This window comes from Paraburkholderia guartelaensis (assembly GCF_004353905.1).
Classification (GTDB): domain Bacteria; phylum Pseudomonadota; class Gammaproteobacteria; order Burkholderiales; family Burkholderiaceae; genus Paraburkholderia; species Paraburkholderia guartelaensis.
Window position 1 is genome coordinate 1 of sequence record NZ_SMOD01000009.1, and the last position, 55,747, is coordinate 55,747.

Below are 55,747 nucleotides of genomic sequence, written 5' to 3' on the forward strand. Positions count from 1 at the left end.
CCTCCGTGCCCCGCCACTTCGGCCCTAGCCCCCATCGCCCGCACCGCCCCGCCAGCGCGAGCGACGCGGCCACGCTCGCACCGCCGCCCAAGCCCGCAACGGGCGGCATCGACGAGTAAGGAATCCACCATGCCTTTCCTTCAGTTCGACAAGATCGACAAGCGCGCGGTGCTCGACACGCTGCGCAAGATGTTTCTCGGCTTCGACCGTCCGCTCGCGCTCACCGTGTTCCTGCTGCTGTGCGTGGGCATCGTCACGCTGTACAGCGCGAGCCTCGACGTGCCGGGCCGCGTCGAAGACCAGCTGCGCAACATCATGCTCACCTTCGTGCTGATGTGGGCACTCGCCAATGTGCCGCCGAACACACTCATGCGCTTCGCGGTGCCGATCTACACCTTCGGGATTGCGCTGCTCATTGCCGTGGCGCTATTCGGTCTCACACGCAAGGGCGCAAAGCGCTGGATCAACGTGGGCGTCGTGATTCAGCCCTCGGAAATCCTCAAGATCGCCACGCCACTCATGCTCGCCTGGTACTACCAGCGCCGCGAAGGCGTGATGCGCTGGTACGACTTCGTCGTCGGCTTCGTGATCCTGCTCGTGCCGGTGGGGCTCATCGCCAAGCAGCCGGACCTCGGCACCGCTGTGCTCGTGTTCGCATCGGGCCTCTTCGTCATCTATTTCGCGGGGCTCTCGTTCAAGCTGATCGTGCCCGTGCTGATCGCGGGCGTGATCGCCGTCGCCTCGATCGCGGCGTTCCAGGACAAGATCTGCCAGCCGCAGGTGAACTGGCCGCTCATGCACGACTACCAGAAGCACCGCATCTGCACGCTGCTCGACCCGACCTCCGATCCGCTCGGCAAGGGCTTCCACACCATCCAGGCCGTGATTGCGATCGGCTCGGGCGGCCCGCTCGGCAAGGGCTGGTTGAAGGGCACGCAGTCGCACCTGGAGTTCATCCCCGAAAAGCACACCGACTTCATCTTCGCGGTGTTCTCCGAAGAGTTCGGCCTGGCGGGCGGCCTCGTGCTGCTCACGCTCTACATGTGTCTGATCGCGCGCGGGCTCTATATCGCCGCGAACGGCTCGACGCTCTTTGGGCGATTACTGGCCGGCTCGCTCACGATGGCGTTCTTTACCTATGCGTTCGTCAACATCGGGATGGTGAGCGGCATCCTGCCTGTGGTGGGCGTGCCGCTGCCGTTCATGAGTTATGGCGGCACGGCGCTTACCACGCTCGGCGTGGCGATCGGGCTCATCATGAGCGTGGGACGCCAGAAGCGGTTGATGCAGAGTTGACGGCGCGGCGGGCGGCTACGCCCGCTCGATCGAAGCAATCGAAGCACCCCAAAAAAAACGCGCCGGCATTGTCCGGCGCGTTTTCGTTTGGGCGGTCGCTTTCTGGCGCTTACTGCGTAGGCGCCGACTTCATCAGCTGCGCGCTCAACTGCTGATACTTGAGGCGCGCCACGGGATCGCCCTGCGCTGCTGCCGCCGCATAGTACGCGCGCGCGACGTTGAGGTTCTTCGGCACGCCGTCGCCGCCGCGCTCGTAGAACGAGCCGGTCACGTATTGCGCCGTCATGTCGCCGCCCTCGGCGGCCTTCTTGTACCAGTAGAACGCCTGCTTGTTGTCACGCGTGGTGCCTCGGCCGTCCAGGTACTGGTTCGCGAGCGCAAGCTCCGCCTGCACGTGACCCTGCTTGGCCGCCTTGAGGAACCACTGGTGCGCCTGCACGGGATCGCGCTCGACGAAGTCGCCGTCGTCGTACATCTTGCCGTACACGTACTGCGCGTGCGACATGTTCGCGTCCGCCGCCTTGCGCAGCCACTTGCGGCCCTCGCCCACGTCGGCGGCCCCGCCTTCGCCGTTCACGAGCATCATCGCGTAGTTGAACTCCGCCAGCCGGTTGCCGCGCTCGGCCGCCGCCTGGAATTCGGCGCGCGCCGCGCTGAGATTGCCTGCGTTGTAGTCGGCAACGGCGTTGGCGGTTTGCGGATCGGATTCCGCGCCCGCGGTGGCGCTAGCGGCGTCGGCGCCTGCCGCGATTGCGCTCACGTTGAGCGCCGCGCCCGCCAGACAGCCGATGGCGAGCGCGCGCGCGATCCGCGCAAAATGCCGCTCAAAAAGCGCTTTCGGACGCGTCATGATCTCGCCTCCTGGAGCGCCTGGCGTGTCGCGCGCACGAGCCAGATCACGTCGGCGGCCAGGGCGATGAAGCTGAAACCCATCTCGCGATACTGCCTGGCGGCGGCCGCATCCATGGCGAAGATGCCCGCTGCCACGCCGGCCTCGCGCGCGGCCGCGACGATGCGCTGCACGGCGGCGACCACGTCCGGATGCTTCGAGTCCCCGAGATGGCCGAGGCTCGCCGCCAGATCGGCGGGACCCACGAACAGGCAATCGACTCCTGGCACCTTCGCGATCTTCTCGACTTCGGCGAGCGCCGCCGCCGACTCGATCTGCACGATCGTCGCGATCTGCGCGTTCGCGCCCTGAAGATAATCGCGCCGCATCCCGTAGGCCGCCGCGCGCACCACGCCCGCCACGCCGCGCTGGCCCCCGGGCGTGCGCGCATCGGGGTACTGCGTAAGGCTCACGGCGCGTGCGGCCTCTTCAGCCGACGCCACATTGGGGAACATCACCGTGCGCGCGCCCGCGTCGAGCACATGCTTCACGAGCCACGGCTCGCTGTCGGGCAGACGCACCACGGGCTCGGTGGGCAGATGCGCCGCGGCGATGGCGCGCAGTTGCGCGATCGTGTCGGCACTGTCGTTGGGGGTGTGCTCCATGTCGATCAGCAGCCAGTCGAAGCCGGCGTGCGCGAGCGCCTCGGCGGCGGTCTCGCTGCCCATCGAAAGCCATAAGCCGAATAGCGGGTCCGCCTCCTTGAGGCGTTCCTTGAGGGGATTGGTGAAGGTGCTCATCGCCGTGCTCCCGGCGAGGCTGCGGGGCGCACGCGTCAGACGCGGGCGGTGTCGCCCGGCAGCGCGGCAGCCGGCAGGTCTCGCTCCGTTATGTGTTTGTCGGGCCGCGCGCGGGGATGCGCAGGCCTTGCGGCAATGATCATACCGCGACAAAAACTTGCCGGACGGCACGGAAAACCCGCCTTGCGCGGGTCGTCGGAGCGAGGGTGAGGCGGCGGGTGAAACGACTGAAGCGGATCCCGAGCGCGTCAGTCGCGCGTGACTTCGGCCCAGCAGTTCGGCGTCTCGTACAGGCGCAGCTTCTGGAGGCGCAGATTCACGCCGTAGTGCGCGTCGTACACGTTCGCGAGAATGTCGAACGCGATGGCCGCGAGGTTTTCCACGGTCGGAATGCGGTCGATCACGACCGTCTTGTGGCCCGGCAGCGTTTCGAGGAAGCCGCGCACCTGCGTATCGCCCGCAAAGACGAGGAACGCGTGATCCCACAGATCGACGAGATGCTGGTTCGCGAGCGACTTCACATCGGCGAAGTCCATCACCATGCCGCGGTCGGGCGCACCCTCGGTTTCGACGAGGTCGCCTTCCAGCGTAATTTCGAGCACGTAGCGATGGCCGTGCAGATTACGGCACTGGCTGCGGTGGTCGGGGATGCGGTGGCCCGCGTCGAATTCGAGTTTTCGGGTGATCGTCAGCACGGCGCTTCTTCAGGTAAATTCGCGTGAATCAGGGAATGTTCAGGTATTTGTGGGTCTGCATCGACAGGCGCCACTGCGGATGGCGCTTGCACCAGTCGATCGCGAGCTTCGTGTTCAGGTCGCGCGACGGGCCGTCCATGGGCTGCACGAGAAAATACTCGAAATCGAGCTTCGCGTAGTCGGCGAGGCGCTGGTTTTCCTGCGGCACGACAACCTTCAACTCGTTGCCCTTCGTGACGACGAGCGGCGCGTCGGCCTTCGGGCTCACGCAGATCCAGTCGATCGTTTCGAGCACCGGCAGCGAGCCGTTCGTTTCGATCGCGATCTCGAAACCAGCGGCGTGCAGCGCGTCGACGAAGGGCTGGTCGATCTGCAGCATCGGCTCGCCGCCCGTACAGACCACGAAGCGATTGCCCTCGCCTTCTGGCCACAGCGAGGCGATCTTCGCGACGAGCTCTTCCGGCGAGCGGAATTTGCCGCCGTTCTCGCCGTCGGTGCCGACGAAGTCGGTGTCGCAGAAGCGGCAAACGGCTTGCTCGCGATCTTCCTCGCGGCCCGACCAGAGGTTGCAGCCGGCGAACCGGCAGAACACGGCCGGACGCCCGGCGTTCGCGCCCTCGCCCTGCAACGTGTAGAAAATTTCCTTTACCGCGTAAGTCATCGTGCAGCCTGGTTCTGGCTCATGCGCGCAAGGCGCGTGCAAAGCCGGTTGGTCTCGGGCGCGAAATCATCGTGTCGGCGGGGCGCGCCGCCCGTGCGCGGCCCTGGCCATATTCATTCAGTGCGAAAGTCACGCGTGCGGCCCGAGGCTAACACTCAGACCGGGGCTTCCGTCACGTTCTCGCCGGCGAGAAACGCTTCATACCCGCGCTTGCGCAACTTGCACGCCGGGCACTCGCCACAGCCGAAGCCCCACGCGTGAAGCTCGGCGCGCTCGCCCAGGTAGCAGGTGTGCGTTTCCACGCGCACCATGTCTACCAGCGCTTCGCCGCCCAGCTTTTCGGCGAGCCGCCATGTGTCGGCCTTGTCGAGCCACATGAGCGGTGTTTCCAGCACGAAGCGCGTGTCCATGCCGAGATTGAGCGCCACTTGCAGCGCCTTCATCGTGTCGTCGCGGCAGTCGGGGTAGCCCGAGAAGTCGGTCTCGCACATCCCGCCCACGAGCACCTTGAGCCCGCGACGATACGCGATCGCCGCGGCGATCTGCATGAACATCAGGTTGCGGCCCGGCACAAAGGTGTTCGGCAAGCCGCTCGCGGCGGTTTCGATCTCGATCTCGCGCGTCATGGCCGTGTCGCTGATCGAGCCGAGCACCGAGAGATCGATCATGTGATCGTCGCCGAGACGCTTGCCCCACTCGGGGAACGTGCTGGCTATCGCCGCGCGAAAACCCTCGCGGCATTCCAGTTCGACGCGATGACGCTGGCCGTAATCGAAGCCGAGCGTTTCGACGTTCTCGTAGCGGTCGAGCGCCCATGCGAGGCACGTGGCCGAATCCTGGCCGCCGGAAAACAGTACGAGCGCGCCCTTGGCTTCTGTTCGAGTCACCGTGAAACTCCGTGTATGAGGTTTCCGCGCGAATGCTTTCGTTGCGTGCTTGGGTTGCTCGCTTTTGTCGCTTGGCGCCCGGGCGGACCGGCAGGGACACCCCCCGCGCCGGCTCATGCAGTATAGGCCGGGGCCTCTACACGGGCATCGGCGCACCCTTATACCCTGGATACCGCCGATGTCTGGAATGCGAGCCGCAGGACAACGGCCACAACACGAGCACAACGAAAAAGCCCCAGGAATCGAACGATCTCCTGGGGCTGCATTCTGGTGGCCTGGGACGGAATCGAACCATCGACACGCGGATTTTCAATCCGCTGCTCTACCAACTGAGCTACCGGGCCAACGAAGAAAGAAGAGTATAGCGGTGAAATCAGCGCTTGCCAAGTGCTTTGGCGAAATTGGTGTGTCTGGCCGCGCCGCTCGCCTTCACACGTTCATTCGCCCTTGCTCTTGCCGAGGTCCACGCCGAGCTGCTTGAGCTTGCGATACAGGTGCGTGCGCTCAAGCCCCGTTTTTTCGGCCACGCGCGTCATGCTGCCGTTCTCGCGCGCGAGGTGGTACTCGAAGTAGGCGCGCTCGAACGCGTCGCGTGCATCGCGCAGCGGAATGTCGAACGAGATCGATGCCGTTTGCGTGGCCGCGCCCGCCTGCATGCCATGCACGCCGTCGGCGCCCAGCACCGGCAGCGCCGCCGCCGATGCCACGACCGCCGGTCCGCCCGCCGCCGATTTCCCAGCTGCCGCCGATGTAGCCGGCGCGACCGGCGCAGCCGTGCCGCGCGCGAGCCCCTGCTCGACCGCCTTCAACAGCTTTTGCAGCGCGATCGGTTTTTCGAGGAAGTTGAGCGCGCCGATCTTCGTCGCCTCGACGGCGGTGTCGATGGTCGCGTGCCCCGACATCATGATGACCGGCATTGTGAGATGACCCTGCGCGGCCCATTCCTTGAGCAGCGTCACGCCATCGGTGTCCGGCATCCAGATATCGAGCAGCACGAGGTCCGGCACGTGGCGCTGCCGGAAGTCGCGCGCCTGCTGCGCATCTTCCGCGAGCTCCACGACGTGTCCTTCGTCGCTGAGGATCTCCGAGAGCAATTCCCGGATGCCCATTTCATCATCTACCACCAGGATGGTTGCCATTTACGCTGCCCTTGTCTGCACTGTTGCTTTTGATCCCTGCTCCGTTTCGGCACGCGCCTGCCCCTCCCCGGAACGGCCGGGTCCGGGCGTGGCGGCATCGTCTGCCAGCTGGAGAAAGAGAATCGAGATCTGCGCGCCTTCGATCACATCGCCCGCTCTCATTCGATTGCGGATGTCGATGCGCGCGCCGTGCTCGTCGACGATCTTCTTGACCATCGCAAGCCCGAGTCCTGTTCCTTTGGCCTTCGTCGTCACATAGGGTTCGAACGCACGCGTCAGAATGCGCGCCGGGAAACCCGGGCCGTTGTCCGATACCGTGAGACGAACCGCCACGCGCGTGCGGCCTTGCGCGTCGGGGTCTCCGTATTCTACGGCGCGGGTCTCGAGCGTCACGCGAGGATTCTGCGTGTCGGCCACCGCGTCCTGCGCGTTTTGCAGCAGGTTGTGGATGACCTGGCGCAATTGTGTCGCGTCGCCGCGTATCACCGGCAAGTCGGAGAGCTCGACCTTGATCGCGCTCTTGCCTTCTTCCGCGCCGTAAAGCGTGAGCACTTCGCTCACGAGTTCGTTGAGCTGCAGGTTCGCGAGCACCGCCGGCGGCGTGCGCGCGTAATCGCGGAAGTTGTCGACCATCTGCTTCATCGCCGCGACCTGATTGACGATGGTGGTCGCGCCGCGCTTGAGCACTTCGGCGTCGGTTGGCGCGAGCTTGTCTGAGAGCTTCATCTGCAGGCGTTCAGCCGAGAGCTGGATCGGCGTGAGCGGATTCTTGATCTCATGCGCAAGACGCCGCGCGACTTCGCCCCACGCCACCGAGCGCTGCGCCGATATCACGTCGGAGATGTCATCGAACACCACGACGTAGCCCGAAGTTTGCATGTCGCCCGCGTCGCGGCCCGTGTCGGAAACGAGGCGCGCGCCGCGCACGAGCAGCGTGAGCGGCTCAGTCTCGCCTGGAATCGGCACGGAGAACTGCTGCTGCCAGTGGCCGCGATCGTGATTGCCGCCATCGCGATCCGAGCGCGACGCTTCCTGGTCCGCGAAGGCTTTGCGCACCATCGCGCCGAACTCCGTGAGCGCTCCGATGTGATCGAGCGCGACGCCGAGCTGCGTCTGGAACGGCTGACGGAAGATGCGCTCCGCGCCGGGGTTCGCCGTCGTGAGGCGGAACTGCCGGTCGAACACGAACACGCCCGCCGTGAGATTCGCGAGAATGCTTTCGAGGTACGCCTTCGAATGCTCGAGCGCGACGCGGTTCTTCTCCACGGCCTGGCGCGCTTCGGAAAGCTGGCGCGTCATCGCGTTGAACGACTGCGTGAGGAAGCCCAACTCGTCGCGCGACTTGATTTCGCGTTTGGGGGTGTAGTCGCCCTCGGTCACTTCCTTCGTGCCCTGCGCGAGCAGGAAGAGCGGCCTCGCAAGCTGGTTGCCGAGTGCGAGCGCGAGCATCATCGCGACGAAGGTGGCAAGGAAGAGCGCGAGCGTGAGCGTGCCGATATACATCTTGCGCAGGCCCGTGCGGCCCAGCGCCTTCTCCTGATACTCGCGATACGCGCGCTGGACGGCGTCGGCGTTGCGCGCGAGCGCGGCCGGCACCGGCTGCTCGAGCTGCAGGAAACGCTCGACCGGCTGCAGATCCGTTGTGTTCGCATCGGGAATGCGCGTGACCACGCGCAATCGAAGTGCGCCCTTCGAGCCAAGCTGATGCGGGTCGCCGTCCACTTCGCCTTCGATCGCCGCGTAGCCGCGCCCGCGCGCCTGATCGATCATGAGCGCCGTGGGCATATCGGCGGGCATCAGCGACGAGAAGTTGCTCGACGCCTGAGCCACCACGTGCATGTCGGGCGCTGCGCCCGACATGCTGCGCACAGGCTCGACGATCATCGCGTCCTGCACGCCGAACTGGTCGCGCGCGCGCAGCAGCGTGAGCGTCGTGCCCGCGGAATCGCCGTTCGCGATCTGCTCGGCCATGAGACGGCCCTTGGTTTGCAGGTCGGAGAGCGAGGCGTCGAGCATGCCGCGGCCGAGATTCAGGCCCGCGGTGAGCGCGGTTTCCACGTTCACGTCGAACCACGATTCGATCGAGCGCGAGACGAACTGATACGAAACGATATAGATGATGCCGCCCGGCACCACGCCCACGAGCGCGAAGAAGAACGCGAGCTTCGCTAGCAGCCGCGTGCCGAACTTGCCCCGCCTCAAGCGCACGACGATCACGATCATGAGCGCCGTGACCACCGACAGGAAGATCAGCGCGACGACGATATTGGCCGCGTAAAGCCAGCCGTAGTAGCGGTCGAAGAACTCGGTGTTCGCGCTCGCAGCGGCAAGCAGGACGAGCAGCAGCGTCGCGGTGAACGCGACGGTGGATACGAGCAGCTTGACGACGACGCTGCTGAAGCTGGTGGCGCGGCGCACTTTATTTAGCACGTTCGGTCACCGTGAAGTTAAAGCGCTTCCAGTCGGAAGCGAGGTTCCAGTCGCGGTTGTTCACGGCATCGATCTGGAACGGCTTGGGCATCAGCGCGACATCGAGCTGCATGCGCACCGAGGCCGTGTACGTTTCGCCGGCATGCACGTCGTTGCGATCGATGACATGCCACGAGGTGACGTGCTTGATGACCGCGAGCGCCTCCGCAAGCGTCGAGAAGCCGAGCTGCAGGCCGCCGCTCGAAACGCGGTACTCGCGCGTGAGCGGCTGGAACGACAGGCGAATGCTTTGCGAAACGCTCACCGGTTGTTCGTCGAACCAGTACCAGCGCGCGCGCGTCAGCTCGAAGTCGGTGGTGAAGTAAAGCGGAATGCCCTTGTTGACCGCGTCTTCCAGGCTGCTGTTGAGGTCGAAATCGAAACGGGCGTCGAGGCTCCAGCCGTTGCTGTCGGCCTGGAGCGACGCGCGCTGCACCGAGATCGAGTCGGCACGCGCCGGCGCGGCGGCCATGAAGCCGACGACGGCAAGCACCAGCCAGATCAGGGCCGCGAACCGCAGCGGGAAGAAGCGTTTGATGGTCACCGTTTCTGAAAGCGCGCGTAGAAGAATCCGTCGTGATCTGCGGTGCGATCGGGAACGGGAAAGACGGTTGCCGTCACTTCGGCCTTTGCGTCGGCATCGTGCCGCGCCTCGCCGGCTGCGCCGCCTTCTGGCCCCCGGGCCGGCGCGCCGAACGCCTCGGGCAGCAGCTGCCCTGGCGCGTCCAATCGTACCGCATCCGCATGGGTGCTTTCAAACCAGCGCGCCTGGGCCTCGCCTTCCTCGGGGAGGATCGAGCAGGTCACGTAGAGCAGTTCGCCACCCGGCTTCACGAGCGGCCACAGCGCATCGACGATGCGGCGCTGCTCGGCGGCAAGCGCCGCGATGTCGCTCTCGCGGCGCAGCCAGCGAATGTCCGGATGACGGCGCACGATGCCCGAGGCCGAGCACGGTACGTCGGCGAGGATGCGATCGAAGCCCTCGCCGTCGTGCCACGCGGCAGGATTGCCCGCGTCGCCGACCACGATCTTCGCGCGCCGCATCGGGTGCGCGGGATCGTCCTGCGCGAAACCGAGGCGCGCGAAGTTTTCGCCGATGCGCGCGGCGCGCGTCGCGTCGCTTTCGAGCGCAATCAGGTCGATGTCGGCGAGTTCGAGCAGATGGCCGCTCTTGCCGCCGGGCGCCGCGCACGCGTCGAGCACGCGCATGCCGTCACGCACGTCGAGGATTTGCGCGGCCACTTGCGCGCCGGCGTCCTGCACGGACACGTCGCCTGCCAGGAACCCGGGAATGCGATCGACTGGCAACGCCGCTGCGAGGCGCACGGCGTGGTCGCCAATCTGCGTGGCGGCGATGTTTTCGGCGGCGAGCCGTTGGACGTATTCGGCGGCGCTCGCCCGGCGCGCATTCACACGCAGCGTGAGCGGGCCTTGCGTGTTGCCCGCGGTGAGAATCGCCTGCCACTGCGTGGGCCACGCGGCGCGAACCGCGTCGATCCACCAGCGCGGATAGTTCCACTGCGCGGTTTCATCGGCCTGCGCGGCGGCAAGCGCTGTGTCGCGCTCACGCAGGAAACCGCGCAGCACCGCATTGACGAGCCCCTTTGCGAAGGCGATCTCGCGGCGCGCGCCCACGGCGCGCACGGCCTGATCGACGACCGTAAACGGCGTGTAGGCCGCGCTCGCCTCGTCTTCGGCGAGCAACGCCAGCGAGCAGGCCAGCAAGTTCGCGACGAGCGGCGGCGGCGCCTTGCTCACGCGCTGCCGGATCAGCCAGTCGACCGTGCCGAGCCGCCGCATCGTGCGGTACGCGATGTCCTGCACGGCGCCGCGCGCCTGCGGCGCGAAGTCGGCGGGCAACGCGGCGAAGGCGCTCGCGAGGGCCGCGGGCAGCGCCGAACCGGCGCGCACCGCGCCGACCGCGGAAGCGGCCTGATCGAGCGCGAACCCGAGCGAATCGGGGGCCAGGTGCACGGCTTGGCCGCGCGCCGATGCTGCGCCCCGCTGGCGTGCGGGCGATGCGGAACTCTTTTTGCCGTCAGATGGCTTGCTGGGTCGCCGGGATGGGCTGGGTGTCATGAAAAAACCGGATGCGGGCCGCGGTGGATCGCGGCGTCAATGATGCACGAGCGAGCCATTGTAGCGTGGCGAGCGCGCAACACTGCCAGCCCGGCGCGATTCTGTCGTCGCCGCCGCGCCTGCGGGCGGACAGCGATGAAATCGCAGGGATACATATTGGCGGATACCGACTAGCGGCTCGCCGCATGATGGCGACTGAAAACGCCCGTCCTCCCTGCGTCGTAGCGGCCATCATGAAACTACTCGGGAAGAAACAAGACTTCGCGTTCCTCGCCTTCGTTGCGCTCTTTTCCGTGTACCAGCAGGGACGGGGAAAGCTGTTCTCGCCTTTCTGGGACTACAAGGTGTACGCATACGCGCTGGATCAGTTCAAGCGCGGCGCGAATCCGTATATCCCTCACGGATTCCCCTTCGTCTATCCGCCCATCTTTTTGAATCTGTTCTCGCGCGTGCCGTTTCACTGGCTCTATCTGGCGTTCGTTGTCGCGTCGCTGATCTATCTCGCCTACAGCATCAGGCATGCGGATTTCGTCGTCGCGGGCGCGTTGGGGTTTCTGACCGGTGGCGCGGGCGTAGGCGGCATTCTCACGGGGAATTTCGCGATCTTCGGCCACCTGCTGATCATTGCGCTTTTTTATGCGGCTTCGCAGGACGGTTCACCACACTCATCGCAGCAAAGCGGCGGCGCGACGGCGAAGTATTGCGCGCTGGCTTTTTTTATCGCCCTGTTTGCGTCGATCAAGATCTATTTCCTGACGTACGCCGTCGTGTTCTTTTTTATCCCCAAGGGCATGCGCTATTTCTTCGCCGTGCCCTTGTGTGTTGCGCTGGCAACCATCGCGCAGCTCGTGCTGGAGCCGCGCCTGTGGACCAACTTCGAAACCCTGCTGCGCTGGCAGATGCTCGCCCAGAACGATTCCGGGCTCGTGTTGTTCGGGATACTCGAACAGCACGTGCGCGCGCTGTCGACCCTGGAAGACATACTGCTCTACGAAGCGGTCGTCGTGGCGCTATTCGTGTACGCGGTCAATCCATTGCGCGGGCGACGACTCATGGTTGCCGAAAACGCAAGCGTGCCCGGCAGGCTGTTCTATATCCTCGCGTTCTGTCTCGCGCTGAATCCGAGAATGAAGGAATACGACATCGCGCCGTTTTTTGCGTGCTGCTACGTTTCGCTCTTCCAGAGCAGCAAAGAAGAAAACCGGATGGACCGCGTGTTTTTCTACGCCGTCCCTTTGGCGTTCATCGCCGCGTGGATCATAGTCAAGTTTGGGCACGTGTACTACGCGCTCGACGTGTCCTGGTTCATCGCCGTTTATTTCGTGTTCTTCGTGGTTTCGCTGCGTCAACGGACATTGCGGGTGTCCGCTCGAGCGGGCGCTCGACATATGAACGGCGACGCCGCGGCGACGGGCTGAATAAAAAAACGCCTCCGAAGAGGCGTTTTTTCCGTTGCCGGTTCTCGCTTTAGCGTCTGCCGCCCGAAGCCATCTCCATCAAGCGACGGATGCGCTCTTCCGTGGACGGGTGCGTGCTGAAGAGGTTCTGCAAGCCGCCGCCGGAAAGCGGATTCATGATCATCATCTGCGCCGTGGCCGGATGCTCTTCGGCCGCCGGGAACGGAATGCCCTGCGCATAGCGGTGGATCTTGTCCAGCGCCGAGGCGAGCGCCTGCGGATCGCCGGAAATCTCGGCGCCGCCGCGGTCCGCCTCGAACTCGCGCGCACGCGAAATCGCCATCTGGATCAGCGCGCCCGCGATCGGCGCGAGCAGCGCCACGGCGATGCTCGCGATGGGGTTCGCCGGGCGACCGTTCTCGTCGCGGCCGCCGAAGATCATCGCGAAGTTGGCGAGTGCCGAAATCGCGCCGGCCATGGTGGCCGAGATGGTCGAGATGAGAATGTCGCGGTGCTTTACGTGCGCCAGCTCGTGCGCCATGACGCCGCGCATTTCGCGCTCGGACAGCACGCGCAGGATGCCCGTGGTCGCCGCGACCGCGGCGTGCTCGGGGTTGCGGCCCGTGGCGAAGGCGTTGGGCGCGTCCTCGTTGATGAGGTAGACGCGCGGCATCGGCAATTGCGCACGCGTGGCCAGATCGCGGACCATGCGATAGAACTGCGGTGCCGTGGTTTCGTCGACTTCCTGCGCGTTGTACATGCGCAGAACCATCTTGTCCGAATACCAGTACGAGAAGAAGTTCATGGCGAGCGCGAAGAACAGCGCCAGCACCATCCCGCGATGCCCGCCGATCAGCCCGCCAATCACGATGAAGAGGGCCGTAATCGCGGCCATCAACATCGCGGTTTTGACCCAGTTGAACATGTGCTGTGCTCCTTCACCCACCAGGGGATCAAATCGATCGTTGAACGCCCACCGCCAGCCGGTCAGCCAGCGCTAAGCGAGCGCATTGTAAGCGATTTGTTAGATATGGGCAGATCCGAAAAATTCAATCTCACCGCGTGGCGGTCGCGAGCTTCAGGCCCAGGCCGACGAATGCCGAGCCAACCGTGCGGTCGAGCCACTTCTTCACGCCCGGCTTGCCCGAGAAGCGCTGCGTGACGCTGCCCGCCACCCACGCGACGAAGCTGTTCCAGACCGTGCTCATCAGCATGAACACGGCGCCGAGCGTGAGGAAAGCGAGCGCCTTGTGCTCCGTCCCCGTGGTCACAAACTGAGGGAAAAACGAGACGAAGAACAACACCACCTTCGGATTGAGCACGTTGGTGCAGAACCCCGAAACGAACAGCTGGCGCAGCGGGCGCGGGGCGGCGGCAGGGGCAGGGGCCGTGGCCTGCGCCGCGCCTTCGGCGGGCCTGGCCTCGTGCTTCGTGAGGACGAGACGCACGCCGAGATACACGAGATAGATCGCGCCGACGATCTTGATGACCGTGAACGCGGTCGCCGACGCCGCGAGCAGTGCGGTCAGACCGAACGCGCAGGCGAGCGTGTGCACACAGCAGCCTGCCGAGATACCCAGTGCGGAAACGAGGCCCGCGCCGCGGCCCTGCGCGACGCTGCGCCCGACGATATAGGCCGTGTCGGGCCCCGGTGTCACGTTCAGGAGGAACACGGCGACGAGGAAGAAACCGAAATGGGTAATGCCGAGCATGCCAACCTCAAAATCGAAAAACGCGCTTCAAACGCCATTGATTCTAGCGCGCGGGGAACCGCGCGGCATTTGGCCTCGTGGCCATTTTCAGGCGATGGCGCGAGCCCTCGCTCAGGGCGCAGGGGTCTCGGGCAACTGAAAACGCTGCCCCACCGCCAGCGGCATGCCGGCCAGGAATTCGCGCGCGGGCAGCCGTTTGCCGCCCGGCTTTTGCAGCTGCGTGAGGCGCAGCGCGCCCTCGCCGCAGGCCACCACCACGCCCGCCGGGCTGACTTCGAGAATCTCGCCCGGCTCGCCAGCCGCGCCCGTAGAACGCTCTACCGGCTCGGCGGCCCATAGCTTGAGCTGCGCGCCGTCCAGCGTGGCGGCGCCGCCCGGGAACGGGTCGAACGCGCGAATCTGCCGCGCGAGCGCCACCGCCGGCCGGCGCCAGTCGAGCGCGGCTTCCTGCTTGCCGATCTTTTCAGCGTAAGTCGCGCCTTCTGCGGGCTGCGGCGTGGCGGGCAGCGCGCCGTCGCGCTCGAGCGCGACGAGCCCATCCACGATCAGCTTCGCGCCGAGTTGCGCCAGGCGATCGTGCAGCGTCGCCGTGGTGTCGCCTGGTGCGATCGGCGTGCGCACCTCGGAGATCATCGGACCGGTGTCGAGCCCCGCATCCATCTGCATGAGCGTGATGCCGGTTTCGGTGTCGCCGGCTTCGATCGCGCGATGAATCGGCGCCGCACCGCGCCAGCGCGGCAGGATGGACCCATGAATGTTGATGCAGCCGCGCGGCGGGATATCCAGCACTTCCTGCGGCAGCAATAGCCCGTAGGCTGCGACCACCATCACGTCGTGCGGCGTGGCGCGCAGCAGGTCCAGTGCCTCGGCGGCTTCCTGCGGATACTTGCCCGTTCGGCGTAGCGATGGCGGCTGGGCCACGGCCATGCCGTGCTCCTGCGCATAGCGCTTGACCGGGCTTGCCTGGAGCTTCATGCCGCGGCCTGCCGGGCGGTCCGGCTGGGTGAGGACGAGCGGCACGGCAAAACCCGCTTCGTGAATCGCCGCGAGCGCCGCGGCGGCGAATTCCGGCGTGCCGGCGAAGATGACGCGAAGGGTGTGGCTCATGGGCGCTCGGTGCGTGGCGGCGGGTTGATGAAGAAAGAGACGGTCAGATCGCGATTACATCGCGCGTTCGAGCTTCTTCATCTTGCTGCGGATGCGCGTCTGCTTGAGCGACGAGAGGTATTCGACGAACACCTTGCCCATCAGGTGATCCATTTCGTGCTGGATGCACACGGCGAGGAGCCCTTCGCAGTCCACCTCGTAGCTCTCGCCCTTTTCGTTTAGCGCGCGCACGCGCACCTTTTCCGCGCGCTCGACTTCATCGTAGATGCCCGGCACGGAAAGACAGCCTTCCTCATGCACTTCGCGCTCGTCGCTCGACCAGATGATTTCCGGGTTGATGAACACGCGCAGCTCGTCGTGCGCGTCGGAAACGTCGATCACCACGACGCGCTCATGCACGTCGACCTGGGTGGCGGCGAGACCGACGCCCGGCGCGGCGTACATGGTTTCGGCCATGTCGGCGACCAGTTTGCGGATGCGGTCGTTGACCACCTCGACCGGCTTCGCGACCTTGTGCAGACGCTTGTCCGGGTAATGAAGAATGTTCAGTAGAGCCATGATTTGACGGGTTTCTCGTTGGGCGCCTGTAAGAGCCAGGAACAGGGAACGATGCGCGGCCTGGCCATTTGGCCAGCTTGCGAGTCCCATGCCGGATGCGGAGGATATCTCCTCATATTCGGACGAAAGGGCCGCAATTCAACGTTGAACGCGCTTATCGCCCGTGCGGACGCGCTGCGCCCGAAGGCGCGTGCGCAGTGCCACGGGTAAGGACGCCACGGTGTATTTCGGATGGTGAAAATTTTATCACGAGGTGCGGCAAACCGTCCGCGCCCGGGGAACCCAATGCCTACGATCTTGCCGATATCTGCCGAGGAGCTTGCCGCCTGGCTACGCCTCGCCCTCGCGCGCGGCCTGAGGCCCGCTGCGTTGCGTGCGCTGCTCGGCGCATTCGGCCTGCCTCAAAACGTGCTGGCCCAGCCGTTCGCCGCACTCGCCGCGGTGGCGGGCGCGCAAGCCGCATACGCCGCGCTGGCCGAGCCCCGGCCGGACTTCGTGGCGCAGCTCGAAGCCCTGCAGGCCTGGCGCGCGGCGCCCGGCAACGCGCTCATCACGCTTGCCGACCCGGCCTATCCAGCCCGCCTGCTCGACATGCCCGATCCGCCGCCGCTGCTTTACGCAAAGGGGCGGCTCGAGCTGCTGCACGCACGCGCAGTGGCCATCGTGGGCAGCCGCAACGCCACGCCGCAGGCCGTCGAGGACGCGGCCCGCTTCGCGCGCACACTTGCCGCGTCGGGTCTCGCAGTTGTCTCGGGACTCGCGCTCGGCGTGGACGGCGCCGCGCATCGCGGCGCACTCCACGAGCATGGCGGCACCGTCGCCGTGATCGGCACCGGCGCGGATCTCGTCTATCCCCCGGCCCATCGTCCACTCGCCACGCAGATCGCCGCACACGGTGCGCTTGTCTCCGAATGGCCGCTCGGCACGCCGGCGCGCTCTGCGAACTTTCCGCAGCGTAACCGCGTGATTGCCGCGCTCGTCGAAGGCGTCGTCGTGGTCGAGGCCGCGCAGCGTTCGGGCTCGCTCATCACGGCAAGGCTCGCCAATGAAATGGGACGCGACGTATTCGCGCTGCCTGGCTCGATTCACGCGCCGCTCACGCATGGCTGCCACGGTCTCATCAAACAGGGGGCGCAGCTGGTCGAATCGCCCGAAGAGGTGCTCGAAGCGCTGAACGTCGGGCAACCCTCCGCTGCCGCGCGCGCGCTCACGTCGCGGCGGGAACCAAGCCGCCCGAAGGTCTCGGTTCCCTTCGATTGCATGCCACGCGACGACGCAAGCGATACACCTCAGCTGGCGCTCGAAAGCCCCGGTTTCGAACCGCCGCGTGCGCATCGCGCGCAAGCGCAAAAATCGCCCGCCGGCCTTGGCGCCGAAGCCCGGCGCCTGCTCGAGGCACTCGGTTACGCGCCCGCCACGGTTGAAATCCTCGCGCAGCGCACCGACATGCCCGAAGCGGTGCTGCAAGGCACGCTGCTGCAACTCGAACTCGCGGGACACCTCGACGCGCTGCCGGGCGGCTGGTTCGTGCGGGCATCGCGAGGCTGACGCCGTGGATTGGGGGCGCATCACCGCCCGCGCGTCGCCGTGATACATTCGCGCCAAATACCCCGCTCTATATATAAGAGAACGCAAGGAACGACCATGCCCGCGCTAGACCTCGACACCGACGCCGAACAGATCGCCGAGCGCGTCAGCAATCCAGACACGCTGTTCGTCGCGTGCCTGTGCGCGCAATGGTGCGGGACGTGCCGCGATTACCGAGCCACGTTCGACCGCATCGCCGACGCGCATCCCGACGTCTGCTTTGCGTACATCGACATCGAAACCCATGCCGACCGCTTCGACGATCTCGATGTCGAGAACTTCCCGACCATCCTGATCGAAGACGGTCACGCCACGCGCTTTTTCGGCACGGTCCTGCCGCACGCCGCCGTGGTCGAGCGCATGCTTTCGGATCTCACGGCGCTGCCGGGCGTTTCCGATGCGCCCAAACTGCGCCCCGCCCTCAGCGCGGTTTGAGCGCAGACTGCATCTGACCCCGATCAGGCACGCCGCTTGCCGCGCGGCCTGGCGCGCCCTTATGATTGGGCGCCCTGGCGAGTGCGCGGGTGTCGTCATGAGATGACGCAAAAATCGACGCCGACGCGCCATGTGCTATAAAGCGGTCGAGAACGGCCCCCCGAGCGGGGCAGCAACGCCGGGCATCGAGCCCAAGCGCCCATTCAGGCGGCATCGGCCCCGGGGCGCCAACCGGATACATCCACAAGCAACCAGTCATGTCCAAAGCTCTGATCATCGCCGAGAAGCCATCCGTCGCGAACGACATCGCGCGTGCGCTGGGCGGTTTTACCAAGCATGACGAGTACTACGAGAGCGACGACTACGTGCTCTCGTCGGCAGTCGGCCATCTGCTGGAAATCGCAGCGCCGGAAGAATACGAGGTCAAGCGCGGCAAGTGGAGCTTCGCTCACCTGCCCGTGATCCCGCCGCACTTCGACCTGAACCCGATCGCCAAGAGCGAATCGCGGCTCAAGGTGCTCAACAAGCTGATGAAGCGCAAGGACGTCACGCAGCTCATCAACGCCTGCGACGCGGGGCGCGAGGGCGAGCTGATCTTCCGCCTCATCGCGCAGCACGCAAAAGCGAAGCAGCCGGTCCAGCGCCTGTGGCTCCAGTCGATGACGCCGCAGGCGATCCGCGACGGTTTCGCGAATCTGCGTAGCGACGACGACATGCTGCCGCTCGCCGACGCAGCCCGCTGCCGCTCGGAAGCCGACTGGCTCGTCGGCATCAACGGCACGCGTGCGATGACCGCCTTCAACAGCAAGGGCGGCGGCTTCTTCCTCACGACGGTTGGCCGTGTTCAGACGCCAACGTTGTCGATCGTCGTCGAACGCGAAGAGAAAATTCGCCGTTTCATCCCGCGCGATTACTGGGAAGTGCGTGCGGAGTTCGTCTGCGCGGGCGGCTTCTACGAAGGCCGCTGGTACGACCCGAAATTCAAGAAGGACGAATTCGATCCGGAAAAGCGCGACTCGCGACTCTGGAGCCTGCCGGCTGCCGAGACCATCGTCGCAGCCTGCCATGGCCGCGAAGGCACGGTCAGCGAAGAATCGAAGCCGTCCACCCAGCTCTCGCCCGCGCTCTTCGACCTGACGAGCCTGCAGCGTGAAGCCAACGGCCGCTTCGGCTTTTCGGCCAAGAACACGCTCGGCCTCGCCCAGGCGCTGTACGAAAAGCACAAGGTGCTCACCTACCCGCGTACCGATTCGCGCGCGCTGCCCGAGGATTACATGGGCACGGTGAAAGAGACCCTCGAGATGCTCAAGGAGAGCAACAACTACCTGCCGCACGCCAAGCAGGTACTCGACAAGGGCTGGGTGAAGCCGAACAAGCGCATCTTCGACAACTCGAAGATCAGCGACCACTTCGCCATCATCCCCACGCTGCAGGCGCCGAAGTCGCTCTCGGAGCCCGAGCAGAAGCTGTACGACCTCGTCGTGAAGCGCTTCCTCGCCGTGTTCTTCCCGGCGGCGGAATATCGCGTCACCACGCGTATCACCGAAGTCGCCGGGCATCACTTCAAGACCGAAGGCAAGGTGCTGGTCGAGCCGGGCTGGCTGCAGGTCTATGGCCGCGATGCGGGTGGCGACGACGCCAACCTCGTGCCGGTGAAGAAGGACGAGAAGGTCAAGACCGACAAGATCGCGGCGCACCAGCTCGTGACCAAGCCGCCTGCGCGCTACAACGAAGCGACGCTGCTCTCGGCGATGGAAGGCGCGGGCAAGCTCGTGGACGACGAAGAGCTGCGCGAGGCCATGGCCGCCAAGGGCCTGGGCACGCCGGCCACGCGCGCGGCGATCATCGAAGGTCTGCTCGGTGAAAAGTATCTCGTGCGCGAAGGCCGCGAACTGATCCCGACGGCCAAGGCGTTCCAGCTCATGACGCTGTTGCGCGGCCTCGGCGTGGAAGAACTCACCGCGCCGGAACTCACCGGCGAGTGGGAGTACAAGCTTTCGCAGATGGAGCGCGGCAAGCTCCCGCGTGACGCGTTCATGCAGGAAATCGCCCGCATGACGCAGACCATCGTGAAGCGCGCCAAGGAATACGACTCGGACACGATCCCCGGCGACTACGCGACGCTGCAAACGCCGTGTCCGAATTGCGGCGGCCAGGTGAAAGAAAACTATCGCCGCTTCGCCTGCACGAAGTGCGAGTTCTCGATCTCGAAGATTCCGGGCGGTCGCCAGTTCGAAATCCCCGAAGTGGAAGAACTGCTGCAGAACAAGACGATCGGCCCGCTCTCGGGCTTCCGCAGCAAGATGGGCCGGCCGTTCTCCGCCATCCTCAAGCTCTCGTTCGACGACGAAATCAAGAACTACAAGCTCGAGTTCGATTTCGGCCAGGACTCCGGCGCCGAAGATGGCGAAGCGCCCGACTTCTCGGAGCAGGAACCGGTGGGCGCTTGCCCGAAGTGCAAGGGACGCGTGTACGAGCACGGCATGAGCTACGTGTGCGAGCACTCGGTCGCGAATCCGAAGACCTGCGACTTCCGTTCGGGCAAGGTGATCCTGCAGCAGGAAATTGCGCGCGACCAGATGGCCAAGCTGCTGGCCGAAGGCCGCACCGACTTGCTGACCAACTTCAAGTCGTCGCGTACGGGCCGCAACTTCAAGGCTTTCCTCGTCAAGCAGCCGGACGGCAAGATCGGCTTCGAGTTCGAGAAGAAGGAGCCGAGCGCGAAGACGGCGGCCAAGACGGCCGCGAAGAAGTCGGCTGCATCGGCCGAGGCGACGAACGATGCCGCGAACGACACGGCGGATTCGGCTGAAGAAGGCAAGGCGAAGCCCGCGCGCAAGACGGCGGCCGCCAAAGCCGCGCCGGCGCGCAAGACCGCCGCCCGCAAGACGCCGGCGCGCAAGACGGGGTCGTAAAGCCGTCCTCTCGCGGGCCGTCTCAGTCCCGAACGCAGCCAGGCAAAAAGGCGCAGCTTCTCACGAAGCTGCGCCTTTTTTATCGACCGTTAAACAGCGATGCCGGACTTATAGCGGCGAAATCGCCGAAGTACGGGTGCGCGCCGCCGAAGCGCGCGCGGCCTTCGGCGCGCGCTCGCCGTCCATACCGTTGTGCTCGCCGTCGTGCACGCTACCAACCGGCGCGGGCTGCACGCCATCGTAGTCGTCGCTCGCAACGCCATTGCGAGCCGCGACTGCCGGACGCGCGAGGCCGTCCTTGACCCACTGCTCGCCGAGCTGGCTGTTCGGCGTCTGGCTGAAGTGCTCGACGAGGTGGTCGATGAACGTGCGCACCTTGGCCGGCAAGTGACGGCGGCTCGGATACGCAACGTTGATCTCCACCTGCGGCAGACGATAATCGCCAAGCAGCCGCACGAGGCGCCCGCGCGTCATGTCGCGGCCGATCAGGTAGCTCGGCAGAATCGCGATGCCCATGCCGAGCAGCGCGAACTGGCGCAGCATCTCGGTGTTGTTCGCCACGATCACGTTGGTCGGGCGCACGCGGACTTCGCCGTCCGGCCCCGTGAAAACGCGCTCGTCGCCCCAGTACTCGGAGGGCAGCGAGAGGCTCGGGTGCTCCATGAGATGCTCGGGGCGCGTGGGCGTGCCGTGCTTTTCGAGGTACGCGGGCGTGGCGCACACGGTCATGCAACCCGTGGTGAGGCGGCGCGTGACGATGCTGGCGCTGCGCATCTGGCGCGCGGTCACGACGCCCAGATCGAAGCCCTCTTCGACGAGATCGACCTGACGGTCCACCAGCGTGACGTCGGGAATGACCTGCGGATAGCGCTGCGTGTACGTCTGCAGCACCGGCGCGAGATTGTGGAGCCCGAAGACGACCGGCGCGACGATGCGCAGCGTGCCGACGGGTTCGTGATTGCGCGCGACAACCATCTGTTCGACATCCTCGAGCTCATCGAGAATCTGGCGGGCGCGCTCGAGATAAACCTGACCCGATTCGGTCAGGGAGAGACTGCGGGTCGTGCGATTGAGCAGACGCGTGCCGAGTCGACCTTCGAGGTCGGCAACATGCCGCGTCGCAACCGCGTTGGAGATATCCATCGCAGAAGCGGCCCGGGCGAAACTGCCGAGGTCGGCCACTTTGACGAATACTCGCATCGACTGCAAATGATCCATGAGACAACTCCTGCCTGTTACTGCCCCGCTGTTAATCAGCGGAGGAAACCGCGAATTCTCCTACGACAGCAGAAATCCTGCAGAAGTTGCCTCCGAAGCCCTTATTTTCTTAACGAATTCTTCGACTGCACCCCAAAATGCATCAACAGAGGTCGGATTGTTACCTCGAACGAAACAATTTTGCGCGTTGCAGCGAAATAACCGCTCAAACGCCGAACAGACGGGCCTCTGCACCGCACCAATGCATTCGACCCCGGAAATAAAAATGGCCGCCCGAAGGCGGCCATCAGATAGTGAGCGCTCACATTACATGATTACAGACGCGTTTCCAGCGTCTTGCGAGCGTCCTTCAACACTTGCGGCAAGCCATGAGCGAGCTTGTCGAACAGCTCGGCGTGCAGCGCGAGTTCGGCGCGCCAGGCGTCGGCATCCACCGAAATCACCTGCTCGAACTGCGCCTCGCTAAAGTTCAGGCCGCTCCAGTCGAGATCGCCGTAGCGCGGCGACACACCGAATGCGTGCTCGTCGCCTGTGGCCTTGCCCTCGACGCGGCGCACCATCCACTCGAGCACGCGCATGTTCTCGCCAAAGCCCGGCCACACGAACTTGCCATCCGGCCCTTTGCGGAACCAGTTCACGCAGAAGATGCGCGGCACCGTCGCGCCAGCCTTGGCGAGCCGTTCGCCCACGTCGAGCCAATGGCCGAAGTAGTCGGCCATGTTGTAGCCGCAGAACGGCAGCATTGCGAACGGATCGCGGCGCACCACGCCCTGCTGCCCCGCGGCCGCGGCCGTGGTCTCCGAGCCCATGGTCGCGGCCATGTAGACGCCCTCGGTCCAGTCGCGCGCCTCGGTCACGAGCGGCACCGTGGTCGAACGGCGGCCGCCGAAGATAAACGCATCGATGGCCACGCCCTTGGGGTTCTCCCACTCGGGATCGATCGACGGGCACTGCGACGCGGGCGCGGTGAAGCGCGCGTTCGGATGCGCGGCCTTGCGGCCGGTTTCCTTGCCGATGGCGGGCGTCCAGTCGTTGCCGAGCCAGTCGATCGCGTGCGCGGGCGGTTCGTCGGTCATGCCTTCCCACCAGACGTCGCCGTCGTCGGTGAGCGCGACGTTCGTGAAGATCACGTTCTCCTTGAGCGTCGCCATGGCGTTGAAATTGGTCTTCTCACCGGTGCCCGGCGCCACGCCGAAGTAGCCGGCCTCGGGGTTGATGGCGTAGAGACGGCCATCGGCGCCGGGCTTGATCCACGCAATATCGTCGCCGATCGTGGTGATTTCCCAGCCGTTCATGGCAGGCGGCGGAATCAGCATGGCGAAGTTGGTCTTGCCGCACGCCGACGGGAACGCCGCCGCGACGTGGTACTTGCGGCCTTCCGGCGAACGCACGCCGAGAATCAGCATGTGCTCGGCGAGCCAGCCTTCGTCGCGGCCCATGGTTGAAGCGATGCGCAGCGCAAAACACTTCTTGCCGAGCAGCGCATTGCCGCCGTAGCCCGAGCCGTAGCTCCAGATCTCACGCGTTTCCGGGAAGTGGACGATGTACTTCGTCTTGTTGCACGGCCACGGCACGTCCTTCTCGTCTGCTGCGAGCGGCGCGCCCACGCTGTGCACGCACGGCACGAATGCGCCGTCTTCGCCGAGCACGTCGTACACGGCGCGGCCCATGCGCGTCATGATGCGCATGTTCACGGCCACGTAGGGGCTATCGGAAAGCTCCACGCCGATATGCGCGATGGGCGAGCCGAGCGGGCCCATCGAGAACGGCACGACATACATCGTGCGGCCACGCATCGAGCCCGCGAACAGGCCGTCGAGGGTCGCGCGCATTTCGGCAGGCGCGACCCAATTGTTGGTGGGGCCGACATCTTCCTTGGTGGGAGAGCAGATGAAGGTGCGATCTTCCACGCGCGCGACGTCCGAGGGGTCGGAGCACGCGAGATACGAATTCGGACGCTTCTGCGGATTGAGACGGCGCATCGTGCCGGCCTCGACCATCTGCGCACACAGGCGGTCGTATTCTTCCTGGGAGCCGTCGCACCAGACGATGCGATCCGGCTGCGTATGCGCTGCGATCTTCTGCACCCAATCGATCAATTTCCGGTGCCGGACCCAGGCGGGCACCTGTGCGGCGGCCTGGGCTTGGTAGTCGGGATGGTTCATCGAGCTGTCTCCATTTTTAGGGCTGTAAAAAAGGAATCGGCCCTTTTCAACGCTGCACGCGAGAGGCGCAACTCATGCGAACCGGATGTCGATGGCAGATCAACATGCGAATCGGTCCGCGCAGTTGGGCAGGTCGTCAAGGTCCTTTAGCCTGGGGTTCGAAACCGTCTGTAAAGCGGCTTGCATCGGAGCCCGACAAGCTGTTAAAAGTTGCAAATTCGCGGCTGCATGCCGCGTCAAAAACCTGCGTGCGTAGCCTCGGGCTTGCGCAATTGCAATGCCTGCTGCAGCACGCGGCGAGCGACGTGAAGGCTCCCTATATTCATACCAGCCTTCCCGGCGCTGCATAGTGGGATAACCACCAGATGAACACCGAAGTCGCGCTACGAAAGGCGCGATGCAAAACACGCAAAACAACCCGCCGCCATGAAAATTGCCATCCTTGACGACTACCAGGACGCCGTCCGCAAGCTCGACTGCTTTCAACTGCTCGCCGACCACGAGGTCAAGGTTTTCAACAACACGGTGCGCGGCCTCGGCCAGCTCGCCAGCCGCCTCGCCGAAGTCGACGCGCTCGTCCTGATTCGCGAACGCACTCGCATCACCTCGCAACTGCTCGACAAGCTTCCGCATCTGCGCATGATCAGCCAGACGGGCAGGGCCGGTCCGCACATCGACATCGAGTCCTGCACCGAGCGCGGCATCGCCGTGCTCGAAGGCACCGGTTCGCCCGTCGCGCCCGCCGAACTCACGTGGGCGCTCATCATGGCAGCGCAGCGCCGCATTCCGCAGTACGTCGCCAACCTCAAGCAGGGCGCGTGGCAGCAGTCGGGCCTCAAGACCTCGGCGATGCCGCCCAACTTTGGCTTGGGCCAGGTGATGCGCGGGCAAACGCTCGGCATCTGGGGCTACGGCAAGATCGGCCGGCTCGTGGCCGGCTACGGCAAGGCCTTCGGCATGCGCGTGCTGGTGTGGGGCCGCGAGCATTCGCTCGAAGCGGCGCGCGCCGACGGCTACGAAGCCGCCGCAAGCCGCGAGGCGCTGTTCGAGGAGAGCGACGTCTTGTCGCTACATCTACGCCTGCACGATGACACTCGCGGGATCGTGAAGCAGGAAGATCTGCTGCGCATGAAGCCCACGTCGCTGCTCGTCAACACGAGCCGCGCAGAGCTGATGGAAGAAAACGCGCTGCTCGGCGCGCTTGCGCACAACCGGCCGGGCATGGTCGCGATCGACGTGTACGAGAGCGAGCCGATCCTGCAGGGCTACAGCCTGCTGCGCATGGAAAACGTGATCTGCACGCCGCACATCGGCTATGTGGAGCGCGAGAGCTACGAGCTGTACTTCGGCGGAGCGTTCCGCAACATCCTCGCGTTCGACGCGGGCGATCACGCGAGCGTCGCGAACCCCGAAGCGCTGCAGGGCGGCCGTCGCAAGTAAGCGCGGCTGCGCGGGGCGGCACGCGCCGCCCTTCGTACAACTTTGCGTCTGATTTTCGATGCGGCCGCGTGCGCTCAGGCGTTCGCGGCCGCTTCCATGACCTCGGGCAAACGCGCGAGGAAACGCTCGCCGTCCACGCGGCCGAGGTTGTAGGCGTGCTGCATCTGCTGCGGGCTCGTGTAGTCCCAGCTCGAGATCGGCACCCTCGCCGACGGCTGCACGTAAAGGCGCTGCTGCACACCCTGCGCCGCCTGATGCCGCACGACGAACATCTGCGGACGCGGGTAGAGCCGCGTCACCATCACCAGCACACGGCCGGGCGTGTCGTCGAGCGCGCCGACCGGCACGTTGTCGACCATGCCGCCATCGAGCACCGGGCGGCCGTCGCGCCGCAGCACCGGCGTGAACGGCGGCGTGCATGACGACTGCAGGATGAGATCGGCCAGATCCTCTACGCTCGCGCAATCCTGCGCCGTCACGAACTCCGGATGGAACCCGAGCTTGCGCCCGAGCGTGGGATGGAGCGTCTTGCGGATGTGTTTTTCGATGTTGTACGCGATGAGACCCGCCGCCACGGCGCTGCGCGCGCCGAGCCAGCGCGGCACATGCGACACGCCGATGCGGATCTCAGGCGCGTCCTGGAGCTGCGTGAACGGCTCGCCGTAAATGTCGAGCAGCGCCTGGCGATAGATGCGGTAATGCGGAAACACCGACTCGCCGCGCAGCAGATTGCCCCAGTAGGCGTTGCGCTTGTTGTGGCGCAGCGCTTCCTCGTAATAACGCATGACCCAGTCGGCGTCGCGCGTGTAGAGCATGCACGCAGTGGCCGCGCCCGCCGAGATGCCCGTAATGACGCGCGGGCGAATGCGCAGCTCGGGCTGGACGATGTCCCAGAACCCCGCCTGCCACCAGCAGCGATTGCCGCCGCCGGCGAAAACCACCTGATCGAACATGCCTTCTACGTCCTTCGAAGCGACCGATACCGATCGGAAGCGCCAAGCTTAATCGAGCAGCGCGTAGGTCGAGGTCGCGTGAACCGCCATCCGGCCGTCTTCGTCGTAGAGTTCTATTTCACCGAACACCAGATTGCGGCCCATGCGCAGCACGCGCGCGGTCACGAGCACGTCGCCCTTGCGCACCGCGCGCATGAAGTTCGTGTTCAGTGCGACGGTCGTCATGGGCTTGAAGCCGCCGAGCGCAGCCGTGATCGCGACGATCATGGCCGTATCCGCCGCCGCCATGAACACCTGGCCGCAGATCACGCCGCCCGAATGGCGCAGCTCGCCGGAAAACGGCAGGCGCAAGGTGGCGCTGTCTTCCGAGACCTCGACGGGCTTCATCCCGAGCGCGCGCACCCACGGGGCCAGCACGCGCTCCAGCAGCGCGTCGATTGCGTTGTCGTCCATCGTTTGCCTTTGTGGATTGCCGTGCGACGATTCCAGCCGATTGCCACCTACCTCGGCGAACCAGCGGTGCACAGCGACTAGCTTGAAACCTGGTTTGACCCAGGAGTGGCGACATCATACCGGGACAGCACGGCGCCCGTGGTAAAGGCACAAACGCCCGCGCAGACGAGGCTTACGCCGCATCGACAAACTATTTTCAGATAATTTGCAGAAGGGGCTTGCCAAGCCCAGAAAAGTCCTGCATAATCTTTCTTCTGTTGGGGGCGTTAGCTCAGTTGGTAGAGCAGCGGACTCTTAATCCGTAGGTCGAGTGTTCGAGTCACTCACGCCCCACCAGCGAATTCAGCCAAAAAGCCCGATCCTTGCGATCGGGCTTTTTGCATTTCTCCGCAGCCACTGGCGTGAGTTACTTCACGCGCCTCACGTGACGCGACGCCTGTTTCGGACGCGGCAGCCAGCGGCCGAGCGCCTCGAAGCCGTCGAGCTGGCGCAGCAGCGTGTCGACGGTCGAAAGCTGAACGTGGGTGAGATGGTTTTGCTTCAGAAGCGCATGCAGGCGCTTGCGCCAGTACGCGACACCCATCACCGGCATTTCGAAATCGCCAGCCAGCGACGGCGGCATCACGCGCGCGATGTGCGCGATTTCCTGTTCGACGAATGTCATGGCTATCCCCGTTGGTCCTGCCGTGGTTTCTTATCGTATGAAGTACTGTAGGACGCTCCGGGGCGCTCGCCAGCCTACCCGTATGGATAGGTAACAAATAGTCCGACTAAATTGGGGATGGACGCCGCTGAAAGCGGCGCCTCGCTGCCCGACTCTTGCGCTTCGTCGTTCACCGGCAAGCCGGTCATTCACGTTCCACGCTTGCCAGGTCCGTAACGGCGTGGATGGCAAAAAACTTCGGAATCCAGACGATCGAACTCCGATCCGCATGCCTCGCTTTTCCGCCTCGCTTCGACAGCACGCTCGCGACCCAGATCCTCTAGCGGCCAGCGCTCAGAGGAACGGCTTGCCGTCCACCTGTTCATAGACGACGTTGCCATCGTCGTCTTCGAACTGCTCCAGATAGTTACGGGCGCCGCACAGCGGACACCGGAACAAGGGCCCCTGCCCTTCGTTCTTGATCACGACCTCGCTCTGTTCCCACGGGGTGCCGCACGACTGGTTGCGGCAAACGAATGTACTCGACATGCAAACTCTCCTGACTGTTACGGGTGCAAAGCCTACCGCAAGTGCGGCCCGCGCGCCGCAAATCTCCGACTCCCGCCGCAATTACGCTCCCAGGCTGTTCACTTCTTGAGCAGTTGGCCGACCTTCTGTTCCGGCCTGACGCAATCCTTTCTCCGCCCTGAAGGCTCGCGTGCCGCGCATTCGAGCCGCATGCACGCGCTGGGCCGCGACCGCCCGGCAGCGCGCCGCGGCGCCGCCGCGCTGGCATGGTTCTCGCGTTAGCGTGCCCCGGTAGCGCGGCCTCGCCGCGCCCATCCATATCGAGATCGAGAACACAGAGGAGCACGCAGATGAATCACGCGGACATGCAATTCCTGACCACCGAATTCCCGTACAAGAAGCAGTATGGCAACTTCATCGGCGGCGAGTGGGTCGCGCCGCTCGGCGGCGAGTATTTCGACGATATCTCGCCGATCACCGGCCACGCGTTCACGTCCATCCCGCGCTCGCGCGAAGCCGACATCGAACTCGCGCTCGACGCCGCACACAAAGCCAAGGCCGCATGGGGCAAGACCTCGCCCACCGAGCGCGCCAACATTCTCAACCGCATTGCCGATCGCATCGAGCAGAACCTCCACAAGCTCGCCGTGGCCGAGACCATCGACAACGGCAAGCCGCTGCGTGAAACGCTCGCCGCCGACATCCCGCTTGCCGCCGACCACTTCCGCTATTTCGCGGGCTGCGTGCGCGCGCAGGAAGGCGGCATCTCGGAGATCGATCACGATACGGTCGCGTATCACTTCCATGAGCCGCTGGGCGTGGTCGGCCAGATCATTCCGTGGAATTTCCCGATTCTCATGGCCGCGTGGAAGCTCGCGCCCGCGCTCGCGGCGGGCAACTGCGTCGTACTCAAGCCCGCCGAGCAGACGCCCGCATCGTTCCTCGTGCTCACCGAACTGATCCAGGACCTGCTGCCGGCCGGCGTGCTCAACGTGGTGAACGGCTTCGGCCTCGAAGCCGGCAAGCCGCTCGCCTCGAACAAGCGCATCGCCAAGATCGCGTTCACGGGCGAAACCACCACGGGCCGCCTCATCATGCAGTACGCGAGCCAGAACATCATCCCCGTGACGCTGGAGCTGGGCGGCAAGAGCCCGAACATCTTCTTCGCCGACGTGCTCGACCACGACGACAGCTATTTCGACAAGGCGCTCGAAGGCTTCGCCATGTTCGCGCTCAACCAGGGCGAGGTGTGCACGTGCCCGTCGCGTGTGCTCATCGACGAGAAGATCTATGACCGCTTCATGGAGCGTGCGCTCAAGCGCGTAGCGGCGATCCAGCAGGGCCACCCGCTCGACACGAAGACGATGATCGGCGCGCAGGCCTCGCAGGAGCAGCTCGAGAAGATCCTCTCGTATATCGACCTCGGCAAGCAGGAAGGCGCGCAATGCCTGATTGGCGGCGAGCGCAACAGCCTCACCGGCGAACTCGGCGACGGTTATTACGTTAAACCCACTGTCTTCCGCGGCCACAACAAGATGCGCATCTTCCAGGAAGAGATTTTCGGACCCGTGGTGTCGGTCACGACCTTCAAGACCGAAGAGGAAGCGCTGGAAATCGCCAACGACACGCTCTACGGCCTCGGCGCAGGCGTGTGGACGCGCGATGGCACGCGTGCCTACCGCTTCGGCCGCGCGATCCAGGCGGGGCGCGTGTGGACCAACTGCTACCACGCATACCCGGCGCACGCGGCGTTTGGCGGCTACAAGCAGTCGGGCATTGGGCGCGAGAACCACAAGATGATGCTCGACCACTACCAGCAGACCAAGAACCTGCTCGTGAGCTATAGCGAGCAGCCGCTCGGGTTCTTCTGATCGCACTGCGTGCCCTGAGCGTCGCGCGCGGTGGTTCGCGGTAGAGAGGCCGCAACCGCGCGCGACGCCTCCTTCGTTGCGTCTTGAGAGGAGCATCACGACATGGTCGAACGCGTTACCGCCACGCCGGCGGCGCTCGCGCTGATCGAGCAGTTGGCGCGCGAGCACGGTTCCCTGCTCTTTCACCAGTCGGGCGGCTGCTGCGACGGCAGCGCGCCCATGTGCTTTCCCGTCGGCGAGTTCATGGTCGGCAATGCCGACGTGCAGTTGGGAGAAATCGGCGGGATGCCGTTCTATATGACGGAGGCGCAGTTTGAATACTGGCAGCACACCCAGCTCATCATCGACGCCGTGCCAGGCAACGGCGGCATGTTTTCGCTCGAACGACCCACGGGCCTGCGCTTTCTCACGCGCTCGCGGCTCTACGACGACGAAGAGAACGCGTGGTTCGAGGCGCATCCGGTGACGCGCGTGCGTGTGTGACGCTCGGGCGCCCGGCACACCAGGGGCGTCGCACGGAGCATGGTGCTATCTTGGTTCGCAGGCGCTGCGCAGTCGCGCGGCCATCGCACCAGGAGACGCCATCATGCAAAACCACGACGTGAAACTCCTCACCCTCGAGCCGATGGACCTGCTCGCCGTCAGCCACGTGGGTCCGTACATGAAGATCGGCGACGCGTTCTACACGCTCGCGCAATGGCTCGGCGAGCGCAACGTGCGCACGTCGGGCTCGAAGATGGTCGGCATCTATTACGACGATCCCAATACGGTCGAAGAGTCGAAGCTGCGCTCGAAAGCGGCGCTGCATCTGGGGCACGAAACCGACGTGGAGATCGTGGCGCCCGTTGAGAAGTTCCAGCTGCGTGGCGGCGAGCACGCGATGATGCTGCACAAGGGGCCGTATCAGGCGCTAGGCCAGGCGTGGATGTGGTTTTACAACGAAGGGCTGAATAAGCTCGGACGCACGCCGGACTTTTCGGCGCCTTCGTTCGAGGTTTATCTGAATACGCCCGATGAGGCAGCGCCGGACGATTTGAAGACGGAGCTTTATATCCCGCTCGCATAAGGCGGCCGATTCGCACGCTTCGAACGGTGCCGCCGGGACGTCTTACGGCGGCATCTTCGTTTCCGATGCGAGGGTTCTAAGGTTTTAATAACGTATGTATACGTAAACGTAGTAATAGTTAACAAGCCCCTGGGTATTCTGTGGATAACCCCGGAAAACCATTGAGTAAACAAGGCTGTGGAAAAAACATAACCTTGCGGGTGTTAACGGGACAACGCCAGGCAGCTGCTGGCAACTTTTCCACAGTTTGCGTGCAGACGAAGTTATCCCCGATTCATGCACAGTGATTTCCAGGGGTTTTCCGGCGGTTATCCGCTGGGGGCTGTGGATAGTGCAGAACGCGAATTGCCGCTGTCTTCCACACGAAAAATGACGCCTTCAAAGGCGCTTTTTCGCTGGTGAAAATCGCGATGTTGAATCGGACCTCGCAATCTCGAATTTACGGTCTATAACTTCTGCGAGTGGGCCAGTGGTGACTATTGATCAAATTGCGCCATGGTCCGAGTGTCGCTCGAAAACGTGAAATAGTGAGAATCTCGAAGGCCATCGAGGCCTGCTCCGTCACTCATGGAGGCGCCGGATGAAACGCCGTGAACTGCTGGCCGCGCTGGCTGCGGGCGCAATGACCCAGGTTTCCACCGGCCAGGCGCAGGAGAGCCCGGCGAAGTACACCGATGAGATCGCACTGCCCACGCCCAAAATCTCCGGCACGGTCTCTCTCGAGGATGCTATCCAGCGGCGCAGGTCCGTACGCAGGTTCCGGTCCGATCCGCTGCCTGTCGAGACCATCGGCCAACTGCTGTGGGCCGGCCAGGGCATCACCAGCCAGGACGGCAAGCGCGCGTCACCTTCGGCCGGCGCCTTGTATGCGCTTGAACTCTACATGGTGACCGCCGCTGAGGTGATGCACTACGTGCCTCAAGGCCACCGCGCACAGAAGCGAGCGACGCCCGACATGCGTCCCAAGCTGCAAGCGCTTGCACTCAACCAGGCGTCTGTCGGGGCGGCGCCGGCCTTGATCGTGGTGGCTGCCGATCCCGGCCGGCTCAAGCAGCGGTATGGGGGGAGAGCCGGTGTGTATAGCGACCTGGAGGCCGGGCACGCCGCGCAGAACATGCTGCTGCAGGCCGTGGCGCTCGGGCTTGTCGCCGTGCCCGTGGGCGCGGTCGATGGGCCGCAGGCAGCCCATGCGCTCGGTTTGCCTGCCGGGCAGAGCGTGGTCTATGTCATCCCGGTGGGCTTACCGGTTTGAGTTGCGGCGTGAGTCGGTACAAAAAACAAACGCCCGGGAAACCGGGCGTTTGTTGTTCAATGACAGCAGCAGACGATCAAACGTCGATATTCCCCGCCCGCAGTGCATTGCTTTCGATAAACGCACGACGCGGCTCGACATCGTCACCCATGAGCGTCGTGAAGATGCCATCGGCAGCGATCGCGTCCTCGATCTGCACGCGCAGCAGACGGCGCACAGTCGGGTCCATCGTCGTTTCCCACAGCTGCCCGGGGTTCATCTCGCCAAGCCCCTTATAGCGCTGCTTCGACACGTTGCGCTCGGCATCGGCGATCAGCCATTTCATCGCGCTCTTGAAGTCGTTCACAGCCATGCTGCGCTCGCCGCGCTTGATCACGGCGTTCTTGCCGATCAAGCCCTTGAACGTATTGGCCGTGTTCACGAGCTGCTGATAGTCGGCGGTGAGCTGGAACTCCTCGTCGATCACCGAGACCTTCACGTTGCCGTGATGGCGGCGCTCCACGCGCAGCGAACGTTGCTCGCGCACCTGGTCGTACATCGGCACCACGCTCACTTCAGGCTTGAGCGGATCGTCGCGCAACTGCGCTTCGAGCGCACGTGCCGAAGCCTCGGTCGATGCTTCGCTCGACAGGTCGATCGCCACGCCGTCCATGATCGCTTCGAGCGCGCGCTCGTCGTACAGACGCGAGAGACGATCCACCACGCCGCGCGCGAGCTGGTACGAGCGCGCGAGTTCGCCGAGCGCGTCGCCGGAGATCGGCGTGGCGCCCTCGTTCGGCACCAGCTCGGAGCCTTGCAGCGCGAGACGCAGCATATGCGCGTTGAGCTCCGAATCGTCCTTGAGATAGCGTTCGTCCTTGCCCGCCTTGAGCTTGTAGAGCGGCGGCTGTGCGATATACACGTAACCGCGCTCGATCATCTCCGGCATCTGGCGATAGAAGAACGTGAGCAGCAGCGTGCGGATGTGCGCGCCGTCCACGTCCGCGTCGGTCATGATGATGATGCGGTGATAGCGCAGCTTGTCGAGGTTGTAGTCGTCCTTGCCGATGCCGCAACCGAGCGCGGTGATCAGCGTGACGATCTGCTCGGAAGACAGCAGCTTGTCGTAGCGCGCCTTTTCGACGTTCAGCACCTTGCCGCGCAGCGGCAGGATTGCCTGGAACTTGCGATCGCGGCCTTGCTTAGCCGAGCCGCCTGCCGAATCGCCCTCGACGATGTAGACCTCCGACTTCGCCGGATCCTTTTCCTGGCAGTCCGCGAGCTTGCCCGGCAAGCCCACGCCGTCGAGCACGCCCTTGCGGCGCGTCATTTCGCGTGCCTTGCGCGCAGCGTCACGCGCGCGCGCGGCGTCGACGATCTTGCCGCAAATGGTCTTCGCGTCGTTCGGCGTTTCGAGCAGGAACTCTTCGAGCGCCTTCGCCACGACGTCTTCGACCGGCGCGCGCACTTCCGAGGAAACCAGCTTGTCCTTCGTCTGCGAGCTGAACTTCGGCTCCGGCACCTTCACCGAAAGCACGCACGACAAACCTTCGCGCATGTCGTCGCCCGAAGTTTCCACCTTGGCCTTCTTGGCGATTTCGTTGTCGGCGATGTACTTGTTGATCACGCGCGTCATCGCCGCGCGCAGGCCGGTCAAGTGCGTACCGCCGTCGCGCTGCGGGATGTTGTTCGTGAAGCACAGCACGCTTTCGTTGTAGCTGTCGTTCCACTGCATCGCCACTTCCACGCCCACGCCGTCCTTCTCGCTCGAGATGTAGAAGATGGTCGGGTGCAGCACCGTCTTCGCCTTGTTGATGTACTCGACAAAGCCCTTCACGCCGCCCGCGAAGGCGAAGTCGTCTTCCTTGCCCGTGCGTTGGTCGGTCAGGCGGATGCGCACGCCGTTGTTCAGGAACGAGAGTTCGCGAATACGCTTGGCGAGAATGTCGTAGTGGTACTCCACGCTGCCGAAGATGGTCTCGTCGGCCATGAAGTGCACTTCGGTGCCGCGATTTTCGGTGTCGCCGAGCAGTTGCATGGGCGAGACCGTGTAGCCGTCGCGCTCTTCGAGCACACGGTTCTGCGGCACGCCACGGTGAAATTCCATGAAGTGCTTCTTGCCGTCGCGGCGCACCGTGAGACGCAGGAAGCTCGAGAGCGCGTTCACGCACGACACGCCCACGCCGTGCAGGCCGCCCGAAACCTTGTAGCTGTTCTGGTCGAACTTGCCGCCCGCGTGCAACTCGGTCATCACGATTTCGGCGGCGCTGCGCTTCGGATCGTGCTTGTCGTCCATCTTGACGTCCGTGGGAATGCCGCGGCCGTTGTCGGTGATCGAGATGGAGTTGTCCGCGTGGATCACCACGTGGATGTCGTTACAGTAGCCGGCGAGGGCTTCGTCGATCGAGTTGTCCAGCACTTCGAAGACGAGGTGGTGCAGACCGGTGCCGTCCGACGTGTCGCCGATGTACATCCCGGGGCGCTTGCGCACTGCCTCCAGACCTTCGAGGATCTGGATCGACGAGGCGCCGTAGCTGTTGTCGGGTTGCGAGTTGTTCGTATCAGTCATGGAATTTTCCGGTTCTGCGTACTGCCTGTGTTACTGCTCGAGACTTTTTCAAAAAGCCATAAAAACGCCAAAGGGGCGCAGCGCCCCCTGGTGTTCTTCTTCTGTCGCGCTTTTTAGATGCGCATCGGCATCACCACGTACTTGAATTCCTCGTTCTCGGGAATCGTGATGAGTGCGCTGGAGCTGGCGTCGCCGAGGCTCACTTCCAGCGTGTCGACCTTCAGGTTCGCGAGTACGTCGAGCAGATACGTGACGTTGAACCCGATGTCGATGGTGTCGCCCTGGTAGGCGATTTCCAGCTCTTCCTGCGCCTCTTCCTGGTCGGCGTTGGTCGACATGATCTTGAGCTGGCCCGGCTCGATGATGCAGCGCACGCCCTTGAACTTGTCGGACGTGAGAATTGCCGCGCGTTGCAGCGAGCGTTGCAGTTCTTCGCGGCCGATCTGGAAGCTGTTCTTGTGCGCCTTCGGGATCACGCGCTGGAAGTCGGGGAACTTGCCTTCCACGAGCTTCGAGACGAGCTCGACCTGGCCGAACGTGAACTTCACCTGGGTCGAACCGATGTCGATCTTCAGCACGTCGTCGATGTCTTCGAGCAGGCGCTGGAGTTCGAGAATGGTCTTGCGCGGGATGATGACTTCCTGGCGCGCGAACGAGCCTTCGATCTTCATCGACGAGAACGCGAGGCGGTGGCCGTCGGTCGCGACTGCCATGAGCTGGTCGCCGTCCACGACGAGCAGCATGCCGTTCAGGTAGTAGCGGATGTCCTGCTGCGCCATGGCGAAATACACCATGCCGAGCAACTGGCGGAACGTCTTCTGCGGCACCGCGAGGTTCGCGCCGAAGTCCTTCGCCTGCGCGACCGTGGGGAACTCGTCCGCGGCCAGCGTTTGCAGCGCGAAGCGGCTCTTGCCCGACTGCACCGTGAGGCGCTTGTCGGCGAGCGTGAGCGTGACCTGGCCGTCGGGCATCGCGCGCAGGATGTCGAGCAGCTTGCGTGCGGCGACGGTCGTGGCCACCTGGTCGTTGCCGACGCCGAAGTCGGCGGTCGTGGTGATCTGCAACTCGAGGTCGGTCGACAGGAACGAGACGTCGGAACCGGTTTTGGTGATCAGCAGATTGGCGAGGATCGGCAACGTATGGCGGCGTTCGACAATGCCGCTCACCGTTTGCAGCGGCCTCAGCAGGTTATCGCGTTCGGTCTTGACCAGTTGCATAGAGTTCCTTCGTTGATGTGACGGACTGCGCGCCCGCCTGGCGCCGGTTTTGCCGACGTGACCCCACGAAAGTCACGCGGCTTTGGCGCCGCTCAGGCGGTTAATGCGGCACAGGCCGCGGCGGTGGTTCCCGCCCCGGACCGCCGGGCGGTTAAACCCATATTGTGCCTGAAAACGGACCACTTCCCTAAATTGGGGGCGATCCGCGAAATAAACAGGGCAAACCTTTCGGGATGCGACGTCCGCCCCGCCATTCCGCTGCCGCCTGATGCGTATTACCCCTTCAGCGTCTGCTCGAGCACGTGCAGCTCATGGTTGAGCTGGGCGTCCTTGGTCCGTTCGTCGGCGATCTTGCGTACGGCGTGCAGCACCGTGGTGTGGTCGCGGCCGCCGAACAGCTCGCCGATTTCCGGCAGGCTCTTCTGCGTGAGCTCCTTGGCCAGATACATGGCGATCTGGCGCGGGCGCGCGATGTTCGCCGGGCGCTTCTTCGAATACATATCGGCGACCTTGATGCTGTAGAAGTCCGCCACCGTCTTCTGGATGTTTTCGACCGAAATCTGGCGGTTCTGCACCGTCAGCAGGTCCTTGAGCGCTTCCTTGGTCAGCTCGATCGAGATCTCGCGGCCGTGGAACTTCGAATACGCGAGGATCTTGCGCAGCGCGCCTTCGAGTTCGCGCACGTTCGAGCGCAGGTGCTTCGCGACGAAGAACGCCACGTCCTCGTTCAGGTTCACGCCTTCCGATTGCGCCTTGCGCATCAGAATGGCTACGCGCATTTCGAGCTCGGGCGGCTCGATCGCCACGGTCAGGCCCGAGTCGAAGCGCGAGATCAGACGGTCGTCGATACCCGAGATTTCCTTCGGATACGTATCGCTCGTGATGATCACCTGCGCCTTGTTGGCGACGAGGGCCTCGAACGCGTAGAAGAACTCTTCCTGCGTGCGCGACTTGCCCGAGAAGAACTGAATATCGTCGATCAGTAGCAGGTCGAGCGAGTGGTAGTAACGCTTGAAGTCGTCGAACGCCTTGCGCTGGTAGGCCTTCACCACGTCGGACACGTACTGTTCGGCGTGGATGTAGCGGATACGCGCGCCCGGCTTGTCGAGCAGGAGCTGGTTGCCGATCGCGTGGATCAAGTGGGTCTTGCCGAGGCCCACGCCGCCGTAAAGGAACAGCGGGTTGTACGAGATGCCGGGGTTGTCGGCGACCTGGATGGCGGCCGCGCGCGCGAGCTGGTTCGCCTTACCCGTCACGAAGTTGTCGAACGTGAGCACCGGGTTGAGCTTCGAGCGCTCGTAGGTCGGGTCGGGCTCGCCGCTCGAAGCGGCCGCAGCCGCGCCCTGGCCCGGGCGCCATGTGCGGCGGCCGGCGGCGGCTTCGTTGGCGTCGAGGCTCGGCAGGTCGAGGTCGGCGGCGTCATCGGCCGTAGCCTGCGCGGCGGCCGACGCGGCTTGCACCATGCCCGCGAGTCCCGTTCCGCCCGTCACGGCGGCCGGCTGCGGCGCGGCGGCTGCGCTCATGACCGATGCGGACGCAGGCGCGGCAGCCAGCGGCGCGCGCGATGCGGCGACGGGTGCCGGTGCGACGTGAGGCGAGCGCATGCCCGCCTTCGGGTCGAGGACGAACTGCACGTCGACGGGGGTCTGCCAGAAGTCGCGCGCCAGATCGGTGATCCGGCCCGAAAACTGGCTCTTGACCCAGTCGAGCTTGAAGCGGTTGGGAGCGGCTATCTGCAGCGTGTTCGCCGCAGCATCGAAGGCAACCGGGGCCAACGGTTTAATCCACGTCACGTACTGCTGGGGCGTTAGCTCACGCTCCAGTAGTGCGGAACAGTGTTGCCAGAATTCGTTCATCGAGTTGCTGTGGTCGTTTTGTTTGCATGCGTTGCGGTCGCTCCGCTCTTGTCGCACAGATGCGACGAGGCCCTGACGAGGCGACGGCAATTGCTCCGGAAGCCCGCGCGGCAAAGGTCTTGCGGCAAGCAGGCGGGCCGGAGCGGCATGCAGGATTCTTGGGATAGGCGAGATTCTAACGCCGAAATCCCCTCACCAGGAAGTTATCCACAGGGACGGATCAACGCACGTTCGTTCGTGCCCTCGCCAAGGCCGATGCAAGCGCTACGCGGCCGTCCGAGAAGGTTCGATCGCCTAAGCTATTGACGGCCAACGAAAAACCGGCTTAAATAGCGGGTTCCTCGAAAACCAATCCCTAGTACCACCGGCCATTGCCTTTTTCCGCGATGCTCGCCGCGGTCAAAACTCAACAGTGAGAGCAACATGAAACGTACTTTCCAACCTTCCGTTACCCGTCGCAAGCGTACCCACGGTTTCCGCGTGCGCATGAAGACCGCTGGTGGCCGCAAAGTGATCAACGCACGCCGTGCGAAGGGTCGCAAGCGCCTCGCCGTCTAAGTCGGGCAGCATCGCTATCAGCGAAATCACGGGTGGCGGCCCGCTCGCGAGCACGGCGAACAGGACGAACCTGGTAACTGATCGGGGCGTCATGCCGTCGCGAACGCAAGCCGCTTTTCCGAAAGCCGCAAGGCTACTGAAAACGGATGAGTTCTCATCCGTTTTTCGTTTGCGCCCGTGGCGCCGCACCGAACACTTCGTCGTGTACGGCCGGCCCACCGGCAACGAGGCGCGGCTCGGACTCGTGATCGGCAAGAAATACGCACCGCGCGCGGTGACGCGCAACCTGGTGCGCCGGATTGCCCGCGAGGCGTTTCGTGTGCGCCGGGCGCAGTTCGAAGGTTTCGACCTGCTGCTGCGCCTGCATACGAAGTTCGACCGCAAGGCGCTGCCGGGCGCGTCTTCGCCGGGGCTCAAAGCTTTGTGCCGCGGCGAGATCGAGACGCTGCTCGAAAAGGCCGCGCGCGAAGTCACGCGGCGCGGCAGTGCTGCGCCTGCGACATCTGCGCGCACCCCTTGCGCGACGCAGGCTGCGGCACCAACTGGGCAAGCAGCCGGGGAACCGGCGCAGGCCCAGGCCGGTAAAGATTTGCCGCCGGACGAGAGCAAGACCCGCGCATCATGAGCGGGGCGCGCGAGTCCGGCATATCCGACGTAGCCGCCGCGCAAGCGGCACGTGGTTCGTCATCGAACGCGGCGCAGCCAGGCCGCAACGCCATGCAAACGGTATTGATCGCACTGCTGCGTTTCTACAAGCTTGCCGTGAGTCCCCTCCTCGGCAGCCGGTGCCGTTTTTATCCTTCCTGTTCGGATTACGCACGCGAGGCAATCCAGTATCATGGCGCCGCGCGTGGGACTTACCTCGCCGCGCGGCGGCTGTGCCGCTGCCATCCGTTTTCGGCGGGCGGCATCGATCTCGTCCCGCCTGCATCTCCGAAAAAGCGCTGACGCGCCATTCCATCGACACTGAGACAACGCATGGATATTAAACGCACCGTCCTATGGGTCATCTTCTTCATGTCAGCTGTCATGCTGTACGACAACTGGCAGCGCGACCATGGACGCCAGTCGATGTTCTTCCCGAACGCGACGCAAACGCAGACGCAAACCGCCGCGAGCGGCCCTGCGCCGGCTAGCGCCGCCAACGGCGCGTCCGACCTGCCGACGGCCGCCGCCGCCGCGGGCCAGGCGCCGACGAACACCGCCCAGCCAGCTGCAGCCGCAGCACAGCTCGTTCACTTTCGCACCGACGTCTACGACGGCGTGATCGACACGCGCGGCGGTACGCTCGTGAAGCTTTCGCTCCTGAAGGAAAGCGCCGACGGCAAGGGTCCCGACCAGTACATCACGCTGTTCGACCACACGGGCGACCACACGTACCTCGCGCGCACCGGTCTGCTCGGCGGCGACTTCCCGAACCACAACGACGTGTTCACGGCAGTCGAAGGCCCGCGCGAGCTGACCGGCGACGCCAACTCCTTCCAGATCGCGCTGCAGTCGCCCGAGAAAGGCGGCGTGAAGGTCACCAAGACCTACACGTTTACGCGCGGCAGCTACGTGATCGGCGTGGACTGGAAGGTGCAGAACGTCAGCGGCGCGCCGGTTTCGCCTACGCTCTACATGGAAATCGTGCGTGACAGCCAGCCGGTCGAAACGCCGCGCTTCTCGCACACGTTCATCGGACCGGCGGTGTACTCGAACGAGCATCACTTCCAGAAGATCACGTTCGGCGACATCGACAAGAACAAGGCCGACTTCGTGACCCAGGCCGATAACGGCTGGATCGCGATGGTGCAGCACTACTTCGCGACCGCGTGGATTCCGCAGCAAGGCGTCAAGCGCAGCATCTACGTCGAGAAGTTCGACAACTCGCTCTACCGCGTGGGCATGAAGCAGCCGCTCGGCACGATCGCACCGGGTGCGACGGATACCGTGCAGGCGCGCCTCTTCGCAGGTCCCCAGGAAGAGCGCATGCTCGAAGGCATCGCGCCGGGCCTGGAACTCGTGAAGGACTACGGCTGGGTGACGATCATCGCCAAGCCGCTCTTCTGGCTGCTCGAGAAGATCCACGGCTACGTGGGCAACTGGGGCTGGTCGATCGTGCTGCTCACGCTGCTCATCAAGGCCGTGTTCTTTCCGCTCTCCGCCGCCAGCTACAAGTCGATGGCGCGCATGAAGGAAATCACGCCGCGCATGCAGGCGCTGCGCGAGCGCTTCAAGAGCGACCCGCAGAAGATGAACGCGGCGCTCATGGAGCTCTACAAGACGGAGAAGGTGAATCCGTTCGGCGGCTGTCTGCCGGTGGTGATCCAGATCCCGGTGTTCATTTCGCTGTACTGGGTGCTGCTCTCGTCGGTGGAAATGCGCGGTGCGCCGTGGATTCTCTGGATTCACGACCTCTCGCAGCAGGATCCGTTCTTCATCCTGCCGGTGCTGATGGCCGTCTCGATGTTCGTGCAGACCAAGCTGAACCCGACGCCGCCGGACCCCGTCCAGGCGAAGATGATGATGTTCATGCCGATCGCGTTCTCGGTCATGTTCTTCTTCTTCCCGGCCGGCCTCGTGCTGTACTACGTCGTGAACAACGTGCTGTCGATCGCGCAGCAGTACTACATCACGCGCATGATGGGTAAGGGCAAGAAGAAGCCCGCCTGAGTGCCGGGGCGGCAGCGATGCCGCCACCTGAATCAAGGCTCGAAAAAAAGCCGTCCGGTGTATGCCGGACGGCTTTTTGCATTAATGACGCGCCATTTCCTTGACGGCGCAGAGCGCAGCGTTCGTGTTAGGGCGTTAGTTCTTGTCCGCGTCGCCGTAGAATTGGGCGACCAGTTCCTGCACGAGATAGCGGTGATGGGCGCTGAGCGACTCGATCTTCGAAGCCAGTTCGAGCGTTTCCTCGGAAACCGGATATTTGCCGTCAGGCTTGCGGGGCCGCGGCACGGTCGAGCCCGCGTTGCCCGGAGGACCATAGTGCAGCCAGTGAATGTCCACGTCGAACCATTGCGCCAAGGTCTCCAGCTTGTCCTGCGTGGGAATGGTGCGGCCGCTCAGCCATTTGTGAGCGGTTTGCGGCGAAACCGGATGCTCGCCGTGATGGCGCAGATTGAACCGGTTAGCCAGATCGGTGCTGCCGCGTAGTTTTTCGGGCGCGCGCTTCATCGCGAACCTGAGACGTTCGGCAAAGGCGGCTTTTTCGTCGGATGTCGGCATGTGCCAAATTGTGCAACCCGAAATTGGCGAAGATGGCAACCAGTTAGGCTATATTTAACGCGCGTAAGCGATAATTCACCTGCTTCTGGCCGTCTTATGATTTCGGTCGGTATCCCCATGAATTCCCGTCTAGCAGGACGTTGGCGGGAACTGTCGCTCGTATTATCCAAAATCTGACAGAGTTTCTTGAGACTAATCTTAGCTAATTTAAGATAAAGCGAGACGACTCTCAGCCCGGTTGCCAGCCGGAGAACGCCCCGCCTGGCGCGTTACAATGCCTCGCGTTTTGCGAGTGCTCGTGATACCGCAACCGGTCCCCGCACTCGATCCCGATTCCAGCCCTGCTCCACGGTCCACGCCCATCATGCTCGCCACCGATTCCGATCCCATCGTCGCCATCGCTACTGCGCCCGGACGCGGCGGGATTGGTGTCGTGCGCGTCTCGGCCGGCCGCGCCGGCGCGGCGGCGACCGCTGCATTAATGCAGGCCCTCACCGGCCAGGAACTGGTTGCGCGCCACGCGAGCTACGTCCCCTTCCTCGACGGCGCCGGCACGGTGCTCGACCGGGGTATCGCGCTGTCCTTCCCCGCACCGCATTCGTACACCGGCGAGCACGTACTCGAACTGCAGGGCCACGGCGGCCCGATCGTGCTGCAACTCGTTTTGCAGCGCTGCATCGAGGCGGGCCGCGAGTTCGGACTGCGCCTCGCCGAGCCTGGCGAATTTACGCGGCGCGCGTTCCTCAACGACAAACTCGATCTGGCTCAGGCGGAAGCCGTGGCCGACCTGATCGAGGCGAGCACCGAAGCGGCGGCGCGCTCGGCCGGCCGCTCGCTCGATGGCGCGTTCTCGCGCGACATCCACGCGCTCGTGGACGACGTGGTGACGCTGCGCATGCTCGTGGAGGCAACGCTCGATTTCCCCGAAGAAGAGATCGACTTCCTGGAGGCCGCGGACGCACGCGGCAAGCTCGCACGCATTCGCGAGCAGCTCGACCACGTGCTCTCCGAAGCGCGTCAGGGCGCGCTGCTGCGCGAGGGACTTTCGGTCGTGCTCGCGGGACAACCCAACGTGGGCAAGTCGTCGCTGTTGAACGCGCTGGCAGGCGCGGAGCTCGCGATCGTGACGCCCGTTGCCGGCACGACGCGCGACAAGATTTCCCAAACCATCCAGGTCGAAGGCATTCCGCTGCATGTGATCGACACGGCAGGTTTGCGCGACACGGAAGACGAGGTCGAGAAGATCGGCATCGAGCGTACGTGGAACGAGATCGGCCGCGCAGACGTGGTGCTGCATCTGCTCGATGCGCGCACGGGCATGAACGCCGAAGACGAAGTGATTGCCGCGCGCTTCCCCGCCGGTGTGCCGGTTGTGCGCGTGCTCAACAAGACCGACCTGACCGGTGTGGCGCCCGAAGTGGCGAAGCGTCGTGCCGAGAACGGCAGCGAAGTGTGCGAGTTGCGTCTTTCGGCGAAACAGGGCGACGGAGTCGGGCTGCTGCGCGCCGAGTTGCTGCGTATTGCGGGCTGGCAGGCGGACGCGCAAAGCGTCTATCTCGCACGTGAGCGGCATCTCATCGCGCTGCGTGCTGCGCGCGAACATCTCGCACATGCCGCGGCGCACGCCGACCAGAATTCGCAATTGCTCGATTTGTTCGCCGAAGAGCTGCGGCTCGCGCAGGAATCGCTGAATTCGATTACCGGCGAATTCACGTCCGATGACCTGCTGGGCGTGATTTTCAGCCGGTTTTGTATCGGGAAGTAACCCGCAAACGCGCTGCGCCCCGCCCCATTCTTCTTCAGCCTGGAACAATCCCTTCGAAGCCTGAGGGTTAACCCTCGACAGCAATCCTCCTAGACTTTCACTCATCGGATGCAGACACGTTGTCGCACCGAATCAAAAGCCAAAGGAGGTAGTTAGCATGAAGTCCCTGATCCAGACCGTAGCCGTTGCCGTTGCACTCGTTGTTCCGGTGGCATCGTTCGCGCAATCGAATGCGCCCGTGACCCGCGCCCAGGTGCGCGCCGAGCTCGTGCAGCTCGAGAAGGCGGGCTGGCGTCCGGGCGCAGGAGCGGACCCGCACTACCCCGACGATCTTCTCGCAGCCGAAGCCAAGGTAGCCGCCGCGAACGGCGCAACGAGCGGCTATGGCGGCGTGGCAGCCGGCAACTCGGATGCAGGCCGCCCGGCCGTGTCCAAGGCCGACTGGAACGCGATGTATAACCATCCGTAACACGGCAATACTGCTGAAACGCTTGCCATCATCTCCCGCAAGCGTTTCGCATACCTAAACGAATACCTCCGCCGTCGTTGACTCGACGGCTTCGCTCAGGCCTTCTGGCCTGGGCGCTTTTTCCAGCGACCGTCAGGCAACCTGGCGACACTGCGCAAAAGCAAAGCTTGTTCAGCCTCATCTCAGCGCACTACGAGTTAACTGCCAGGTCATTTAATTCGTAGTGCGATCAATCAAGAAATCCACAAGCAGGCGATTGGCTTCAACGCTTGCGCTCGCTAACGCGCCCTTCTCCGCCTCCACGAACGTACAGCGGCCGCTGTGTGCGGCTGTAATTTGTGGACACACATCGTTGCTTTTCCAAACCCTTGCCGTGGCGTGGCTCGTCGACAATCAGTGGCATAGGAGAACGACGATGAAAACACTCTTCTGCGTTATTGCTCTCGTTGGCTTGTCGGCCGGCCTCACGGGTTGTGTGGTTGCGCCGCCGTACGCGTACGCGCCTGCGCCAGCCTACGGCTATGCGCCGGGCTACTATGCGGCGCCGTCGGTTGATATCGGGGTTGGCGTCGGCGGCTATTACGGCCACGGCTGGCGACATTAAGGGGACCGCAACAAGCCTCCTGAAAGGTTGAGGTCTGACCTTTAAACTTGACCTATCCGATGTGATAGCTGGACACGCGCCGCCGTCGAACTAAAGTGGCGAGACACGTTTTCACAAGACGTTGGACCAGCGTACGGGGGCAACCATGAGATTCATCGACGACGAGATCGCGCATATCACGCGCGCAATGGCGCCCTCGTTATCCGCTGGCACGACGCCCGCAGTCTTTTCATTCGATTACTGGTACGAGCGCCTGTGCGCATTGCTCGACCTTGCCCAGATCACGCCGTCCCAGTTCCGTACCGTCGACGCGCTCATGGTCGATCTCGAATCGCACCGGGCTGCCACCGGCGCAGCGGTGCGCGAGGCGATGGCCGCCTGACTCACCGATTCACGAGATTGCTTCGCGAGCGCCCGGCGCCGCGAATTCCCGATTAACCTCGCCATGTCACCCGAGCATGGATTAGCCCGCGCGAGCGGGCTTTTTTCTTTTCGGGGCGCGCACCAACAGGTCGGCAGACGCAAAAAAGACCGCGGCAGGGGCCGCGGTCAAGAGCTTGCCATTAGGCATCCTACGCGGCGCCGAGGGGTTGTCGCCGCCACATCATTCTCGCGGCTCGCCCAAGGCGCAGCAACGCTTTGCGCCCCGATTTGACAATCCTTAACGTTTCGGCCGACTTGGCGTGCGCTCTTGAAAACGTCGCGCGACCCCTGCATGTAGAGCCCACTTTTTTCGGAGATTCAGATCGTGGGCAGACGACCTTCCTTCATTGACGATCTGGCTCGCGGCGTCCCTTCCGACGGCGCGGGCCAGCGCCCGGGCTTCGACGACGACGCGCTCCTAGACGCCTATTCGCGCACCGTGATCGGGGCGCTAGAGCGCGTGCAGCCCGCCGTCGCGCATATTGCCGTCGAGCGCCGCGCATCGGGCCAAGCGCCTGCGCGCGGCGGTAGCGGCTCGGGCTTCCTGTTCACGCCGGACGGCTACTTGCTGACGAATAGCCATGTCGTGCATGGCGCAAGCAAGCTGAGCGTGACGCTCGCGGACGGCACGACGCAAGGCGCCGACCTCGTCGGCGACGACCCGAGCACGGATCTCGCCGTGCTGCGTATCGGCGCGCCCGAGGCGCTGCCGCACGCGCAGCTCGGCGATTCGGCGGGCCTGCGCGTCGGGCAAATAGCCATCGCCGTGGGCAGCCCGCTCGGTCTCGCGCAAACGGTGACGACGGGCGTGGTGTCGGCGCTTGGGCGCTCGCTGCGTTCAGAGTCCGGCCGCATGATCTACGACGTGATCCAGACCGACGCCGCGCTCAATCCGGGCAACTCCGGCGGTCCGCTCATCAATTCGGCGGGTCAGGTGATTGGCGTGAATACGGCGATCATTCCGGGTGCGCAAGCCATCTGCTTCGCCACGGCGATCGACACGGCAAAGTGGGTCATCACGCAGCTCTTCGCGCACGGCCGGGTGCGGCGGGCGTACATCGGCATAGCTGGAACCACGGTGCCGATCGCGCGCAAGGTGCAGCGTTACTTCGACCTGAGCGCGACAACGGGCGTGCGGGTGATGGAGATCGTCAAGGGCAGTCCCGCCGCGCTCGGCGGCCTGCGCGTGGACGACACGATCGTGACGATCGATGGCGTGCCGGTGGACGGTATCGACACGCTGCAGCGTCTCTTCGACGTTTCGCGCATTGATCGGACGGTGGAAATCGGTGTGATCCGCTTGACGCAGCGGCTCAACCTGAGCGTGACGCCCGTCGAGCAGACGGGCTAGGCGCAAAGCACGACCGATGAGGCGGCGCACGCCACGGTGCGCCGCCCATCACATGGATTACCAGCCGCCGCCAGGCTGGGCATAGACCGGCTGTTGTCCGTAGCCGGGCTGCGCGTAGCCGTCGTCATATTGCGGCGGCGGCGGTGCGGGCTGGGCCGGCGCGCAGGGCACGTAGCGGCCCGAATACTGGTCGTAGCACGCCGCGCCGGCCGGGGCGGCGGCATAAACCGGCGCCGGCTGCGCATACACGGGTGCGGGCTGCACATAGGCCGGCTGAGCCGGGTAGGCCACTGCCGGGCCGCTGTTCAGCACGGCGCCCACTGCCGCGCCGATCAACGCGCCGCCAACCAGCGCACCCACCACGTCACCGCCGTGATCGTGCGCGCTCGCGGGGCCAGCCGCCACCGCACACCCCGCCAGCACCAAAACGGCTGCCATCTTTCGCATGTCGTTCTCCCTGAGAACCTTTGAAAACATGCGAGCGATTGTCAGCCTGATTGCTGGATACAGGTGCTGCAAGTGGTAACGCCGAATTACGGGGAGTGTGGCTTGCCTGCGCGCGCTGGCCGGGAGTGAATCCCGTCAGCGTGCGTGCTCGCCGTCGTGCGCGTCTGCCTCGTGTGTGCGCGGCGTGCTACCGCGCTGCCCGGCGGACGGACAGAGAAGGGTGAGCGCGATGGATAGCACCATCAGCACGAACAAGGCGACGAAGTACGCCATCCAGGAGAACTCGAAATCCACGAGTGCCACCCATGTGCTTCGGCGCGTTCATCCGCGCGATGCGTGCTCCCGCTCAGTGATGCAGAAGACTGCGTAGCGGATGACGCCAGTCGATATGATGTCCGTCTCCCGCTTCCACGCGCTGTCGATGCTCCTCGAGGATCTCGTCGGAAAACAGGAAGACGACAATGACAAGGGGGATCACCAAAAACGCGCCCAGTATTACGTGTTCGATCACGATTGACTCCTGGTTGTCAAGCGGTTTGCAATTGCATTGTAGCCAAGACGCGACAGTTTGCACATTGGGCGCGCACTGGAGCTTGAAAACAATGTTCGCCAACCATCACAACCCGCGCTGAGCAGCCTGCGTGCCCGGTTCGCGGGGGCTCTCGGAACGCCCCCGCGTCAAGGTCGCCATCGATCCGGATGAGTCGCTTATGCCGCCGCCTTTTTCCACGCGGCGGCAAAGAGCCCTGCGCCGATCAGCAGCGTGCCGCCCGTACGATTGACCGCGCGCTGCACGCGCGGGCTGCGCACGACCTTGCGCGCGGCCGCTGCGAGCAGCGCATAGGCGAGCGCGTTGAGCGTTGCGAGCACGAGGAAGGTGGCTTCGAACACGACGATCTGCGATGTCATGGCCGCATGCGGGTCGATGAACTGCGGCACGAAGGCGACGAAGAAAATGATGCTCTTCGGGTTGAGCGCGGTAACCGCGTAGGCATGCGCGAAGATGCGGCCGGTGCGCGTCTCCGAGGTGTCCGGCGCGTCGCCAACGCCTACAGGTGCGCGCCAGAGCTTCACGCCCAGATAGATCAGATAGGCGGCGCCGACCCATTTCAGCACCGAGAATAGCGTGGCGGAAGCCGCGAGGATCACGCCGAGTCCGAGCATGGAAGCGGTCATCGCGGTGAAGTCGCCAAGCGCGACGCCGGCTGTGGTTGCGAGCGCGTAGCGGCGGCCGTGGCCAAGCGCGTAGGAAACGACGAGCAGCACGGTCGGGCCGGGAATGGCAACGAGAATCGCCGACGCAATCGCGAACGGCAGCCAGTGAGCGAAAGTCATGGGTTCCTCCATAAGGAAGCCCGATTTATCCACGAACTTTTGCGGTATGCAAGCGGGGCGCGCGGCTTCGTTTCGAGAGCTTCATTGGCGCCTGGCATCGTTTTTATTCTGTCGCCAATCCATTAATGCGCGCGTTGCCAATTGGCGTACGTGAAACTTTGGGTGCGCTGCGTCATGGGTTAATCGGCTTTCTACTAAACCGTTTAAATCAAAGCGCGCTCGATTTTCCTATCCTGGATATAACCGTCTGCGCCTTGTTGGATAAGGCGCGTAGCTTTGTAATCGATGCTTCGGAGTGCTGCTGGACGCTCTTCAGTGCCTGGCTGAACGGTAGAGCGGCGCTCGATACCATCCTGCAAGCAACAGCGACTGTTGCAAGCGCACACAAGTGGGGCTTGCAGTCTTTCGGCAGTTTTCTATTTTTAAAGACGCGGGTGGAGCGTGAGAGTTAAATACATAGCTAACCTGAGTAAAAACCCGCAGGAGGCAGTCATGAAAATGCTATCCGGTATGGTCGTCGCGGCGGCCAGCCTTGCTTGCGTCATCGCGGTTCAGGCTCAGGACGTCGGCGTGAAGCCGCAGCAAACGGTGCAATTCAAGCCGGGCTCCTATGGCTGCCTCACGAAAGACAAGCTCGACGCCGTTGCGCTGCACGAGCAGGCGGGCGAGCATCAGCAGATGCAGGAATACTTCACCGGGTTCCAGTGTCTGTCCACGCCCGACAATCAGTCGTTCCGCGTCGTACAGGTAGTGGGCCATGACGTCGAATTCGTTAACGCGGCGAACACCGACGAGCAAGGTCTCTGGACCACGGACCGCTCCATCAAGCAGTAAGGCCGTATCTCCCAACGCGCCTCTCGACATGGCCCGACGCACGTGCGCCGGGCCATCGCGCTTGCTGGGCGCGTTACCGTGACGTGATGCAACGCGTCGCGCGCCGCTGTCAAAACCCCGTCACTTTCCCGTCAGACCATCCCCATTGCGTCGCGCGTCGCATCGACGTGTGCTGCGCGTCGACTCGACCGGCACGTGGCTTGCTTGAAACTTCGCTATCATGTGCGGCTTTCGCGCGACCGGAATTCGGTATGGCACTCAAATCGACCATCTACAAAGCAGAACTGCAGATCGCAGACATGGACCGGCACTATTACGCCGACCATGCGCTCACGATCGCGCGCCATCCGTCCGAAACCGACGACCGCATGATGGTCCGCATCGCGGCGTTCGCGCTGTTTGCGGGCGAGCGGCTCGAATTCTGCAAGGGCCTCTCCGATACGGACGAGCCCGACCTCTGGTGCAAGGACTACACGGGCGCGATCGAAACGTGGATCGAGGTTGGCCAGCCCGACGAGCGCCGCATTGCCAAGGCGAGCGGCCGTGCGGGCGAGGTCATCGTGATCGCCTACGGCGGGCGCACCTCCGACATCTGGTGGCAAGGCGTGCGCAACAAGGTCGAGCGCCTGCGCAACGTGACGGTCTGGTCGTTGGGCGAGGGCGTTGCCGCGTCGCTCGGCGCGCTGGCCGAGCGCACCATGCGCCTGCAATGCACGGTGCAGGACGGCGCGGCGTGGGTCGGCAATACGAGCGCCGAGCCAGTCGCAGTCGAGTGGAGCGTATTCAAGGCGCCCGAGAACGTGTGAAAGCAGGGCGCGCGCCCTCAAGCATGCGGCGGCCCCTTGAGTTCCACCATGTTGCCTTCCGGGTCGAAAAGATACAGCGACGGCCCCAAACCCTCCGCCCCATAGCGCTCGACGGTATTGCCGGGACGCGCTCCATGCTGCGTCAGATGTAACGCCAGCGCCTCGGCGTCGAACGGCTCCACGCGCAGACAAAGATGATCCATGTTGCCGCTCGCGCCAGCAGGTGGCGCGCCGGCGCCCCGGTCGAGCGGGCCGCCGATCGTCACCAGGTCGATGAGCGAGCGTCCCGCGCGCAACTGCATGAGGCCGAGATCGCGCTGTTCGCGCTCCGGCTGGCAGCCGAGCACTTCGCAATAGAAACGCGTCATGGCGGCCACGTCAGCCGCCCGGATAACGACGTGATCGATCTCGCGAATCTGAATCCGCATGGCGTCCTCGCGTTCGTACAGGGCTTTTTATGATGAACCTGTCGACGCCGGGCTGCGCGGACTGCGCGCATTTCAGCGAATCTCTCGAACCGGAATCGCCGGCAGCAGAACTGTCGGAACCGGCGGAAAATAGCCGAAAGCACGGAAGCGGCGGGTGCGCCGCGGGTGGGGCGAAATAGCGTATAGAAAACGCTGGACGAAAAAAAGCCCGCTGCTGTGAGCGGGCTTAATCCATATCAGGAGGAGACATGGAGGAGACAGGAACCACTATACCGAGTCGGCTGACGCGATGCAACAACTTTTTAAGGGAAAACCCGCAAAGTTGCCATTTTGTCGCACGGGAATCTGCAAGGCGCCACCAGGGATTCACCGAAGACCGTAAAAGTGACAGATGAGCGCTCAAAAAGGGCGTGCTCACGGCACATATCGGCCGCAATGACAGCGCAAGATCCGGCGCGCCTTCGTCCGTACGCGAAGTTAGAGTAAGGGCATACAGACAGGCACTTCGAGGAGCCTCATATGAGCGCCGTCCCTGCAATGAAACCAGCGATGAAACCCGCCAAACCCACGAAAACGCCAGACAGCGAGTGGACGAACGACGCCGACCGCTGGCAAGCCGTCACGTCGCGCGACGCCCGCGCCGACGGTGCGTTCTTCTACGCCGTGCGCACGACCGGCGTGTTTTGCCGCCCGTCGTGCGCGTCGCGGCTGCCGCGGCGCGAAAACATCGAATTCTTCGCCGAGGCGGACGACGCGCGCGCCGCCGGCTATCGCGAATGCAAGCGCTGCCGCCCGGGCGGCCTGCCGCGCGAGCTGGAAATCGTGCGGCGCGCGTGTGCGGCGCTGGACGCCGACCCGCAAGAGCGGCTCACGCTCGCGCAGCTGGGCGAAGCCGTGCACCTCAGCCCGTTTCACCTGCAGCGCCTCTTCAAGCGCGTGCTGGGTGTCTCGCCGCGCCAATACCAGGCGGCGCGGCGCGGGGCCGTGCTGCGCGACGCGCTCGGCGAGGGCGCCGACGTCACGCGCGCCAGCGCCGACGCCGGCTTCGGCTCGTCGTCGCGGCTCTATCACAGCGTGCCGGGCGAGCTGGGCATGGCGCCATCCGCGTATCGCCGCAAGGGCGCGGGACTGACGATCCGCTACGCCGCCACGCCCACGCCGATCGGCTTCGTGCTCATCGCGGCAACGGAAAAGGGCATTTGCCGGATCGCGTTCGGCGACGATGCCGCGACGCTCACCGCCGCACTCAAAGCCGATTTCGCGAACGCGCAGTGCATCGAGGACAAAGCCGCGATCGCGCCGTTCGCCGCACAGATCGATGCCTATCTGCACGGCCGTCGCGAGCGTTTCGATCTGCCGCTCGATATTGCCGCGACGGCGTTCCAGCAGCGCGTCTGGGACGCGCTCCAGCGCATTCCCTACGGCGAGACGCGCAGCTACACGCAGATTGCCGAAACGCTCGGTTCGCCGCGCGCGGTGCGGGCCGTGGCGAGCGCGTGCGCGTCGAATCCGGTGGCGCTGGCGATTCCGTGCCATCGCGTCGTGCAGAAGGGCGGTTCGCTCGCCGGTTATCGCTGGGGGCTCGAGCGCAAGGCGGCGCTGCTCGACGGCGAAGCACGCGCATCGCAAGATGCACAAACCGGCGCAAAAAGCCCGCAACACATCCGTTCGACATCGAACCGCGCCAACACGCCGGAGACCGCTACTTGAGCGCCATCGCCTCGCAAACCGAAGCACAAACCGGCGCGCCGACGCACAGCGCCACACTCGAACTGCCGTTTCGCGCGCCCTACGACTGGCCGCGCGTGCTGCGCTTCTTCAGCGGGCGCGCCACACCGGGCGTCGAAGCGGTGGAGGACGGCGCGTGGCTGCGCGCGATCGATTTCAACGGCGCGAGCGGCACACTCGCCGTGCGCCGTCACGCGCGCAAGCATTGCCTCGTCGTGCAGATCGACGGACCCGTGAGCGCGCACGCGGCGGCGCTCGCCGCGCCGCTCTCGCGCATGTTCGACCTGCATGCCGATCCCGCCGCAGTCGCCGAGCATCTGCGCAGCGACCCGTGGCTCGCGCCGCTCGTCGCGGCCGTGCCGGGGCTTCGCGTGCCCGGCGCGTGGTCGGGCTTCGAGCTCGTGGTGCGCGCGATCGTCGGCCAGCAGGTCAGCGTGAAAGCGGCGACGACGATCATCGGGCGCCTCGTCGAACGCGTGGGCAAGCGCATCGACGACCACGCACACGCGCGCACCGCGTGGCGCTTTCCCACGCCCGCCGCGCTCGCTGCCGCCGATCTCGCGGGCATCGGCATGCCGGGCAAGCGCGTCGCCGCGCTGCAGGGCTTCGCGCAGGCCGTGGCGAGCGGTGCGGTGATCATCGAGCGCGACTACGCGCAGAACGATCACGAGATGCCACGCGGCAAGCGTCAAAGCAGACAAATCGACGCGATCGCACCGGAACCCGCCGACCTCGACGCCATGCGCGCCGCGCTGCTGGCTTTGCCCGGCATCGGCCCGTGGACGGTGGAATACGTCGCGATGCGCGCATGGCGCGACGCGAACGCGTGGCCCGCGACCGATCTCGTGCTCATGCAGGCCATCGCGGCGCGCGACCCGGCGCTCGTGCGCGCGACCCAACAGCGCACCCGCACTGACGCATGGAGCCCCTGGCGTGCGTACGCCGCCATGCATTTGTGGAACGAAATCGCCGATCGCGCGGGCGCGGCGCGCGGCGGCTAGGGCAACGGCAGGCAGCACGAGGAACGGGGTGCCATCACCGCGGGAAGCACGCGCCGACAGGCCAAAACCCCGCCCGAAGCCGCCCCAAGCAGGTCTTTCGGCGAGATGTTAAAGTGCCCGCTACCGAAAAGAATCCCGGCCGGCGAGTGTTAGCAGCACTGTGCGCAGAACTGCGCCGCCGGCCCGAGCCCGACCTGCCTCAATGTCCAACACGACCTCTACAAGCACGAACGACGTTCTCGCGCAGCGCCTTTCCGTGCTGGGCGACGGGCCACATCGCGGCGCGCTCACGCGCGGTCTGCGCGGCATCGAGAAGGAGAGCCTGCGCGTGACGCGCGACGGCCGTCTCGCCATGACGCCGCACGCAGAAGCGCTCGGTTCGGCGCTCACGCATCCGTCGCTGACCACTGACTATTCGGAAGCGCTGATCGAAATCATCACGCCTGCCGAGCCGGATGCGTCGATCACGCTCGCGAAGCTCGACGAGCTGCATCGCTACGTCTACGCCGTACTCGCGCGTGACGGCGAGATGCTCTGGAACGAATCGATGCCGGGCCTTTTGCCCGAGACCGACGACGGCATTCCCATCGCGCGCTATGGCAGTTCGAACATCGGCCGCCTCAAATACGTGTACCGCATGGGCCTCGCGCTGCGCTACGGCCGCACGATGCAGTGCATTGCCGGCATCCACTACAACTATTCGTTGAGCGACGACGTGTGGCGCGTGCTGCATGCGCATCATCAGTCCACAGCCTCGCTCACCGACTATCAGTCGGAGCGCTACCTCGCGCTGATCCGCAATTTCCGCCGCACGAACTGGCTGCTCATGTACCTGTTCGGCGCTTCGCCGGCGCTCGACATGCACTTCCTGCGCGGCCGCGAGCACAAGCTCGAAGCGTTCGACGCCGACACGCTCTATCTGCCGTACGCGACGAGCCTGCGCATGAGCGATCTCGGCTACTCGAACACGACGGGCCAGTCCGCCTTGCGCGCCGACTACGATACGCTGGCAGGCTATCTCGATGCGCTCGCGCAGGCCGTGAGCCAGCCGTATCCGCCATACGAGGCGATCGGCACGCATCGCGACGGCGAGTGGGTGCAGATCAACACGAACGTGCTCCAGATCGAGAACGAGTTCTACTCAACGATCCGTCCGAAGCGCGTGACGCATCCGGGCGAGCGGCCGCTGCATGCGCTCGCTGCGCGCGGTGTGCAGTACGTCGAGGTGCGCTGCATGGACATCGACCCGTTCGAGCCCATCGGCATCTCGCTCGAAACCGCACGGTTTCTCGACGCCTATCTGCTCGCGTGCGCGCTCGATGAAAGCCCTTTCCTGCCCGCCGACGCCTACGCCGAATCGAATGAAAACTTTGGCCTCGTGACGAAGGAAGGGCGCCGCCCGGGTCTCGCGCTCAAGCGCGACGGCAAGGACGTGCCGATGCACGAGTGGGCCGAAGAGCTGTTCGAGAAGATCGGCCACGCAGCCGCCGTGCTCGACACGGCGCACGGCAGCGACGAGCACACGCGCTCGCTCGCGACACAACGCGCGAAGCTGGCCGACCCGTCGCTCACGCCGTCGGCGCGCGTGCTGCAAACCATGCGCGATAACAAGCAGTCCTTCCTGCAATTTGCACGCGCACAAAGCGAGCGCCATGCGGCGCAATTCCTCGCGCGTCCGCTCGACGCCGCGGCCACGGCCGAGTTCGAAACGCTCGCGCGCGAATCGCTCGCGGAGCAGGCGCAACTCGAGCGCGACGAAGTCGGATCGTTCGACGCGTTCGTCGCCGCGTATCGCGCTTATACGCTCAATCGCTTCAGCGTCTGAGCCGCGCGCCGGTGCGCCGCTGCGGCGCACACTCATCCCGTCGAGATTTGTCCCAGGCACCGCATTTGCTCGCAACACCAGCGTGCAGATGCGGTCCAACCAGGGTAGGCGCCGCGTTACTGAGTTGCGCGGACGACGAGCGCGCCGGACGAACGAAGCTGAGAACACCAAAAATGCACGGGCCGCGCGCAATGCGGCTCACTCTGGGAGGAATCCACGCGATGAAACGAATTCTTGCGATTCTGCTGTGCGCGACGGCTGCGGCCTGCGCGTCGCGCGGGCAGGTCAATCCCGACGTCATGCAGATCGCGACCGCGCCGCTCACCTGTTCGAACAAGGCGGAATGCGATCTCTGGTGGCAACGCGCCGAAAGCTGGGTGCGTAGTCATTCGAAGTACGAAGTGCAGACCGTGACCGACACGCTGATCCAGACATCGGGCCCGGGCGGCGGCCGCCGTCTGCTCGCGTATGAAATCACGAAGCAGGCCAACGCCGACGGCACGGCCACGATCGGCTTCGCCGCGCATTGCGACAGTTCGCTCGGCTGCAAACCCAACCCGTGGTCGGCAGGCGCGGCGTTCAAGCAGTACGTGCGAACCGGCGTCGATGCGCCCATTCCCGGCGACACGACCACGGGCGCAGGCGGCGACACGGCCGGCGTGAGCGGCGCAGCGGTGGCCGAACCGGCGTCGAGCGCGCATTGATCGCACGTGGCCGCCCGCGGCTTTGCCCGGGCGGCCTGTCACGCAACCGTCAATGACCCATTGCCGGTCCCGCGCCTTTTTTCGGCTTCGTCACCCACACCAGCAGCGCCAGCACGACGAACATCGCGCAGGAAATGCGGAAGAAGTCGTTGGTGGCCATCATGTAGCCTTGCGTCGTCACGACGTCGTTGAGCTGGGCGGTCAGGCTTTGACCCGCGAAGCCGAGGTTCGCGAGCGCGTCCTTGTAGGCGACGGTGTTCGGCGAGGACTGGGTCACCGATTCCGACAGCACGGCATGGTGATAGATCGCGGCGTCTTCCCAGAACGTCGTGCTCGCCGCCGTTCCGATTGCGCCTGAGAGCGTACGCAGAAAATTCGAGAGGCCCGCGGCGCTCGCGAGCCGCTCGTCAGGAATGCTCGAGAGCGTGATGGTCGTCATCGGCACGAAGAAGCAGGCCACGCCGATGCCCTGGACGAGACGCG

General features: G+C 64.5%; 55 protein-coding genes and 2 tRNA genes (1 of these 57 cut by a window edge). 27 read left to right on the top strand and 30 right to left on the bottom strand.

Translation table 11 applies throughout. The features are described 5' to 3' along the window. The first annotated feature begins 129 nt into the window (after positions 1-129). Positions 130-1,296: a rod shape-determining protein RodA gene (rodA, locus tag E1N52_RS13345; protein ID WP_133183262.1), complete on the top strand. Its 1,167-nt coding sequence runs from the start codon at positions 130-132 to the stop codon at positions 1,294-1,296. 109 nt (positions 1,297-1,405) lie between these two features. Here rodA and E1N52_RS13350 read toward each other — a convergent pair whose 3' ends face one another. The 10 genes from E1N52_RS13350 to rsmB form a co-directional block, all read right to left on the bottom strand. Then, positions 1,406-2,146: a tetratricopeptide repeat protein gene (locus E1N52_RS13350; RefSeq protein ID WP_133183263.1), complete on the bottom strand. Its 741-nt coding sequence runs from the start codon at positions 2,144-2,146 to the stop codon at positions 1,406-1,408. Next, entirely contained in the window at positions 2,143-2,925 is a 783-nt protein-coding gene (locus E1N52_RS13355; protein WP_133183264.1) for an HpcH/HpaI aldolase family protein, read from the bottom strand. The genes E1N52_RS13350 and E1N52_RS13355 overlap by 4 nt, the downstream gene beginning before the upstream one ends. 248 nt (positions 2,926-3,173) lie before the next feature. Continuing rightward, positions 3,174-3,617 carry a 6-carboxytetrahydropterin synthase QueD gene (gene queD, locus E1N52_RS13360; protein WP_133183467.1) on the bottom strand — a complete coding sequence of 148 codons (444 nt, stop codon included), beginning with the start codon at positions 3,615-3,617 and terminating at the stop codon, positions 3,174-3,176. A 31-nt stretch (positions 3,618-3,648) separates the two neighbouring features. After that, positions 3,649-4,281 (bottom strand): 7-carboxy-7-deazaguanine synthase, encoded by a 633-nt coding sequence (queE, locus tag E1N52_RS13365; protein ID WP_133183265.1) that lies wholly within the window; start codon positions 4,279-4,281, stop codon positions 3,649-3,651. A gap of 155 nt (positions 4,282-4,436) precedes the next feature. Continuing rightward, the gene (gene queC, locus E1N52_RS13370; RefSeq protein WP_133183266.1) at positions 4,437-5,168 is read right to left on the bottom strand and encodes a 7-cyano-7-deazaguanine synthase QueC; all 732 of its coding nucleotides are present in this window, start codon (positions 5,166-5,168) and stop codon (positions 4,437-4,439) included. A gap of 268 nt (positions 5,169-5,436) precedes the next feature. Further along, positions 5,437-5,512, bottom strand: a tRNA-Phe gene (locus E1N52_RS13375). Between the two features lie 93 nt (positions 5,513-5,605). Next, positions 5,606-6,307: a response regulator transcription factor EsaR gene (esaR, locus tag E1N52_RS13380; RefSeq protein ID WP_133183267.1), complete on the bottom strand. Its 702-nt coding sequence runs from the start codon at positions 6,305-6,307 to the stop codon at positions 5,606-5,608. After that, positions 6,308-8,737: a sensor histidine kinase gene (locus E1N52_RS13385; RefSeq protein ID WP_133183268.1), complete on the bottom strand. Its 2,430-nt coding sequence runs from the start codon at positions 8,735-8,737 to the stop codon at positions 6,308-6,310. Next, positions 8,727-9,320: a DUF4390 domain-containing protein gene (locus E1N52_RS13390; protein ID WP_133183269.1), complete on the bottom strand. Its 594-nt coding sequence runs from the start codon at positions 9,318-9,320 to the stop codon at positions 8,727-8,729. The genes E1N52_RS13385 and E1N52_RS13390 overlap by 11 nt, the downstream gene beginning before the upstream one ends. Further along, the gene (gene rsmB, locus E1N52_RS13395; RefSeq protein WP_133183270.1) at positions 9,317-10,855 is read right to left on the bottom strand and encodes a 16S rRNA (cytosine(967)-C(5))-methyltransferase RsmB; all 1,539 of its coding nucleotides are present in this window, start codon (positions 10,853-10,855) and stop codon (positions 9,317-9,319) included. Before rsmB ends, E1N52_RS13390 begins: the two co-directional genes overlap by 4 nt. A 233-nt stretch (positions 10,856-11,088) precedes the next feature. Between rsmB and E1N52_RS13400 the strand changes: the two genes are divergently transcribed. Beyond that, complete coding sequence (locus tag E1N52_RS13400) at positions 11,089-12,273, top strand: hypothetical protein (protein ID WP_133183271.1); 1,185 nt, start codon at positions 11,089-11,091, stop codon at positions 12,271-12,273. A gap of 49 nt (positions 12,274-12,322) precedes the next feature. On the opposite strand, the gene htpX is transcribed toward E1N52_RS13400, so the two are convergent. The 4 genes from htpX to def all read right to left on the bottom strand — a co-directional run bounded on the left by htpX (position 12,323) and on the right by def (position 15,629). Continuing rightward, on the bottom strand, positions 12,323-13,177 hold the full coding sequence (htpX, locus tag E1N52_RS13405; protein ID WP_133183272.1) for a zinc metalloprotease HtpX: 855 nt from the start codon (positions 13,175-13,177) through the stop codon (positions 12,323-12,325). A gap of 130 nt (positions 13,178-13,307) precedes the next feature. Then, a complete protein-coding gene (locus tag E1N52_RS13410; protein WP_133183273.1) occupies positions 13,308-13,964 on the bottom strand; it encodes a LysE family translocator in 657 nt (218 codons plus the stop codon). Between the two features lie 111 nt (positions 13,965-14,075). Then, positions 14,076-15,071, bottom strand: a complete 996-nt coding sequence (fmt, locus tag E1N52_RS13415) for a methionyl-tRNA formyltransferase (RefSeq protein ID WP_133183274.1) — start codon at positions 15,069-15,071, stop codon at positions 14,076-14,078. 54 nt (positions 15,072-15,125) lie between these two features. Further along, a complete protein-coding gene (gene def / locus E1N52_RS13420; protein WP_133183275.1) occupies positions 15,126-15,629 on the bottom strand; it encodes a peptide deformylase in 504 nt (167 codons plus the stop codon). Between the two features lie 285 nt (positions 15,630-15,914). Here def and dprA point away from each other — a divergent pair, with 285 nt between their 5' ends. The 3 genes from dprA to E1N52_RS13435 all read left to right on the top strand — a co-directional run bounded on the left by dprA (position 15,915) and on the right by E1N52_RS13435 (position 20,566). Next, positions 15,915-17,177: a DNA-processing protein DprA gene (gene dprA / locus E1N52_RS13425; RefSeq protein ID WP_133183276.1), complete on the top strand. Its 1,263-nt coding sequence runs from the start codon at positions 15,915-15,917 to the stop codon at positions 17,175-17,177. A gap of 96 nt (positions 17,178-17,273) precedes the next feature. Next, positions 17,274-17,651 (top strand): thioredoxin family protein, encoded by a 378-nt coding sequence (locus tag E1N52_RS13430; protein WP_133183277.1) that lies wholly within the window; start codon positions 17,274-17,276, stop codon positions 17,649-17,651. Positions 17,652-17,908: 257 nt separating this feature from the next. Beyond that, complete coding sequence (locus E1N52_RS13435) at positions 17,909-20,566, top strand: DNA topoisomerase III (RefSeq protein WP_133183278.1); 2,658 nt, start codon at positions 17,909-17,911, stop codon at positions 20,564-20,566. 108 nt (positions 20,567-20,674) lie between these two features. Here E1N52_RS13435 and E1N52_RS13440 read toward each other — a convergent pair whose 3' ends face one another. Next, entirely contained in the window at positions 20,675-21,784 is a 1,110-nt protein-coding gene (locus E1N52_RS13440) for a LysR family transcriptional regulator (RefSeq protein WP_133183279.1), read from the bottom strand. A gap of 314 nt (positions 21,785-22,098) precedes the next feature. After that, a complete protein-coding gene (locus tag E1N52_RS13445) occupies positions 22,099-23,949 on the bottom strand; it encodes a phosphoenolpyruvate carboxykinase (GTP) (protein WP_133183280.1) in 1,851 nt (616 codons plus the stop codon). Between the two features lie 426 nt (positions 23,950-24,375). Between E1N52_RS13445 and E1N52_RS13450 the strand changes: the two genes are divergently transcribed. Further along, positions 24,376-25,389, top strand: a complete 1,014-nt coding sequence (locus E1N52_RS13450) for a D-2-hydroxyacid dehydrogenase family protein (protein WP_133183281.1) — start codon at positions 24,376-24,378, stop codon at positions 25,387-25,389. Positions 25,390-25,463: 74 nt separating this feature from the next. Here the strand turns inward: E1N52_RS13450 and E1N52_RS13455 are convergent, their stop codons facing one another. Both E1N52_RS13455 and E1N52_RS13460 read right to left on the bottom strand, forming a co-directional pair. Continuing rightward, positions 25,464-26,342, bottom strand: a complete 879-nt coding sequence (locus E1N52_RS13455; protein ID WP_133183282.1) for a patatin-like phospholipase family protein — start codon at positions 26,340-26,342, stop codon at positions 25,464-25,466. 48 nt (positions 26,343-26,390) lie between these two features. After that, a complete protein-coding gene (locus E1N52_RS13460; RefSeq protein ID WP_028203232.1) occupies positions 26,391-26,795 on the bottom strand; it encodes a PaaI family thioesterase in 405 nt (134 codons plus the stop codon). Positions 26,796-27,055: 260 nt separating this feature from the next. Between E1N52_RS13460 and E1N52_RS13465 the strand changes: the two genes are divergently transcribed. Beyond that, a tRNA-Lys gene (locus E1N52_RS13465) sits at positions 27,056-27,131 on the top strand. 70 nt (positions 27,132-27,201) lie between these two features. Here E1N52_RS13465 and E1N52_RS13470 read toward each other — a convergent pair. Further along, positions 27,202-27,459: a hypothetical protein gene (locus E1N52_RS13470; protein WP_051481331.1), complete on the bottom strand. Its 258-nt coding sequence runs from the start codon at positions 27,457-27,459 to the stop codon at positions 27,202-27,204. A 333-nt stretch (positions 27,460-27,792) separates the two neighbouring features. Beyond that, positions 27,793-27,987 carry a hypothetical protein gene (locus tag E1N52_RS13475; protein ID WP_069264575.1) on the bottom strand — a complete coding sequence of 65 codons (195 nt, stop codon included), beginning with the start codon at positions 27,985-27,987 and terminating at the stop codon, positions 27,793-27,795. Positions 27,988-28,316: 329 nt separating this feature from the next. Between E1N52_RS13475 and adh the strand changes: the two genes are divergently transcribed. The 4 genes from adh (at position 28,317) to E1N52_RS13495 (ending at position 32,155) form a co-directional block, all read left to right on the top strand. Beyond that, positions 28,317-29,837 (top strand): aldehyde dehydrogenase, encoded by a 1,521-nt coding sequence (gene adh, locus E1N52_RS13480; RefSeq protein ID WP_133183283.1) that lies wholly within the window; start codon positions 28,317-28,319, stop codon positions 29,835-29,837. Positions 29,838-29,939: 102 nt separating this feature from the next. Beyond that, positions 29,940-30,320 (top strand): DUF779 domain-containing protein, encoded by a 381-nt coding sequence (locus E1N52_RS13485; RefSeq protein ID WP_133183284.1) that lies wholly within the window; start codon positions 29,940-29,942, stop codon positions 30,318-30,320. A gap of 103 nt (positions 30,321-30,423) precedes the next feature. After that, positions 30,424-30,903, top strand: coding sequence for an AraC family transcriptional regulator (locus E1N52_RS13490; RefSeq protein WP_133183285.1), 480 nt, complete (start codon positions 30,424-30,426; stop codon positions 30,901-30,903). Positions 30,904-31,483: 580 nt separating this feature from the next. Beyond that, positions 31,484-32,155 (top strand): SagB/ThcOx family dehydrogenase, encoded by a 672-nt coding sequence (locus E1N52_RS13495; protein WP_133183286.1) that lies wholly within the window; start codon positions 31,484-31,486, stop codon positions 32,153-32,155. A gap of 76 nt (positions 32,156-32,231) precedes the next feature. Here E1N52_RS13495 and gyrB read toward each other — a convergent pair whose 3' ends face one another. The 3 genes from gyrB to dnaA form a co-directional block, all read right to left on the bottom strand. Next, on the bottom strand, positions 32,232-34,703 hold the full coding sequence (gene gyrB / locus E1N52_RS13500; RefSeq protein ID WP_133183287.1) for a DNA topoisomerase (ATP-hydrolyzing) subunit B: 2,472 nt from the start codon (positions 34,701-34,703) through the stop codon (positions 32,232-32,234). Between the two features lie 113 nt (positions 34,704-34,816). Then, positions 34,817-35,920 (bottom strand): DNA polymerase III subunit beta, encoded by a 1,104-nt coding sequence (gene dnaN, locus E1N52_RS13510; RefSeq protein WP_133183288.1) that lies wholly within the window; start codon positions 35,918-35,920, stop codon positions 34,817-34,819. Between the two features lie 275 nt (positions 35,921-36,195). Further along, positions 36,196-37,776, bottom strand: coding sequence for a chromosomal replication initiator protein DnaA (dnaA, locus tag E1N52_RS13515; RefSeq protein ID WP_213084296.1), 1,581 nt, complete (start codon positions 37,774-37,776; stop codon positions 36,196-36,198). Positions 37,777-38,199: 423 nt separating this feature from the next. On the opposite strand from dnaA, the gene rpmH reads away from it, so the two are divergent. From rpmH to yidC, 4 genes are all read left to right on the top strand, one after another. Further along, the gene (gene rpmH, locus E1N52_RS13520; RefSeq protein ID WP_026120950.1) at positions 38,200-38,334 is read left to right on the top strand and encodes a 50S ribosomal protein L34; all 135 of its coding nucleotides are present in this window, start codon (positions 38,200-38,202) and stop codon (positions 38,332-38,334) included. Between the two features lie 91 nt (positions 38,335-38,425). Continuing rightward, on the top strand, positions 38,426-38,959 hold the full coding sequence (gene rnpA / locus E1N52_RS13525) for a ribonuclease P protein component (RefSeq protein ID WP_133183290.1): 534 nt from the start codon (positions 38,426-38,428) through the stop codon (positions 38,957-38,959). A 92-nt stretch (positions 38,960-39,051) separates the two neighbouring features. Next, entirely contained in the window at positions 39,052-39,282 is a 231-nt protein-coding gene (gene yidD / locus E1N52_RS13530; protein ID WP_042266160.1) for a membrane protein insertion efficiency factor YidD, read from the top strand. Between the two features lie 30 nt (positions 39,283-39,312). Continuing rightward, entirely contained in the window at positions 39,313-40,989 is a 1,677-nt protein-coding gene (yidC, locus tag E1N52_RS13535; protein WP_133183291.1) for a membrane protein insertase YidC, read from the top strand. A gap of 135 nt (positions 40,990-41,124) precedes the next feature. Here the strand turns inward: yidC and E1N52_RS13540 are convergent, their stop codons facing one another. After that, positions 41,125-41,544 carry a helix-turn-helix domain-containing protein gene (locus tag E1N52_RS13540; protein WP_133183292.1) on the bottom strand — a complete coding sequence of 140 codons (420 nt, stop codon included), beginning with the start codon at positions 41,542-41,544 and terminating at the stop codon, positions 41,125-41,127. A 364-nt stretch (positions 41,545-41,908) separates the two neighbouring features. On the opposite strand from E1N52_RS13540, the gene mnmE reads away from it, so the two are divergent. From mnmE to E1N52_RS13565, 5 genes are all read left to right on the top strand, one after another. Next, a complete protein-coding gene (gene mnmE, locus E1N52_RS13545; protein WP_133183293.1) occupies positions 41,909-43,309 on the top strand; it encodes a tRNA uridine-5-carboxymethylaminomethyl(34) synthesis GTPase MnmE in 1,401 nt (466 codons plus the stop codon). A gap of 157 nt (positions 43,310-43,466) precedes the next feature. After that, the gene (locus E1N52_RS13550; RefSeq protein ID WP_133183294.1) at positions 43,467-43,778 is read left to right on the top strand and encodes a DUF4148 domain-containing protein; all 312 of its coding nucleotides are present in this window, start codon (positions 43,467-43,469) and stop codon (positions 43,776-43,778) included. A gap of 415 nt (positions 43,779-44,193) precedes the next feature. Next, positions 44,194-44,382, top strand: a complete 189-nt coding sequence (locus E1N52_RS13555; protein WP_133183295.1) for a hypothetical protein — start codon at positions 44,194-44,196, stop codon at positions 44,380-44,382. A 145-nt stretch (positions 44,383-44,527) separates the two neighbouring features. Then, on the top strand, positions 44,528-44,764 hold the full coding sequence (locus tag E1N52_RS13560) for a hypothetical protein (protein WP_133183296.1): 237 nt from the start codon (positions 44,528-44,530) through the stop codon (positions 44,762-44,764). A gap of 366 nt (positions 44,765-45,130) precedes the next feature. Next, the gene (locus E1N52_RS13565; protein WP_133183297.1) at positions 45,131-46,156 is read left to right on the top strand and encodes a S1C family serine protease; all 1,026 of its coding nucleotides are present in this window, start codon (positions 45,131-45,133) and stop codon (positions 46,154-46,156) included. Between the two features lie 57 nt (positions 46,157-46,213). Here the strand turns inward: E1N52_RS13565 and E1N52_RS13570 are convergent, their stop codons facing one another. The 4 genes from E1N52_RS13570 to E1N52_RS13575 form a co-directional block, all read right to left on the bottom strand. Next, complete coding sequence (locus E1N52_RS13570) at positions 46,214-46,603, bottom strand: ecotin precursor (protein ID WP_133183298.1); 390 nt, start codon at positions 46,601-46,603, stop codon at positions 46,214-46,216. Positions 46,604-46,738: 135 nt separating this feature from the next. Beyond that, positions 46,739-46,906: a hypothetical protein gene (locus tag E1N52_RS44045; RefSeq protein WP_165979377.1), complete on the bottom strand. Its 168-nt coding sequence runs from the start codon at positions 46,904-46,906 to the stop codon at positions 46,739-46,741. A 43-nt stretch (positions 46,907-46,949) separates the two neighbouring features. Then, positions 46,950-47,114, bottom strand: a complete 165-nt coding sequence (locus E1N52_RS44050) for a hypothetical protein (protein ID WP_165822733.1) — start codon at positions 47,112-47,114, stop codon at positions 46,950-46,952. A gap of 197 nt (positions 47,115-47,311) precedes the next feature. Then, a complete protein-coding gene (locus E1N52_RS13575) occupies positions 47,312-47,938 on the bottom strand; it encodes a LysE family translocator (RefSeq protein ID WP_133183299.1) in 627 nt (208 codons plus the stop codon). A gap of 125 nt (positions 47,939-48,063) precedes the next feature. Here E1N52_RS13575 and E1N52_RS13580 point away from each other — a divergent pair, with 125 nt between their 5' ends. The 3 genes from E1N52_RS13580 (at position 48,064) to E1N52_RS13590 (ending at position 49,578) form a co-directional block, all read left to right on the top strand. After that, on the top strand, positions 48,064-48,390 hold the full coding sequence (locus E1N52_RS13580) for a hypothetical protein (RefSeq protein ID WP_133183300.1): 327 nt from the start codon (positions 48,064-48,066) through the stop codon (positions 48,388-48,390). Between the two features lie 40 nt (positions 48,391-48,430). Continuing rightward, positions 48,431-48,772 (top strand): surface attachment protein Sap1, encoded by a 342-nt coding sequence (gene sap1 / locus E1N52_RS13585; protein ID WP_133183301.1) that lies wholly within the window; start codon positions 48,431-48,433, stop codon positions 48,770-48,772. 251 nt (positions 48,773-49,023) lie between these two features. After that, on the top strand, positions 49,024-49,578 hold the full coding sequence (locus tag E1N52_RS13590) for a YaeQ family protein (protein ID WP_133183302.1): 555 nt from the start codon (positions 49,024-49,026) through the stop codon (positions 49,576-49,578). A gap of 17 nt (positions 49,579-49,595) precedes the next feature. Here the strand turns inward: E1N52_RS13590 and E1N52_RS13595 are convergent, their stop codons facing one another. Continuing rightward, a complete protein-coding gene (locus E1N52_RS13595; protein WP_133183303.1) occupies positions 49,596-50,006 on the bottom strand; it encodes a VOC family protein in 411 nt (136 codons plus the stop codon). A 549-nt stretch (positions 50,007-50,555) separates the two neighbouring features. Between E1N52_RS13595 and ada the strand changes: the two genes are divergently transcribed. From ada to E1N52_RS13615, 4 genes are all read left to right on the top strand, one after another. Beyond that, complete coding sequence (ada, locus tag E1N52_RS13600) at positions 50,556-51,716, top strand: bifunctional DNA-binding transcriptional regulator/O6-methylguanine-DNA methyltransferase Ada (protein WP_246089054.1); 1,161 nt, start codon at positions 50,556-50,558, stop codon at positions 51,714-51,716. Then, positions 51,713-52,735, top strand: a complete 1,023-nt coding sequence (locus E1N52_RS13605) for a DNA-3-methyladenine glycosylase family protein (RefSeq protein ID WP_425468051.1) — start codon at positions 51,713-51,715, stop codon at positions 52,733-52,735. The genes ada and E1N52_RS13605 overlap by 4 nt, the downstream gene beginning before the upstream one ends. A gap of 202 nt (positions 52,736-52,937) precedes the next feature. Beyond that, entirely contained in the window at positions 52,938-54,560 is a 1,623-nt protein-coding gene (gene gshA / locus E1N52_RS13610) for a glutamate--cysteine ligase (RefSeq protein ID WP_133183304.1), read from the top strand. A 221-nt stretch (positions 54,561-54,781) separates the two neighbouring features. Further along, positions 54,782-55,264 (top strand): hypothetical protein, encoded by a 483-nt coding sequence (locus E1N52_RS13615; protein WP_133183305.1) that lies wholly within the window; start codon positions 54,782-54,784, stop codon positions 55,262-55,264. 49 nt (positions 55,265-55,313) lie between these two features. On the opposite strand, the gene E1N52_RS13620 is transcribed toward E1N52_RS13615, so the two are convergent. Next, a protein-coding gene (locus E1N52_RS13620) for a DHA2 family efflux MFS transporter permease subunit (RefSeq protein ID WP_133183306.1) crosses the window boundary here: on the bottom strand, positions 55,314-55,747 show its final stretch. 1,123 nt of this gene lie beyond the right edge of the window; 434 of the gene's 1,557 nt are visible here — the last part of the coding sequence; its start codon lies beyond the right edge, outside the window — the gene reads right to left on this strand; the stop codon is at positions 55,314-55,316.

Bases quoted from the DNA above. Each gene is read 5' to 3' on its own strand.
- queE (WP_133183265.1), bottom strand. From the start codon at position 4,281: ATGACTTACGCGGTAAAGGAAATTTTCTACACGTTGCAGGGCGAGGGC.
- E1N52_RS13540 (WP_133183292.1), bottom strand. From the start codon at position 41,544: ATGCCGACATCCGACGAAAAAGCCGCCTTTGCCGAACGTCTCAGGTTC.
- yidC (WP_133183291.1), top strand. From the start codon at position 39,313: ATGGATATTAAACGCACCGTCCTATGGGTCATCTTCTTCATGTCAGCT.
- rsmB (WP_133183270.1), bottom strand. From the start codon at position 10,855: ATGACACCCAGCCCATCCCGGCGACCCAGCAAGCCATCTGACGGCAAA.
- E1N52_RS13475 (WP_069264575.1), bottom strand. From the start codon at position 27,987: ATGTCGAGTACATTCGTTTGCCGCAACCAGTCGTGCGGCACCCCGTGG.
- mnmE (WP_133183293.1), top strand. From the start codon at position 41,909: ATGCTCGCCACCGATTCCGATCCCATCGTCGCCATCGCTACTGCGCCC.
- htpX (WP_133183272.1), bottom strand. From the start codon at position 13,177: ATGTTCAACTGGGTCAAAACCGCGATGTTGATGGCCGCGATTACGGCC.
- E1N52_RS13445 (WP_133183280.1), bottom strand. From the start codon at position 23,949: ATGAACCATCCCGACTACCAAGCCCAGGCCGCCGCACAGGTGCCCGCC.
- dnaN (WP_133183288.1), bottom strand. From the start codon at position 35,920: ATGCAACTGGTCAAGACCGAACGCGATAACCTGCTGAGGCCGCTGCAA.
- fmt (WP_133183274.1), bottom strand. From the start codon at position 15,071: ATGAGCCACACCCTTCGCGTCATCTTCGCCGGCACGCCGGAATTCGCC.
- E1N52_RS13550 (WP_133183294.1), top strand. From the start codon at position 43,467: ATGAAGTCCCTGATCCAGACCGTAGCCGTTGCCGTTGCACTCGTTGTT.
- rpmH (WP_026120950.1), top strand. From the start codon at position 38,200: ATGAAACGTACTTTCCAACCTTCCGTTACCCGTCGCAAGCGTACCCAC.
- E1N52_RS13455 (WP_133183282.1), bottom strand. From the start codon at position 26,342: ATGTTCGATCAGGTGGTTTTCGCCGGCGGCGGCAATCGCTGCTGGTGG.
- E1N52_RS13595 (WP_133183303.1), bottom strand. From the start codon at position 50,006: ATGCGGATTCAGATTCGCGAGATCGATCACGTCGTTATCCGGGCGGCT.
- E1N52_RS13470 (WP_051481331.1), bottom strand. From the start codon at position 27,459: ATGACATTCGTCGAACAGGAAATCGCGCACATCGCGCGCGTGATGCCG.
- E1N52_RS13590 (WP_133183302.1), top strand. From the start codon at position 49,024: ATGGCACTCAAATCGACCATCTACAAAGCAGAACTGCAGATCGCAGAC.
- E1N52_RS13440 (WP_133183279.1), bottom strand. From the start codon at position 21,784: ATGGATCATTTGCAGTCGATGCGAGTATTCGTCAAAGTGGCCGACCTC.
- E1N52_RS13350 (WP_133183263.1), bottom strand. From the start codon at position 2,146: ATGACGCGTCCGAAAGCGCTTTTTGAGCGGCATTTTGCGCGGATCGCG.
- E1N52_RS13575 (WP_133183299.1), bottom strand. From the start codon at position 47,938: ATGACTTTCGCTCACTGGCTGCCGTTCGCGATTGCGTCGGCGATTCTC.
- E1N52_RS13435 (WP_133183278.1), top strand. From the start codon at position 17,909: ATGTCCAAAGCTCTGATCATCGCCGAGAAGCCATCCGTCGCGAACGAC.
- dnaA (WP_213084296.1), bottom strand. From the start codon at position 37,776: ATGAACGAATTCTGGCAACACTGTTCCGCACTACTGGAGCGTGAGCTA.
- E1N52_RS13490 (WP_133183285.1), top strand. From the start codon at position 30,424: ATGCAAAACCACGACGTGAAACTCCTCACCCTCGAGCCGATGGACCTG.
- ada (WP_246089054.1), top strand. From the start codon at position 50,556: ATGAAACCCGCCAAACCCACGAAAACGCCAGACAGCGAGTGGACGAAC.
- E1N52_RS13460 (WP_028203232.1), bottom strand. From the start codon at position 26,795: ATGGACGACAACGCAATCGACGCGCTGCTGGAGCGCGTGCTGGCCCCG.
- rnpA (WP_133183290.1), top strand. From the start codon at position 38,426: ATGCCGTCGCGAACGCAAGCCGCTTTTCCGAAAGCCGCAAGGCTACTG.
- yidD (WP_042266160.1), top strand. From the start codon at position 39,052: ATGCAAACGGTATTGATCGCACTGCTGCGTTTCTACAAGCTTGCCGTG.
- def (WP_133183275.1), bottom strand. From the start codon at position 15,629: ATGGCTCTACTGAACATTCTTCATTACCCGGACAAGCGTCTGCACAAG.
- E1N52_RS13580 (WP_133183300.1), top strand. From the start codon at position 48,064: ATGCGCGCGTTGCCAATTGGCGTACGTGAAACTTTGGGTGCGCTGCGT.
- E1N52_RS13495 (WP_133183286.1), top strand. From the start codon at position 31,484: ATGAAACGCCGTGAACTGCTGGCCGCGCTGGCTGCGGGCGCAATGACC.
- sap1 (WP_133183301.1), top strand. From the start codon at position 48,431: ATGAAAATGCTATCCGGTATGGTCGTCGCGGCGGCCAGCCTTGCTTGC.
- E1N52_RS13485 (WP_133183284.1), top strand. From the start codon at position 29,940: ATGGTCGAACGCGTTACCGCCACGCCGGCGGCGCTCGCGCTGATCGAG.
- E1N52_RS13555 (WP_133183295.1), top strand. From the start codon at position 44,194: ATGAAAACACTCTTCTGCGTTATTGCTCTCGTTGGCTTGTCGGCCGGC.
- adh (WP_133183283.1), top strand. From the start codon at position 28,317: ATGAATCACGCGGACATGCAATTCCTGACCACCGAATTCCCGTACAAG.
- E1N52_RS13430 (WP_133183277.1), top strand. From the start codon at position 17,274: ATGCCCGCGCTAGACCTCGACACCGACGCCGAACAGATCGCCGAGCGC.
- gshA (WP_133183304.1), top strand. From the start codon at position 52,938: ATGTCCAACACGACCTCTACAAGCACGAACGACGTTCTCGCGCAGCGC.
- E1N52_RS13410 (WP_133183273.1), bottom strand. From the start codon at position 13,964: ATGCTCGGCATTACCCATTTCGGTTTCTTCCTCGTCGCCGTGTTCCTC.
- dprA (WP_133183276.1), top strand. From the start codon at position 15,915: ATGCCTACGATCTTGCCGATATCTGCCGAGGAGCTTGCCGCCTGGCTA.
- gyrB (WP_133183287.1), bottom strand. From the start codon at position 34,703: ATGACTGATACGAACAACTCGCAACCCGACAACAGCTACGGCGCCTCG.
- rodA (WP_133183262.1), top strand. From the start codon at position 130: ATGCCTTTCCTTCAGTTCGACAAGATCGACAAGCGCGCGGTGCTCGAC.
- E1N52_RS13400 (WP_133183271.1), top strand. From the start codon at position 11,089: ATGAAACTACTCGGGAAGAAACAAGACTTCGCGTTCCTCGCCTTCGTT.
- E1N52_RS13560 (WP_133183296.1), top strand. From the start codon at position 44,528: ATGAGATTCATCGACGACGAGATCGCGCATATCACGCGCGCAATGGCG.
- E1N52_RS13570 (WP_133183298.1), bottom strand. From the start codon at position 46,603: ATGCGAAAGATGGCAGCCGTTTTGGTGCTGGCGGGGTGTGCGGTGGCG.
- esaR (WP_133183267.1), bottom strand. From the start codon at position 6,307: ATGGCAACCATCCTGGTGGTAGATGATGAAATGGGCATCCGGGAATTG.
- E1N52_RS13615 (WP_133183305.1), top strand. From the start codon at position 54,782: ATGAAACGAATTCTTGCGATTCTGCTGTGCGCGACGGCTGCGGCCTGC.
- E1N52_RS13355 (WP_133183264.1), bottom strand. From the start codon at position 2,925: ATGAGCACCTTCACCAATCCCCTCAAGGAACGCCTCAAGGAGGCGGAC.
- E1N52_RS13450 (WP_133183281.1), top strand. From the start codon at position 24,376: ATGAAAATTGCCATCCTTGACGACTACCAGGACGCCGTCCGCAAGCTC.